The organism is Planococcus wigleyi, assembly GCF_014836985.1.
GTDB lineage: Bacteria > Bacillota > Bacilli > Bacillales_A > Planococcaceae > Planococcus > Planococcus notacanthi.
Genome location: NZ_JACSPU010000002.1, coordinates 230687 through 286658 on the forward strand (window position 1 = coordinate 230687; position 55972 = coordinate 286658).

Annotated in this window: 63 protein-coding genes and 2 riboswitches (2 of these 65 cut by a window edge); of the genes, 43 read left to right on the forward strand and 20 right to left on the reverse strand. The window is 44.1% G+C overall.

What is annotated here, in order from left to right; translation table 11 throughout:
* The 3 genes from drmB to H9630_RS06655 all read left to right on the forward strand — a co-directional run.
* A protein-coding gene (gene drmB, locus H9630_RS06645) for a DUF1998 domain-containing protein (protein WP_191714720.1) crosses the window boundary here: on the forward strand, nucleotides 1-447 show its end. It extends 1410 nt beyond the left edge of the window; only the last 447 of its 1857 coding nucleotides appear in the window; its start codon lies off the left edge, out of view; the stop codon is at nucleotides 445-447.
* A gap of 319 nt (nucleotides 448-766) precedes the next feature.
* On the forward strand, nucleotides 767-1573 hold the full coding sequence (locus H9630_RS06650) for an RING finger protein (protein ID WP_191714721.1): 807 nt from the start codon (nucleotides 767-769) through the stop codon (nucleotides 1571-1573).
* Between the two features lie 265 nt (nucleotides 1574-1838).
* A complete protein-coding gene (locus H9630_RS06655) occupies nucleotides 1839-3320 on the forward strand; it encodes a Sau3AI family type II restriction endonuclease (RefSeq protein WP_191714722.1) in 1482 nt (493 codons plus the stop codon).
* A gap of 103 nt (nucleotides 3321-3423) precedes the next feature.
* Here H9630_RS06655 and dcm read toward each other — a convergent pair whose 3' ends face one another.
* Together dcm and H9630_RS06665 are read right to left on the reverse strand one after the other, a co-directional pair.
* The gene (gene dcm, locus H9630_RS06660; RefSeq protein WP_191714723.1) at nucleotides 3424-4686 is read right to left on the reverse strand and encodes a DNA (cytosine-5-)-methyltransferase; all 1263 of its coding nucleotides are present in this window, start codon (nucleotides 4684-4686) and stop codon (nucleotides 3424-3426) included.
* 107 nt (nucleotides 4687-4793) lie between these two features.
* Nucleotides 4794-5225 carry a very short patch repair endonuclease gene (locus tag H9630_RS06665; protein ID WP_191714724.1) on the reverse strand — a complete coding sequence of 144 codons (432 nt, stop codon included), beginning with the start codon at nucleotides 5223-5225 and terminating at the stop codon, nucleotides 4794-4796.
* A 308-nt stretch (nucleotides 5226-5533) separates the two neighbouring features.
* On the opposite strand from H9630_RS06665, the gene H9630_RS06670 reads away from it, so the two are divergent.
* The 3 genes from H9630_RS06670 (at nucleotide 5534) to H9630_RS06680 (ending at nucleotide 8687) form a co-directional block, all read left to right on the forward strand.
* Nucleotides 5534-6628, forward strand: coding sequence for a hypothetical protein (locus tag H9630_RS06670; protein WP_191714725.1), 1095 nt, complete (start codon nucleotides 5534-5536; stop codon nucleotides 6626-6628).
* A gap of 367 nt (nucleotides 6629-6995) precedes the next feature.
* The gene (locus H9630_RS06675; RefSeq protein WP_191714726.1) at nucleotides 6996-7256 is read left to right on the forward strand and encodes a hypothetical protein; all 261 of its coding nucleotides are present in this window, start codon (nucleotides 6996-6998) and stop codon (nucleotides 7254-7256) included.
* 459 nt (nucleotides 7257-7715) lie between these two features.
* Nucleotides 7716-8687: a ribose-phosphate diphosphokinase gene (locus tag H9630_RS06680; protein WP_191714727.1), complete on the forward strand. Its 972-nt coding sequence runs from the start codon at nucleotides 7716-7718 to the stop codon at nucleotides 8685-8687.
* A gap of 68 nt (nucleotides 8688-8755) precedes the next feature.
* On the opposite strand, the gene H9630_RS06685 is transcribed toward H9630_RS06680, so the two are convergent.
* Nucleotides 8756-8923, reverse strand: a complete 168-nt coding sequence (locus H9630_RS06685; protein ID WP_191714728.1) for a hypothetical protein — start codon at nucleotides 8921-8923, stop codon at nucleotides 8756-8758.
* A gap of 142 nt (nucleotides 8924-9065) precedes the next feature.
* On the opposite strand from H9630_RS06685, the gene H9630_RS06690 reads away from it, so the two are divergent.
* Together H9630_RS06690 and H9630_RS06695 are read left to right on the forward strand one after the other, a co-directional pair.
* Nucleotides 9066-9281, forward strand: a complete 216-nt coding sequence (locus tag H9630_RS06690) for a DUF6366 family protein (RefSeq protein WP_191714729.1) — start codon at nucleotides 9066-9068, stop codon at nucleotides 9279-9281.
* A gap of 32 nt (nucleotides 9282-9313) precedes the next feature.
* On the forward strand, nucleotides 9314-9721 hold the full coding sequence (locus H9630_RS06695; RefSeq protein WP_191714730.1) for a DUF4181 domain-containing protein: 408 nt from the start codon (nucleotides 9314-9316) through the stop codon (nucleotides 9719-9721).
* Nucleotides 9722-9795: 74 nt separating this feature from the next.
* Here the strand turns inward: H9630_RS06695 and H9630_RS06700 are convergent, their stop codons facing one another.
* Together H9630_RS06700 and H9630_RS06705 are read right to left on the reverse strand one after the other, a co-directional pair.
* Nucleotides 9796-11205, reverse strand: a complete 1410-nt coding sequence (locus H9630_RS06700; RefSeq protein WP_191714731.1) for a DHA2 family efflux MFS transporter permease subunit — start codon at nucleotides 11203-11205, stop codon at nucleotides 9796-9798.
* Between the two features lie 265 nt (nucleotides 11206-11470).
* Nucleotides 11471-12430, reverse strand: a complete 960-nt coding sequence (locus H9630_RS06705) for an arsenic resistance protein (protein WP_191714732.1) — start codon at nucleotides 12428-12430, stop codon at nucleotides 11471-11473.
* Nucleotides 12431-12636: 206 nt separating this feature from the next.
* Nucleotides 12637-12816: riboswitch (cobalamin riboswitch) on the forward strand.
* Nucleotides 12817-12974: 158 nt separating this feature from the next.
* Between H9630_RS06705 and H9630_RS06710 the strand changes: the two genes are divergently transcribed.
* The 5 genes from H9630_RS06710 (at nucleotide 12975) to H9630_RS06730 (ending at nucleotide 14874) form a co-directional block, all read left to right on the forward strand.
* Nucleotides 12975-13157, forward strand: coding sequence for a hypothetical protein (locus H9630_RS06710; RefSeq protein WP_191714733.1), 183 nt, complete (start codon nucleotides 12975-12977; stop codon nucleotides 13155-13157).
* A gap of 125 nt (nucleotides 13158-13282) precedes the next feature.
* Nucleotides 13283-13744 carry a hypothetical protein gene (locus H9630_RS06715; protein WP_191714734.1) on the forward strand — a complete coding sequence of 154 codons (462 nt, stop codon included), beginning with the start codon at nucleotides 13283-13285 and terminating at the stop codon, nucleotides 13742-13744.
* Nucleotides 13745-13794: 50 nt separating this feature from the next.
* Entirely contained in the window at nucleotides 13795-14040 is a 246-nt protein-coding gene (locus tag H9630_RS06720) for a hypothetical protein (RefSeq protein WP_191714735.1), read from the forward strand.
* A gap of 142 nt (nucleotides 14041-14182) precedes the next feature.
* Nucleotides 14183-14395 carry a hypothetical protein gene (locus H9630_RS06725; RefSeq protein ID WP_191714736.1) on the forward strand — a complete coding sequence of 71 codons (213 nt, stop codon included), beginning with the start codon at nucleotides 14183-14185 and terminating at the stop codon, nucleotides 14393-14395.
* A 311-nt stretch (nucleotides 14396-14706) separates the two neighbouring features.
* Nucleotides 14707-14874, forward strand: a complete 168-nt coding sequence (locus H9630_RS06730; RefSeq protein WP_191714737.1) for a Fe3+ hydroxamate ABC transporter substrate-binding protein — start codon at nucleotides 14707-14709, stop codon at nucleotides 14872-14874.
* Between the two features lie 62 nt (nucleotides 14875-14936).
* On the opposite strand, the gene H9630_RS06735 is transcribed toward H9630_RS06730, so the two are convergent.
* The gene (locus tag H9630_RS06735) at nucleotides 14937-15083 is read right to left on the reverse strand and encodes a lipoprotein (protein ID WP_191714738.1); all 147 of its coding nucleotides are present in this window, start codon (nucleotides 15081-15083) and stop codon (nucleotides 14937-14939) included.
* A 188-nt stretch (nucleotides 15084-15271) separates the two neighbouring features.
* Between H9630_RS06735 and H9630_RS06740 the strand changes: the two genes are divergently transcribed.
* The 4 genes from H9630_RS06740 (at nucleotide 15272) to H9630_RS06755 (ending at nucleotide 17525) form a co-directional block, all read left to right on the forward strand.
* Nucleotides 15272-15565 carry a hypothetical protein gene (locus tag H9630_RS06740; RefSeq protein WP_191714739.1) on the forward strand — a complete coding sequence of 98 codons (294 nt, stop codon included), beginning with the start codon at nucleotides 15272-15274 and terminating at the stop codon, nucleotides 15563-15565.
* A gap of 21 nt (nucleotides 15566-15586) precedes the next feature.
* Complete coding sequence (locus H9630_RS06745) at nucleotides 15587-16228, forward strand: DUF3885 domain-containing protein (RefSeq protein WP_290183726.1); 642 nt, start codon at nucleotides 15587-15589, stop codon at nucleotides 16226-16228.
* A gap of 66 nt (nucleotides 16229-16294) precedes the next feature.
* Nucleotides 16295-17014 carry a nucleotidyltransferase domain-containing protein gene (locus H9630_RS06750; protein WP_191714740.1) on the forward strand — a complete coding sequence of 240 codons (720 nt, stop codon included), beginning with the start codon at nucleotides 16295-16297 and terminating at the stop codon, nucleotides 17012-17014.
* A 64-nt stretch (nucleotides 17015-17078) separates the two neighbouring features.
* A complete protein-coding gene (locus tag H9630_RS06755) occupies nucleotides 17079-17525 on the forward strand; it encodes a DUF7878 domain-containing protein (RefSeq protein ID WP_191714741.1) in 447 nt (148 codons plus the stop codon).
* A 671-nt stretch (nucleotides 17526-18196) separates the two neighbouring features.
* Here the strand turns inward: H9630_RS06755 and H9630_RS06760 are convergent.
* Both H9630_RS06760 and H9630_RS06765 read right to left on the reverse strand, forming a co-directional pair.
* Complete coding sequence (locus H9630_RS06760; RefSeq protein ID WP_191714742.1) at nucleotides 18197-18523, reverse strand: DUF3784 domain-containing protein; 327 nt, start codon at nucleotides 18521-18523, stop codon at nucleotides 18197-18199.
* Nucleotides 18524-18706: 183 nt separating this feature from the next.
* On the reverse strand, nucleotides 18707-19963 hold the full coding sequence (locus H9630_RS06765) for a helix-turn-helix domain-containing protein (RefSeq protein WP_225218418.1): 1257 nt from the start codon (nucleotides 19961-19963) through the stop codon (nucleotides 18707-18709).
* A gap of 211 nt (nucleotides 19964-20174) precedes the next feature.
* Here H9630_RS06765 and H9630_RS06770 point away from each other — a divergent pair, with 211 nt between their 5' ends.
* The 7 genes from H9630_RS06770 (at nucleotide 20175) to H9630_RS06800 (ending at nucleotide 28293) form a co-directional block, all read left to right on the forward strand.
* Nucleotides 20175-20384: a mersacidin family lantibiotic gene (locus tag H9630_RS06770; RefSeq protein WP_225218419.1), complete on the forward strand. Its 210-nt coding sequence runs from the start codon at nucleotides 20175-20177 to the stop codon at nucleotides 20382-20384.
* Nucleotides 20385-20419: 35 nt separating this feature from the next.
* Complete coding sequence (locus tag H9630_RS06775; RefSeq protein ID WP_191714745.1) at nucleotides 20420-20635, forward strand: mersacidin family lantibiotic; 216 nt, start codon at nucleotides 20420-20422, stop codon at nucleotides 20633-20635.
* A 118-nt stretch (nucleotides 20636-20753) separates the two neighbouring features.
* Nucleotides 20754-23903, forward strand: a complete 3150-nt coding sequence (locus H9630_RS06780; protein ID WP_191714746.1) for a type 2 lanthipeptide synthetase LanM family protein — start codon at nucleotides 20754-20756, stop codon at nucleotides 23901-23903.
* Nucleotides 23904-24153: 250 nt separating this feature from the next.
* Complete coding sequence (locus H9630_RS06785; protein WP_225218420.1) at nucleotides 24154-24435, forward strand: response regulator transcription factor; 282 nt, start codon at nucleotides 24154-24156, stop codon at nucleotides 24433-24435.
* Nucleotides 24436-24450: 15 nt separating this feature from the next.
* Nucleotides 24451-26622, forward strand: coding sequence for a peptidase domain-containing ABC transporter (locus H9630_RS06790; protein ID WP_191714747.1), 2172 nt, complete (start codon nucleotides 24451-24453; stop codon nucleotides 26620-26622).
* Nucleotides 26606-28090, forward strand: a complete 1485-nt coding sequence (locus H9630_RS06795; RefSeq protein ID WP_225218421.1) for a S8 family serine peptidase — start codon at nucleotides 26606-26608, stop codon at nucleotides 28088-28090. Before H9630_RS06790 ends, H9630_RS06795 begins: the two co-directional genes overlap by 17 nt.
* 14 nt (nucleotides 28091-28104) lie before the next feature.
* Nucleotides 28105-28293 (forward strand): hypothetical protein, encoded by a 189-nt coding sequence (locus tag H9630_RS06800; protein ID WP_191714748.1) that lies wholly within the window; start codon nucleotides 28105-28107, stop codon nucleotides 28291-28293.
* Between the two features lie 53 nt (nucleotides 28294-28346).
* On the opposite strand, the gene H9630_RS06805 is transcribed toward H9630_RS06800, so the two are convergent.
* Nucleotides 28347-28520, reverse strand: coding sequence for a hypothetical protein (locus H9630_RS06805; RefSeq protein ID WP_191714749.1), 174 nt, complete (start codon nucleotides 28518-28520; stop codon nucleotides 28347-28349).
* Nucleotides 28521-28720: 200 nt separating this feature from the next.
* Between H9630_RS06805 and H9630_RS06810 the strand changes: the two genes are divergently transcribed.
* The 5 genes from H9630_RS06810 to bluB all read left to right on the forward strand — a co-directional run bounded on the left by H9630_RS06810 (nucleotide 28721) and on the right by bluB (nucleotide 33391).
* Nucleotides 28721-29149: a hypothetical protein gene (locus H9630_RS06810; protein WP_191714750.1), complete on the forward strand. Its 429-nt coding sequence runs from the start codon at nucleotides 28721-28723 to the stop codon at nucleotides 29147-29149.
* 107 nt (nucleotides 29150-29256) lie between these two features.
* Nucleotides 29257-30141, forward strand: coding sequence for an ABC transporter ATP-binding protein (locus H9630_RS06815; protein ID WP_191715079.1), 885 nt, complete (start codon nucleotides 29257-29259; stop codon nucleotides 30139-30141).
* A 2-nt stretch (nucleotides 30142-30143) separates the two neighbouring features.
* Entirely contained in the window at nucleotides 30144-31352 is a 1209-nt protein-coding gene (locus H9630_RS06820) for an ABC transporter permease (protein ID WP_191714751.1), read from the forward strand.
* Between the two features lie 59 nt (nucleotides 31353-31411).
* Nucleotides 31412-31586: riboswitch (cobalamin riboswitch) on the forward strand.
* An 86-nt stretch (nucleotides 31587-31672) separates the two neighbouring features.
* Complete coding sequence (gene cobT / locus H9630_RS06825) at nucleotides 31673-32722, forward strand: nicotinate-nucleotide--dimethylbenzimidazole phosphoribosyltransferase (RefSeq protein ID WP_191714752.1); 1050 nt, start codon at nucleotides 31673-31675, stop codon at nucleotides 32720-32722.
* Nucleotides 32723-32740: 18 nt separating this feature from the next.
* Nucleotides 32741-33391: a 5,6-dimethylbenzimidazole synthase gene (bluB, locus tag H9630_RS06830; protein ID WP_191714753.1), complete on the forward strand. Its 651-nt coding sequence runs from the start codon at nucleotides 32741-32743 to the stop codon at nucleotides 33389-33391.
* Between the two features lie 68 nt (nucleotides 33392-33459).
* Here bluB and H9630_RS06835 read toward each other — a convergent pair whose 3' ends face one another.
* Both H9630_RS06835 and H9630_RS06840 read right to left on the reverse strand, forming a co-directional pair.
* Nucleotides 33460-33768 carry a monooxygenase gene (locus tag H9630_RS06835; protein WP_191714754.1) on the reverse strand — a complete coding sequence of 103 codons (309 nt, stop codon included), beginning with the start codon at nucleotides 33766-33768 and terminating at the stop codon, nucleotides 33460-33462.
* A gap of 13 nt (nucleotides 33769-33781) precedes the next feature.
* Nucleotides 33782-34711: a DsbA family protein gene (locus H9630_RS06840; protein WP_191714755.1), complete on the reverse strand. Its 930-nt coding sequence runs from the start codon at nucleotides 34709-34711 to the stop codon at nucleotides 33782-33784.
* A 170-nt stretch (nucleotides 34712-34881) separates the two neighbouring features.
* Here H9630_RS06840 and H9630_RS06845 point away from each other — a divergent pair, with 170 nt between their 5' ends.
* Complete coding sequence (locus tag H9630_RS06845; RefSeq protein ID WP_191714756.1) at nucleotides 34882-35442, forward strand: TetR/AcrR family transcriptional regulator; 561 nt, start codon at nucleotides 34882-34884, stop codon at nucleotides 35440-35442.
* A gap of 26 nt (nucleotides 35443-35468) precedes the next feature.
* Complete coding sequence (locus H9630_RS06850) at nucleotides 35469-36428, forward strand: LacI family DNA-binding transcriptional regulator (RefSeq protein WP_191714757.1); 960 nt, start codon at nucleotides 35469-35471, stop codon at nucleotides 36426-36428.
* 256 nt (nucleotides 36429-36684) lie between these two features.
* On the opposite strand, the gene H9630_RS06855 is transcribed toward H9630_RS06850, so the two are convergent.
* From H9630_RS06855 to hxlA, 5 genes are all read right to left on the reverse strand, one after another.
* Entirely contained in the window at nucleotides 36685-37047 is a 363-nt protein-coding gene (locus H9630_RS06855; RefSeq protein ID WP_191714758.1) for a winged helix-turn-helix transcriptional regulator, read from the reverse strand.
* Nucleotides 37019-37879 (reverse strand): Cof-type HAD-IIB family hydrolase, encoded by an 861-nt coding sequence (locus H9630_RS06860; RefSeq protein WP_191714759.1) that lies wholly within the window; start codon nucleotides 37877-37879, stop codon nucleotides 37019-37021. The genes H9630_RS06855 and H9630_RS06860 overlap by 29 nt, the downstream gene beginning before the upstream one ends.
* Before the next feature lie 45 nt (nucleotides 37880-37924).
* Entirely contained in the window at nucleotides 37925-38545 is a 621-nt protein-coding gene (locus tag H9630_RS06865; protein WP_191714760.1) for a cyclase family protein, read from the reverse strand.
* A gap of 192 nt (nucleotides 38546-38737) precedes the next feature.
* Nucleotides 38738-39292 carry a 6-phospho-3-hexuloisomerase gene (gene hxlB / locus H9630_RS06870; protein ID WP_191714761.1) on the reverse strand — a complete coding sequence of 185 codons (555 nt, stop codon included), beginning with the start codon at nucleotides 39290-39292 and terminating at the stop codon, nucleotides 38738-38740.
* A 1-nt stretch (nucleotide 39293) separates the two neighbouring features.
* Nucleotides 39294-39935 (reverse strand): 3-hexulose-6-phosphate synthase, encoded by a 642-nt coding sequence (hxlA, locus tag H9630_RS06875; protein WP_191714762.1) that lies wholly within the window; start codon nucleotides 39933-39935, stop codon nucleotides 39294-39296.
* 140 nt (nucleotides 39936-40075) lie between these two features.
* Here hxlA and H9630_RS06880 point away from each other — a divergent pair, with 140 nt between their 5' ends.
* From H9630_RS06880 to H9630_RS06925, 10 genes are all read left to right on the forward strand, one after another.
* Nucleotides 40076-40276 carry a hypothetical protein gene (locus tag H9630_RS06880; RefSeq protein ID WP_191714763.1) on the forward strand — a complete coding sequence of 67 codons (201 nt, stop codon included), beginning with the start codon at nucleotides 40076-40078 and terminating at the stop codon, nucleotides 40274-40276.
* Nucleotides 40277-40402: 126 nt separating this feature from the next.
* Nucleotides 40403-41920 carry a glucose-6-phosphate dehydrogenase gene (gene zwf, locus H9630_RS06885; RefSeq protein ID WP_318247986.1) on the forward strand — a complete coding sequence of 506 codons (1518 nt, stop codon included), beginning with the start codon at nucleotides 40403-40405 and terminating at the stop codon, nucleotides 41918-41920.
* 146 nt (nucleotides 41921-42066) lie between these two features.
* Nucleotides 42067-42630, forward strand: a complete 564-nt coding sequence (locus tag H9630_RS06890) for an NADPH-dependent FMN reductase (protein WP_191714764.1) — start codon at nucleotides 42067-42069, stop codon at nucleotides 42628-42630.
* A gap of 204 nt (nucleotides 42631-42834) precedes the next feature.
* Nucleotides 42835-44595 (forward strand): SulP family inorganic anion transporter, encoded by a 1761-nt coding sequence (locus tag H9630_RS06895; RefSeq protein WP_191714765.1) that lies wholly within the window; start codon nucleotides 42835-42837, stop codon nucleotides 44593-44595.
* Nucleotides 44596-44623: 28 nt separating this feature from the next.
* Nucleotides 44624-44962 (forward strand): ArsR/SmtB family transcription factor, encoded by a 339-nt coding sequence (locus tag H9630_RS06900; RefSeq protein ID WP_191714766.1) that lies wholly within the window; start codon nucleotides 44624-44626, stop codon nucleotides 44960-44962.
* Between the two features lie 227 nt (nucleotides 44963-45189).
* Complete coding sequence (locus tag H9630_RS06905; RefSeq protein ID WP_191714767.1) at nucleotides 45190-45624, forward strand: MarR family winged helix-turn-helix transcriptional regulator; 435 nt, start codon at nucleotides 45190-45192, stop codon at nucleotides 45622-45624.
* Nucleotides 45625-45691: 67 nt separating this feature from the next.
* A complete protein-coding gene (locus H9630_RS06910) occupies nucleotides 45692-46675 on the forward strand; it encodes a ring-cleaving dioxygenase (RefSeq protein ID WP_191714768.1) in 984 nt (327 codons plus the stop codon).
* Nucleotides 46676-46754: 79 nt separating this feature from the next.
* On the forward strand, nucleotides 46755-47297 hold the full coding sequence (locus H9630_RS06915) for an NADPH-dependent FMN reductase (RefSeq protein ID WP_191715081.1): 543 nt from the start codon (nucleotides 46755-46757) through the stop codon (nucleotides 47295-47297).
* A gap of 443 nt (nucleotides 47298-47740) precedes the next feature.
* Entirely contained in the window at nucleotides 47741-48346 is a 606-nt protein-coding gene (locus H9630_RS06920) for a flavin reductase family protein (protein WP_191714769.1), read from the forward strand.
* Between the two features lie 17 nt (nucleotides 48347-48363).
* Nucleotides 48364-48771 carry a hypothetical protein gene (locus H9630_RS06925; RefSeq protein ID WP_191714770.1) on the forward strand — a complete coding sequence of 136 codons (408 nt, stop codon included), beginning with the start codon at nucleotides 48364-48366 and terminating at the stop codon, nucleotides 48769-48771.
* Nucleotides 48772-48881: 110 nt separating this feature from the next.
* On the opposite strand, the gene H9630_RS06930 is transcribed toward H9630_RS06925, so the two are convergent.
* Entirely contained in the window at nucleotides 48882-51161 is a 2280-nt protein-coding gene (locus H9630_RS06930; RefSeq protein WP_225218422.1) for a putative bifunctional diguanylate cyclase/phosphodiesterase, read from the reverse strand.
* Between the two features lie 422 nt (nucleotides 51162-51583).
* On the opposite strand from H9630_RS06930, the gene H9630_RS06935 reads away from it, so the two are divergent.
* The gene (locus tag H9630_RS06935) at nucleotides 51584-52120 is read left to right on the forward strand and encodes a glutathione peroxidase (protein WP_191714772.1); all 537 of its coding nucleotides are present in this window, start codon (nucleotides 51584-51586) and stop codon (nucleotides 52118-52120) included.
* A gap of 87 nt (nucleotides 52121-52207) precedes the next feature.
* Here H9630_RS06935 and H9630_RS06940 read toward each other — a convergent pair whose 3' ends face one another.
* Together H9630_RS06940 and H9630_RS06945 are read right to left on the reverse strand one after the other, a co-directional pair.
* Entirely contained in the window at nucleotides 52208-53563 is a 1356-nt protein-coding gene (locus H9630_RS06940) for a hypothetical protein (protein ID WP_191714773.1), read from the reverse strand.
* 227 nt (nucleotides 53564-53790) lie between these two features.
* Entirely contained in the window at nucleotides 53791-54744 is a 954-nt protein-coding gene (locus tag H9630_RS06945) for a carbon-nitrogen hydrolase family protein (RefSeq protein WP_191714774.1), read from the reverse strand.
* A gap of 93 nt (nucleotides 54745-54837) precedes the next feature.
* On the opposite strand from H9630_RS06945, the gene H9630_RS06950 reads away from it, so the two are divergent.
* A complete protein-coding gene (locus H9630_RS06950) occupies nucleotides 54838-55830 on the forward strand; it encodes a 2-hydroxyacid dehydrogenase (RefSeq protein ID WP_191714775.1) in 993 nt (330 codons plus the stop codon).
* 55 nt (nucleotides 55831-55885) lie between these two features.
* Here the strand turns inward: H9630_RS06950 and H9630_RS06955 are convergent, their stop codons facing one another.
* Nucleotides 55886-55972: the 3' end of a hypothetical protein gene (locus H9630_RS06955; protein WP_191714776.1), read on the reverse strand. 291 nt of this gene lie beyond the right edge of the window; 87 of the gene's 378 nt are visible here — the last part of the coding sequence; the start codon falls outside the window, past its right edge — the gene reads right to left on this strand; the stop codon is at nucleotides 55886-55888.

The window sequence follows — 55972 nt, forward strand, 5'->3', positions numbered from 1 at the left end:
TCCATACCTGAGATTATCAGTAACCCTAGAAACATAATGCTTCATACTTTATCTCACTTACTGATTGAAGAAATAGCAAATACAAGTGGATACAATATGGCATCAATCAGAGAAAGAATGTATCTTCAAACTAATCAAGCATCTCTATTAATTTATACCTCGGCGGGAGATATGGATGGAACTTTCGGAGGCTTAGTACGTATGGGCAAAAAAAGCAGTTTCTTTGAGTTAGTAGATAAAGCTGTAGCAAATGCTCGTTGGTGTAGCTCTGATCCAGTATGTAGTGAATTAGGGTTCCTTCAAGGGCAAGGTTTAAATGGAGTGAATGGTGCTGCTTGTTATAATTGCAGTCATTTGCCCGAAACCTCATGTGAGATTGGAAACATGTATTTAGATAGAACTTTTTTAATCGATTCTAAAATCGGTTTCTTTAATAATGTCTTTTAAAAAGAACATAGTAAGAGAAGTTCGAGATTTTCACTGTGATTATGGTTAAGAAAATATACCATCTCTGTCTTCAAGAGAGCTACCTTCTGTATATTTTGGTTTGTGAAGTATTGCGCAAATTAGATTTATAGAAGGTTTTTTAAACGTTCAAATAATAAGAAATCCTGTAGTTTAATGTTTTGGAGGGAGTTGAGAATGTATTTATTATTTACTGTTAAATGTGTAAAAATAAGGAACTTAAATATTTTTTTATCCATTAAAATATAATAAAAAAGTAAATGAAAATAATTATCAAACTATTCTAGCGAGGTGTATAAAAGTGATTTATGAAGAGCTAGCTACTGGGTTATTAGAGGGTGTAAAAAATGGGGATTCTAAGTTTATCTGGGTGGAAAGGTTCGGATTTACTTATAGAAAAAACTATGAAGGTGATATGGCAAAGCCTCACAATGATAAAGTAGTTCAAAAACAAGGTTATTTTGATTTTGTTATTAATGCAGGGTCTTGGGGAAGTATCAATCACCACAAATTTTTAGAAGAGATTTTGAAAGATTCTAGTATAGAGGCCTGTGAAGAAGTATGGGCAGGAAAAGCACCATTCGATATTGCAGAAACAAGGAAAGAGCGAGAATTGCTTATTACTTTAACACTGTTAATGTTTGAACAAGAAGTGAACTGGGGAAATGAGGTTTGGCAAAGAAAAAGTAATTTTAGTCCAGATTTTAATACACCTTTTTTGCAACGACCAAGAGACATGTTGATGGGGTTTATTAACATGGCTTTTACTTATAACTCTGTTGATGCCATACCGCACTGGAGGTATCGAAATGATGTTAAAAGCAGTCCAACTTTTAAAAAAAGATTTCGAGATTATGACACATCGTTTAAATCTCATTTTACACAATATCAGAATGATGAAAGAGCCTTGCCTTTAATGCATTCTTTTAGAGAGAATTTTCTTGAGGTACTGGAAGGAACTAAAGACAACCCAAATTACACCCCCCCCTCTTTATGCATAACTTGTAATAGAGAGCTTTCTACGAAAGTGGTAGATTATTGCACCAAAAACGAGCGGAGATTTGAAGGTAAACTATATTGTTTTAACCACCAGAAAATAGTGAAATGAAATACTAAAAACTTACTAGCATCGAAGGAGATAAACATCATGGAGAAAGAACTGAGAAGGATTTTATCTAGAATGTATAGAGAGGCTCCTGAAGGCAATAAAGTAACTTTCATTCATCTATAAAACCTTCGTTTGCAACCGAAGTTAACAAAGAAATTAAATTAGCTAAATATGTAAGGGTAAAGTATACACAATTAATGTATTTAATTTACTAGTGATAGCAAAAAAACTGTAATAGAGAACTTAGTGTTAAGGGGGAGCGGTAGTGAGAGCAAATTATTATGACGAGAAAAATCCGTTAAGTATCGAGGAATACGCAAAAAAATTAATTGGGAAGAGCTTTTTGGATGTTATACACGAAGCGGATCTGGACACAGAACTTAGAGTTGAAATCATCGACAAGTACGGTAACCCTAGAAGAAAAGGCGGACTTGGGAACCTTCTCGAGGAGGTTTACTTCGGTTATAAAGCCAACAGCAACCAGCAAGCAGATTTTCATGAAGCAGGGGTCGAACTTAAGGTGTCAGCCTATGAATTGTTAAAAAAAGGAGATTTCCGAGCCGGTGAGAGGTTAGTTATCACGATGATTAGTTACGAAAAGCCCATCGAATTGTACTTTTACGATTCAAAGATACTGGAGAAAATCGCCGTCATATTATTAGTGTACTATTTGCGGGATAAATCTTTGGGGAGCAACCTTCTCTATCCTATAGATTTCGTCAGCCTATTCTCTCCCCCGCCAGAGGACATGGAGATTATAAAAAACGATTATGAAAAAATTGCCGAGAAAATCCAGGAGGGCAATGCACATCTACTTTCGGAAAGCGATACGTTATATTTGGCGGCATCCACCAAAGGGGCAACGGCTTTAAAGAGTACCGTTCCTCAATACTATAATGCTCTAGTTCCTGCTAGAAAGAGGGCATTCAGCCTCAAAAATTCCTACATGACTTATGTGTTGAACGAATACCTACGGAAAGATGTCGTCACCTATGAGCCGATTGTTAAGGACATCCGTATCTTGAAAGAAAAGTCCTTTGAAGATTATATAACCGAGAGAATTAATTCGCATATAGGAGTAACCGATGCGGAGCTCTGCAGAATATTCGATAGGGAATACAACAACAACAAATATCAGTGGGTTGATTTGGCATATCGGATGCTCGGTATAAAATCAAATAGAGCGGAGGAGTTTGAAAAGGCAAATATAGTGGTTAAAGCCATTAGGCTTGAAGAGGACGGTCGGATGATAGAGAGTAGTTCACTTCCATCTATCAAACTTAAGGAATTCGTCGAGGAGGAATGGGAGGAGTCGACGCTGTATTCATACTTCGAACAGACGAAATTCCTGTTCGTGGTTTTTAGGAAATCCGGGAATGTCTATACTCTGAAAGGGTCACAAATGTGGAATATGCCATTGGATGATTTAGAAATCAAAGTAAGAGATGGCTGGGAGAAAATCAGGAAAACCATAGTGGATGGAGTTGTATTTAATCTGGCGGAAAACAAGAACAAAGAAATAATCGTCAAAAATAATCTGCCGAAAAAAGAAGATAATCCTGTTATACACATTAGACCCCATAGCCCTAAGCGGTTTTACCTTTTCGAAGACGGTACAACCGTAGGTAATGGTACTTTTACACACGGTGAGGAATTGCCCGATGGTAGATGGATGACGAGACAAAGCTTTTGGATAAACAATACGTACATCTTAGAACAGCTTAATGAGAAGTTGAAAGAGAAATAAGTTCATGAGATTTCAGAAACGGTTCATTATTGAATATCACCAATGAGAACAATATTTCCTTAAGGTTTTTTATAACCATAGAAAAAAGCTGACATCTATAATGTCAGCCAAAAGCCGGGAATTCCATTTGGAGTTCGTTCACTTCATTCGCTTTTTCTATCTCTTCAATCCGGATGCCCATCCGCTCAATCAAATCCACCACAAGGGCATTTCCCATACAGAAGTAACGCATACGATCCGTCATCCCTGAAGTCCAATTATCTGGAAATCCGTTTAGACGCTCACATTCGACGGGAGTCAAGAAACGCTTCCTGCCATCGACTTCGACAATATGGGTGCTCCGGTTGATCGACCCTTCGCTCGTCAGCATGGTCCGCCCCGGCTTGTCCAATTCATCCACAGGGGACATCCCACCTTCGGCGAAATGGTAGATATGGCCTTCCGCGGTTTTCCGCTCAATCCGCTTCGGTCCGCGCAGATAGGCGAACTTCTCGATATTCGCTTCGGTGAGGTAGAACTTTTCCGGTACCGCCTCCTCGTCGATCAGGATATCCTTCAGCGGAATCGGCTCCTCTAATTTAGGGGAGAGGTGTGCCGTGAATACTTTGCCGTCCTTCATATAGCCTGAATTATGGAATCCATAGGAGAACTCATCGGAAATCTCCACGATATCCGAAGGGAGCTCGACAGAGGAGATGCGGTCCTTGTAAGGTTCCTCTTCGACCGGAAAAGGCTTGGCGAAGAACCCTTCATTGAATACGATCTCTTCAGGGGAGAAGGTTTTCTGCTCGCCCTCGAAGGAGATGCCGTTCTTATAGGCGAAGATGAATACCCGGCGACGGCGCTGCGCCATGCCGTATTCTGCCGCGTTGATGACACGCCACTCGACGGAGTAGTTCATATCCCGGAAAGTGGCCAGCATGACTGCGAAGTCGCGTCCTCTTTGGGAGGAAGGGGATTTCAGCAGGCGGTCGACGTTCTCCAGTAGGACATATTTCGGGTGGGTGTTTTCAATCACCCGTTTGATTTCCCAGAAGAGGACGCCCTTCTTGCCTTGGATTCCCTGCTCGCCTGACTTGGTGCGTGCCACCGAGTAGTCCTGGCAAGGGAAGCCGCCGACGAGGAGGTCGGCTCGGAGGTCGTGGAATGTATCATCAGAGACCTTGGTGATGTCTTCCTTCGAATGGATTCCTGTATCGAAATTGCGTGCATAGCAGTCGAAGGCGTCCTGCGCTTTGCGCGAAGGTTCCCATTGGTTGCCCCATACTACATCAAAAATTTCATGGTTGGCTTTCTGTAATCCGAGCCGGAATCCGCCGACGCCGGCGAAGAGTTCGATGACTCGGAGTGTTTTTGTCTGTTCCATATACCGAACATCCTTTCGGTTTTTCTTAATTATAGCGAATTGTCAAAGAAAGATCAAGAAATAGTTTCAAAGACATCAATTTTATCTCAAATCCATCGATTATGCCATCAATGGGGCTTCCTATATTCTCTCATGGCTGCCTTGACGAATTCCAGTGCCGAATCGGCTGTTTCGTCCAGATTCTTACGGATTTCATGTTCCCATATCCGGCGGACATGCCAGCCCATCTCGATGTAGTGGGCATCCACTTCCTTGTCCCGCTCCCTGTTCCGCGCGATTTTGGCATCCCAGAACTCCTGGTTGCTCTTGGGGCGTTTGAAGTGGGTCGGGCAGCCGTGCCAGAAGCAGGAATCTACGAAGATGACCACCCTATACTTTTGGATAGCGATGTCCGGGGTTCCGCGCAGTTTGCGGACATTCTTCCGGAAGCGGAGTCCTCTTCTCCAAAGGGCTTTACTGAAGAGGTTCTCCAATTTAGATTGGGCACGGATGGCCCCCATGGTTTTGCTTCTTTGCTCTTTAGTCATCCGATCTGCCATTGATAGACCTCCTTTTAACCTTTATACCCAGGTGAATGAAGAGAATAAAAGTTTAGAAGTGATATTTCAAATCATTAAAAACGGTGAGAGCCAAAAAGCAAATGTATTCTGCGAAATTCTTTTAAAGGAATTCTAACACGTAAAGAACTAAATACTAATTAGAAGAAAGAACAAATGCAAAAATTTCTTTGTTTTTCCTGATATCTTGACTGAAGGTGAGTGCATAGTAAGGTTACAAAAAAAGCTCTACTTAGGTAATCACAAGTTTGATTAATAAGAAACTGAGAAATAGAGAAAGTGGTGAGAAAATGGTTAAACAAGTAAAATCTAGTTTCAAATTATATCAAAAATTTAATTCTAATTCTGAATCTACTCTATTCGAATTGGTCAGTGGTAAAAATAATGAAACTAAACAAACTAAATGCTTGGCTTTTTTAATATCTAAGTCTCCAACTGTCTTAAGTAAAATATTAAAGATTAGTAATATCAAAAATACTCTGAAAAATATAGAGAGCTTAAAAAATTATAATTATGATTTTTATAGAGTTGACGCTGAAATGATTTCTGAAGGTACACCTAGAATAAGAAGAGACATAACAATAAGTTTCTATAAAGAAAACAAGATGAAGTTTGTGATTGTTATCGAGGCAAAAAGTGTCCTTATTAAGAATGTTAATAGGTTAACACCTCAGTTAGAACAATATTTGGATAAGCGTCACTATTCTCTTGATACACCTGTGCCGATAGTTGGGGTAGCTCTTTCTAAATATCCATATATTTTCTCAACTGAAAAAAATCATTTTATAAGTATCACTTGGCTTGAAATAATAAATATACTATACGAATTAAGAAAAACTCATATTACGGATTACGAAGATTTTCTTATAGATGAATACTTTAAATTTATTACAGGAGTTGATACTGAAATGAAGTTTTTTGAACAAGAAGTACTTTCTGTCTCTGCCTCTACTTCTTTTGATAGTATAGTGAAATATCATATCCACGGATGTCCACACAATCAAAGAGGATATAAGTATAAAGATACTCTTTTTATTACATTCAGAAAATCAGGAGTAATGAATAAGTTGTATAAAATTGAAGAAGTATTGGTAGTAGACACTTCCTTTGCTTCATATGAAACTGAATTAAAAAAATCTCATCCTCATGTTGCCAATCGTATTTTAGACTATATGAAAGAAGAGGACGTTAAAAATAATTGGCTGAAAAACGCAAAAACAAAAATATATCGTTTCTATGTTTTATCAAAAAAAGAAAGTATAGAATTATTACATAAACCTAGAATTCCTAATTCTTCAGTAAGAAATGGAATATATTTTAACCTTTCAGAACTTTTGGATACTACCATACCGTTTGTGAAAACTTCATCGAAAATTCAAGTATGAACATGTTTGCAGACTACGAATTATGAGTAAATATTCACGATGTATCAAAGTATGAAAAAAGTTTGAATTTAGAGTTTCTTAGTTAAGGTTCTTTACTTACACTGATTTCCAGTCGCTTTTGTTATGAGATAAGAGTTGCTATTAAAACTATATGATTATGGTCAAATTTGCATCAAGTGCATATTTATATTTTCTATGCTATAAGGTTTATTATATTTATTTTTTATAACTTTTCATGTAATTCAACTGTTATCCAGATAACGTAATTCGCATTTTCTATTAACATTCATAAACAAAGGAGAAGAAAGTAAGAGTATAGAATGATAATAGTGTAATGAATTTTAAAGAGTATTAAGGGGGAAACAGAATGACAGTTGACATTATTTTGGGTAATAATGTTGATACTAAAATGTGGATAGATGAATTAAGAGGGAATGAATCAGAACACATAATTGTCATCGATTATGAAAGCGATGAGAAACTTAAAGAGATAGATGGAATCAATTATATGGAACCTAGTTATGCTCTGACATATATCAAAAAATTCGATACAAAAAACTTCTACAAATCTGTGTATGCATTCCCTGGTATGTCTGGCACTATGTCTTCCCTATACTGTAAAAAATAAGAACGGAAGTAGTATGTTAAGTCAATCTTGAAATTTTTTAATAAGGAGTTCATTTAGACCTATCTACAGTAAAGTAGTTTACTATGAAATACCCGAAATAATTGAAAAGACGACATAGATTTATCAATTCGTATTCTGAAAAAGTAGTATAATTTCAAAGTGAAAAAGAAAATAGGCGAAGAATTAGAAGGAAATAAATATTTATGTATGGGGATGGGATATGGCGGAGTATCGCTTGCATGCTTATTACGAAAGGAAAGCGATTTCTGCAAAAACGAACTGAATTAAAGGGTAAATTCAACGTTTTTATGTACAGGTCCTTTAATCTATTGGCTATTCTCCCGTAAACAGGTAATATAAAACCAACTACTAAAGGTCATCTGCCAGTCAGGTGGCCTTTAAGTGAGCCAGAAATCTGTCAGGTTCCACAAACTAATCTTCACGGAGGGGGATTCGAAATTGCCTTATCAATTACGAAAAAACTTTAAGTTGTTCACTTTGAATTCAAACCCGGAATTGGCACAGGAAATCGCTGACTTGCTTGGCTGCGAAATGGGGAAAAGCTCCATTACCCGCTTTAGCGATGGGGAAGTCCAAATCAACATAGAAGAAAGTGTCCGGGGAGCAGAAGTCTATCTGGTCCAGTCGACATCGCAGCCTGGAAACGAACACGTGATGGAACTGTTGATCATGATCGATGCGTTGAAACGGGCGTCTGCGGAAGCCATCAACGTGGTCATTCCCTATTACGGCTACGCACGCCAGGACCGGAAAGCGAGTTCACGCGAACCGATTACGGCCAAATTGGTAGCGAATATGCTGGAGACGGCTGGGGCGACCCACGTCATCACCATGGATCTGCATGCACCCCAACTTCAGGGCTTCTTCGATATGCCGGTTGACCAGTTATTGGGCGGAACGGTCTTGTCGAAGCATTTCGCTGACAAGGGCTTGGAAGATGCCATTGTTGTGGCGCCGGATAACGGAGGTTTGGGAAGAGCCCGTAAACTGGCGAATTACCTGGATGTGCCGATTGGCTTTATCGACAAACGCCGGATGCAGCCGGATGAACCTGAAATGATCAATATTGTCGGCGACATCAAAGGCAAAAACGTCATCATCATTGTGGACATCATTGATACGGCAACGACCATCTCATTGGCTGCCAACGTGCTCGCTGAAAATGGCGCGAAAGCCATTTATGCCTGCTGTACGCACGCCGTCTTATCCGGACAGGCGGTTCAACGGATTGAAGAGTCGGCTCTGACGGAACTGGTGGTCACCAATACCATCCATATTCCAGAAGAAAAACGCATGCCGAAAATCAAAATCCTTTCCGTCGCTCCTTTGTTGGCGGAAGCGATCGAACACGTTCATAACGAGAAACCGGTAAGTCCGTTATTTGAAAACATTCCGGTCAGCGATCAGTAAAGGTTTCCCGGTAAATAGATCCATACAAAAACACCGCAGAAAACTTTCTGCGGTGTTTTTGCTGTCTTCTAGACACGTTGGCTTTGTTTCTTATGGAGCATATAAAAGAATGCGGCAATGGCTAAGGAAGCAATAAAGGCACCGATTGTAACTTCACCTGGAAGCAGGAACATCAAAGCCAAAAAAGCCGCTCCGACTACTACCATGAAGATAGACAATAAGAGATTTACATTCACAGACAATTCCTCCGTTCAATCAGACGTTTCATCTATCAATCCATTCCCCTTTTTCGGGAAAATAAAAGTAATAACTAAAATCTATGTCATAATAGATTTATACATAAATTGAATTATTAGTAAATTTAGGAGGGGGAGGCAGATGGATTCAAAAAGGACGGCAAAAGAAAACGGGGAACGTGCCCGGCAGAAAGAACTGAAAAATAATCCTGGAGGATCTTTGCGTGATGGAGTGGACGGTGGAGCAGGTAATGGCAATATGACCGACATCGCAGGAGATATGGGCTGGAAAGGCATGGTGCTGTTGATTGTTCTTTTGATTGCAGGCTACGTCATCTACCAACTCTTTTTCAATTGAAAGAGGATCTGTAATCTTGAGGAGGAAATATAATGTTTGGTTTGAAAATTGGAGTGGCACTGGTGATTGTATTCGTTTTGATGTCACTAGTGAAATTTACTTTAAGAAAAATATTTAAGATTGATAAAGAAAAAAAGAACTGGTTTTCCTATAACCACATCAACAAAACACACCAGAAAGTCGATTGGTTCGTAAGGATTGGGACGGCGATTGGGTTGGTTACCGTCTTATATCTGACACTGTACAAAGAGTATTCGGCCGCTCTTTTTCTGGCTTTATTGATTCTTTTCACGATACTGGATTACTCCGTCAGAATATATTTTGAATGGAGGTATTCAGATTCTCCGAAACAATCGATCCTGACACTAGGGGAGATGATCGTTTTAGTCACTTCCATCATCGCCATTCTTCAATTTGATTTGCTGAATCTGGCTTACTGAACAAACCAGCTATTCTCTTTAGAACCATCAAAAAACACACCAGCCCTATCAAAGGACTGGTGTGTTTTCATCTTTTATTTAACAACTTCCCGGTTGTTTCTAATAAACACTGAACCGATCAAGCCGAGAACTGCAGCGATCAATACCGCATAGAACGCGTGATGGGTGCCGAATGCCAAAAACTCAGCAGGGTTGACGGCGCCAAATTCCGCGATGTAATTCTTTTGGCCGGCTGTGAACAAGGTGATGGCGATTGCCGTACCTGCAGCTCCAGCGACCTGCGTCAGTGTGTTCATCGCAGCTGAACCGTCTGCGTACAGTTCCCGCGGCAACTGATTCATGGCATGGGTCTGTGCAGGCATGATGGTCATGGAGATCCCCAGGAACAGGATGCATAGAGCGCCAATGACCTGCCATACCGGTGTCGTAGCTGACAAGATCAACAGGAAGACGATGGCTCCCACGGTGATGAAGGAAAACCCAAGGCGTGTAAAGATGCGGGCGCCCACTCGGTCAAAATTAGAACCGACGATCGGCGCCATGATGATGTTCAAGAGGTTGGCCGGCAGCATCAACAAGCCCGCGGCGATGGATGTATAGGCCAAGACACTCTTCAAGTAGATGGGAATCAGGATCGCCACCGAAAGGATGACGAACAAAGTGATGACCATCAATACTGTGCCGAGTGCGAACATCGGGTACTTGAAGACGCGCAAGTCGACCATCGGCTCCGGCATCTTCAGCTGGCGGAAGATGAACAGCCCAAGTGCTGCAATGCCTGCCAGAAGCGGTGCCCAGACGGCCGGGCTTGCAAACGGTGTTTCGGCCAGTGTCGATAAGGCATAGATGAGGCCCCCGAAAGCGACCGTCGACAGCAGGAGCGAAACGACATCAATTTTCGGTTTAGAGATATCGGAGACATTTTCGATGTTCAAGGCGCTGATCAACAACAGCACATTCAAAATCACCATCACCCAGAAGATATAATGCCAACTGCTGGCACTGATGATCAATCCGCTTAACGTAGGGCCGAGAGCAGGGCCGGCAGTAATGACCAGACCGACAATGCCCATCACCGCTCCGCGTTTTTGGATCGGGAATATCAGCATAATCACGCTGAACATAAGCGGCAGGAAAATCCCTGTGCCGATCGCTTGAACCAGACGGCCGGTCAACAGCACGGCAAAGCTTGGTGCCACTGCGGCAAGTGCAGCACCGAGTGAAGAAATGACCAATGCGGCGACAACCAACTGGCGTGTCGAAAACCAGCGGACCAAATAGGCCGATAAAGGAACCAGAATTGCCAACACCAATAAATAGCCGGTTGTCAGCCATTGCGCAGTTCCGGCACTGATGGCGTAGTCTTCCATAATGTTGGTCAGCGCCATATTTAACGCTGTTTCACCAAACAGGCCGATAAACGCGCCAAGCATCAGAATAGCTGCCATCGTTTTCGGTTTTTTTACTTGTACATGAGAGTTCATAAATCGGTTTCCTTCTATCTATATGTAATTTTAACTTGCCGGCTTTCCCGGACATTTCCTTAAATTGAAGAAATGCTTTCACTAGAGCCGTTGAGTCACTTTGCAACTATACAAAAACTCCTGCAAGAACTCAATACTATTCAGGCGTTTTTTAGGAATTCATTGGAAATTCAGACGCATTTTCTTCCGAAAAATCGCAATAGCTTACCCGTCAGATAAAGAAAAATATAGGGAAACGAGTGGAGATAAAAAGTGAAAGCCGCTTTTATTTGTAGGAAATGCTGCGTTTTCGAAAAACCAGCAACAGCTGCGAAGTAACAGCGAGAACCGGCAATTCAAGCAAAGGGCCAATGACCAAGGTCAATGCGATCAGCGGCTGCTCGGGAAATGCAGTCATGGCAATCGCCAGTGCGATGGGTGAGTTTCTTGCCAAAGCGACAAGGCTCAGGCTGGCTTTGTCTTCATAGGAAAACTTCAGCAGGTTGGCGGCGTTTTGCGCAATTATGAAATTCACCGTAAAAAACAGCAGGATGGGGACAAGGAGCTGGCCCAATAAATCCAAATTGCCGAGCAGCAGTCTGCCTTGTGAAGCAAACATCGCTGTGATGGCAAGGGCTAGAAAAATCATAGGCAATGCACTCAATTTAGCTGTCAGGCTTGCATTCAGCCAGGTATTGTTTCTAAGAAGCCTTTTTGTAGCGATGGCCAGCAATAACGGAAGCGCCAATACGGCAACCACGTTCTCCATTAAAAAAGAAAGTTCGAGTGCACCGGCTGTTCCGCTGAAAAGTAGTAAATAAAGCGGCAGCAGGATAATCTGAAGGATCAGGTTTACCGGTAGAATGGCAGTGGACAAGGCCACGTTTCCCTTGGCGATTCCAGTGAAGACCAAATACCAGTCCGTACAGGGTGTCACCATCAACATAATAAACCCGATGTACAGGGCTAGCTGGTCTCCCAAAAACAGCGAAGCCAGGAACCAGGCAAAAAGCGGTGTCCACAAAAAATTAATCAGCAATGAAGCAGAGGCGAATTTGGCATTGCCGAAAGCCTGTTTCGCTTGTTGGAGCGGGATTTGCAAGAACGTGAGATAAAGCATCACCATCAGTAAGGGAACGATGAAATGCTCCGCGTTTTCCTGAATCATCTCAATGCGCCCTGCGCCAATGCCGATCACCGCAGCAGATAGAATTATGACTGTATATAGCTTTTCGACTATGTTCATCGCTTTTCCACACCTCGCTGGATCGGAATATTCCGTAAAGCTTATATTATCATAATAGACAGAGGCAGCAGATTGACAAGACAGGACAAAGTGCTTTTACTATAGAAGAAAAAAGTTGAGGGAACTGAAATCATTCATTGCCTCACTGATTTACGTAATTATGAACTTAAGCGAGTTATTGATTTTGTGGTATAGTAACACTAATTACATAACGTGTAGGAATAGGTGCTTATGCAAATAAGCTTAAAAGGGAAGCTTGGTGAAAATCCAACACTGTCCCGCAACTGTAAATTCGGAGCGAGTCATAACAAGCCACTGTGAAAATGGGAAGGCATGATGAGCGTAGATGAAAAGTCAGGAGACCTGCCTTATTCCAGTACACACCAAATACCTGCGTGGAAATAGGTGGTGCTTTGTGCGAATCTGACGTTTATTGAGATTTTAACGTTTTTTTCTTATGCATAAAAAGTGGAAGGCTATTTCTGGAAAACAGAAATGGCCTTTTTTATTTGGGTTATGTAAAAAGAAAGAGGAGGAATAAAATATGTCGTCACAATCAAGTGCTTTTTACGAAGAACAATTCAGGGTATGCGTTATGCAAAGAATATCAGAAGGCAAATCCACAGACTTAAAATCGTTCCAGCAACAGTTGATTGATGAAAACAAAAAAGAATATGCAACAATTAATTCTGCTTATCTGAAAGTGAAAAAAGAATTACTGGGTTAAGGAAGGTGAGGCAGCGGCTGTACGCTGCTTCTTTTTAAAAAGGGTAGAACAGAAGAAAATCAAAAAATACGTTTATGGATATTTTTGGTATGATTGTTTGAAATAATATTGAAAGGAAGAAGCGGATGAAATATCTGGTGAACGAAGACCACTGGGATTTAGTGGGTTATGCAGAACAGAGAGAAAAAATTCTGAGCAGATTCAATCAAGAAACAGCGGCCTTTTTGAAGAATGATTCATTTCATGACGGCAAGATTGTTTCGATTGATATCGTGAATCAGGAAAATGGAGAGATGAAAGATCCGACATCCATCAAGATGGTGATTGAGCATTACAGTGGAGGAATTTATGAAATTCATTGGACCCATGTCCGGAAGTTCTTTATGGATTATGATATTACCCGAAATGTATACGGCAATGCACCTCATAAAATCGCTTTTGGCGGGAGACGAGGTCTCGATGAATGGGGCTATGATGAACTTCTTCCCTTAAGCAAAAGAAAACTCCAGCATGAGATTCTGTTGTTTTCCCGGACAACGATCATCATCCATTGCGCAAATGTGAAAATCAGAAAAATCAAAGCCTGACTGCAACTTAATGTGAATTCAACCGTAAGTAGAAGAAGGAGGTGTTCGCCGTGGCACTTTTCGCTCATACGAGCACACGATATGTACTTTGGTCATCCGTTATTTTCTTACTGCATTTCATGGATTCGCTCTCTATTTTCACATTGTTCATCGTTTCTCTACTATTGATTGGAGCCAATTATTTTTTTGAGAAAACCGGGCAAGAAAAAGAGTTTGAAAACAACCTGGTTGATTGGCTGTGGCTGCCGATTTTGGTGGGCACAATGGGGTTCATTGTGTCGCATTACGTTTTTTAGAAGATACATAAGCTGGGAGCAATAGACGAGAGGGGGAAATAAATTGCTTAACGTAGGAGATATCATTTACACCGTATTATTTTTCATCGCGGTTGTTTTTATTTTTAACTTGGTGAAAAGAAAAATGTCGAGGTGATGCAAGGTGAATAGGAAAGTTTTGAAATGGTTTTTGGTGATTCTGGGGCTGTCTGCATCTTTAGTGAGCATCGGAATCGGTATCTATGTCTACAGCAATCCGTTGGCTGACAACGCGCAATTCTTGCTGCAGCTTCCCTTTTTGCTGATTACGGTGACACTGGCTTCGGCCATCGCGGTTAATGGGTTAAGAAAGACCGAAAGGAGACGCATCGATTAAATGGCGGTGCACATCCAAAAATGGATTTAATGCGTCTCTTTCCCGGTGATGAAGTTTCGTACAAAAGAAATGACACCCATTGTAAAGCATAGAAACGTTGACATGAAAACTTCAGGCCATGAAGAACCTATCGCACGAAACCATACAACAGCTAAAATCCCTGTAATGAAATAGACGGGTATAAATTTTTTTGACAGCAAAAATTCAATCACACGTAAACAACTCCTTAAAACAAAAATGGCGGTCAGAATGCACCGGCTTTAATTAGTGTAACGGAAGCTTGCGGCCGAAATCTATGGGAGGTGAAGACGATGTTCAATGAAAGTCCGAAATGCTCTGTATGTGGCAAGGAAATTGAAGGGGACGAAGTGGTCTTCATCAAAATGCGCTACCCGAAAAGAAAAGGCTTTACGGAAGTTAAAGCGTATTTAAAGAATGAAGGCCAGTTTATCTGCGAAGGCTGCTACGATAAAAAGTAAAGAGATCGATTGGTCGTATACCTGAAAAAGCAGAGAAGGAAAGACCCTTCTCTGCAGCTTGGTTATTCTTCCTCTTCTTGTTTCTCATCTTTATTGTCTTTGAGATCAATCGTGAATCCGTCTTCTTGCTCCGGATCTGCATCACGCACTTCAAATGAACAACCGGCCAATAACAAGGCTGCTAATCCCACTAAAAAAATTTTCCTCATCGGACATCCCTCCTTATTTTATATTTCCGAAATGGTATTACTGGAGAATACGGATGGATTCCTAAAAAGTTTCCAATTGACTGGAAATAGTTTTTCCGGATTTCGGTTTCAGTTGATTAGTTTTGCTGTGTTCTGCAAAGCGATGGAAACCGGGTATATCGAGCTTAGAAGTTTAAGGAGGCCATACTTTGTCGGCGAAATTGAAAATTATTTTCTCGTTTTTTATTTTATTTGGCGCAGTGCTGTTGTTGGCGAAAGTCGATCAAACCTTCAATCTTTATAACGCGCCTTCCATTCTGATAGCTGCCGGTGTGATTGGCCTGATTTTTTCTTTGCTGGCCACCAACAAGGAAAGCAGTTTGTTGTGCCGGATTGGTTTGCATAAGTACAAACGGGGCCAACGAGATAGCGAAGTGCCGGCCATGTACGTCTACACATGTGAAAGATGCGGCAAGAAGAAAAAAGCGGCTTCGGTTGTTTAATGAAAAGAATGAGGTGAACAAGTGGAATTTACAGATTTTATGCAAGAGAATTTTCCGGATTTAGAACTCACGCCACCTTTGTTTTACAACTGGGATGTTGGCATCCGCTTCGAATTAGGGGTGGATTACAAACGGGGCGAGTGTTCCCCGAACAGTGCATATCTTAAAGGTGTTTACCACAGGGCTATCACGCTGTTCAATTCCCTGCATCTTCAAGAGGATGAAATTTTTCTGGTCGTAAACGTACATGATTTCGGGAAGAACACGAGCTTAAGACGCAAACTGAATATTTTCTCCAAGTACACAAAAAATCAATCGGCTTTGAACAAATTGAAGCACCTGACACTGCCTTATATCATTCCGGAAGACGATGAAGATGGAAATTACCGGACCCATCGATTTGTCCTGAAATGCAAAGTGTCGGACCTCAGGTACATGCCTTTGTTAAAAGCAATCTGTAATACCGATATGGGATACAAGCCGGCTATCCATCATGATGTTTTCTTTATCAGCCTTAAAAATAAAACCATTTTCCATGTATATGATGACAGGGGCTGTGACTTGGTGGCGGCATCAAAGGAAGACATTCGCCATATTTACAATACGCATAACGATTGGATATTGGATTATGACAGAGATGAGATTGACCAGGTGTTTAGGTGAGGAATGATTAGGCAGTGGGACTTGGAAGATGGAAATCAAATTCAATAGGAAGAGGTGAATGGGATAGTGGGAGATGGAAACAAGTTAAACCCAGTTGAAGCAGCAAGGCTCTTTGTAAACAAGTATTTTCCGCATTGTGAAGGAGCTTTATTGGCTGGCAGTGTTATTCGAGGGGAAGCAACGGAAACATCTGATCTTGATATTGTTGTATTCGATAAACAATTTCATACTTCTTATAGGGAATCAATGGTCGCTTTTGGATGGAGAATCGAAGCATTTGTACATAATTTAACTTCTTATAAAGAATATTTTTTCAGTGATTATGAGAGAGCTCAGCCTTCAATGCCGAGAATGGTAGCAGAAGGCATAATTTTAAAAGATGAGGGAGTCATTGGTCCGATTAAAGAGGAAGCTAAAGAATTGCTGGATAAAGGGCCTAAAGAATGGTCAACAGAACTAATAAATACAAAGCGCTATTTTATTACGGATGCATTGGATGACTTCATTGGGTGCACTAATCGAGCAGAGGCGATTTTTATAGCCAGTAGCCTGGCAGAATCAGTAAGTGAATTTGTATTGAGAATTAACAAACGATGGGTTGGTACTTCTAAATGGATCATACGGTCATTAAGATACTACGATGTTGAGTTTACCAATCAATTTGTCGAAGCTTTTGACGAATTTTATAAGAACGAAGACAAGCAAAAGATTATCCAACTCGTTGATGAAGTGTTGGAGCCCCATGGGGGACGTTTATTCGAAGGCTTTTCTCTAGGGGAAAGTTGATTTTTCACCCATGTAATTTTAATTGGCAATTTTTCAGGGTGGAAAATCAGAAGGGAGTGAGTACATGACAAGTTTAGCAATCCATTTTGCAGTAGACCCAATCTTAACCTTAGATAAGAAGTTGGTTCGTCAAAAGAACGGAAAACTATTGATTGATGTGCAGGGAGAATTAAAGATTATGTTTGAGGAGTCATGCTTCTTTCACGAACCATCTCTGGCACTCCTTGAACTGGGAGTCAGTTTAAAAAAGTGGCGGACTAGAGATCCGGGAGCGACAGAAAGCTTTTATTATTTCACGATGGAACATGATGAAAAAGAAGGGCCTATTTTAGCCTTCATTCAGAAAAGCGAAGACGAGTGGCAACTCTTTTCCATTTGGCAGGAGTTTGAACACCAAGAGACGATCTCCCTTAATGTATTGCTGGGGGCAGTAGATCAATATTTATCTGAATTGGAAGAGCTGTTGATGAACAGATCCCGTATCAGGTATTCTGATTTTGCAAAAGTATAGAATGAGAACCGCGTTCAAGCGCATCACCTCCACTGCGAAGAATTGAGACTAAGTTAAAAGAGGAACAAGTATCCACTCAATGAACCACTTGAGGAGAAACATAAAAACAGTCACAATTACTACTCCAGCTAAAAAGTAGAGGCTTAATCTCGAATTGTCTATAAGGGCACCGGTCAAATCCTTCAAAAAACTGATCATGGTTTATGCCTCCAATTTTATGGATTTGAATTTCTTTAAAGAAGTCAGTTAAACAGTAATTAGTACCTACGATGACGAAATCAGAAAATAAGAGTTTCTTTATTAATGATCATTTTAATCATAATTGGTCTGTCATCATTCTTTCAGCCATTTTATTGGTAAGATGGATCATCAAGGAAAAAACTAATTTTTAAAAAAATATTAGACTAACAAGTTTTCATCAAAACCTCCCAATCTTAATCAGACTGGGAGGTTTTTTTAGAAGTTTTTCTTCGCGATTTGTCTGTGAAAATAAAATAGAAAATAGTGATGAGCAGCGATTGCATAAAGTTATCCAACCATTCGAATGAACCAATTTTAAAATAATCGAAGGCCATGAGAATAGAAAACACGCCTATAAATGACAGTAAATAAAAATAGGGGCGACTGATTTTCATTTTCCTCACTCATTTCTTTAGGGTTTTCCCGGTGTTCTATTCTTCTTTTTTCAAGTAACGATTGCCTGTATTGATATAAATGATGCCAACCAAGATGATGACGACCATCAAGACAACCCCGGCAATGATGAGCCCTTCCACTTGGAATAACTCCCCTAAAAAGATGAAAACCGTGGAAAACGTAATACCGAACATCATTTTTCCGGTCGCTTTGCATAAAGCCTTTTCGTCGTATTTTGCCTTTTCCTCATCTGAAAGTGTATTGTACCCGGCGATTAGCCAAGCCCCTTTTCCTTGCAGCAGCGCAATACCCAGAATCAAGAGCAATATCATTCCAACCAGTGGAATAAGCATTTCCATCATAAACACCTCCTGAAGAAAAATGGCCTGTATGTACTATACCGATTTGTTTCGGATAAAGTTTCGTTTTCTATAAAAAGATACCAGTTAAAATGTTCTCGGAATTTCCAATCCACCCCGCAAAGAGTCTGAGTTTCCATACCGGCTGACAAAAAAAGAACTCCGTGGCGAGTTCCTTCTTGTTAATCAGCATAAAAGCGCAATTTGATAATACTTAGCGGCCATCTTATAAGCGCGAACTTCGTTATAATGTTCTGCTAGTTCGGTACTGATTTCTTTGGCCAGCAATGAATACTTGCCTTTTTGTGCCAACTGAACCGCCTGCTGCAGTTCTTTCTCATAGGAAGGAAAATCAAAGCGTGCTTTGTAGATCTGGGATCTCAAGTGCAAAAGCTGAATATAGGAATTGGGCAGGTTATACAAAGTGGTCAGGCGAAAGCCTTTCTTTAAATAGTCATCAGCTTCTTCCCAATTCTTTCTTTGAATGCTGATATCACTTAGAACTTCAAGGGCATGAATGGTTTCTTCTTCTTTATCTGCGTTTATGTCATATTCAATGCTCTGGAGCATGTATGCGGCCGCTTGATCGAATTGCTTCTGTTTTTGATAAACGCGTCCATAATTATAAGCCAAAATGGGTGCATAATAATCTTTATTAAACCCCTCCGAGAACTGGAAAAGTTCATCCAAAGTCTTCAATGCGTCATCATATAAATCGTTTCGATGGTATTGGATGGCTAATTGGGCCAAAGAATTTGCGATTCCCCCTTTAAAATCCTGGTCTTTGAAGATTTGCAAGGCCTTTTTCGTATACAGTCTTGCCAGTTCTAAATCTTCATCCATTTTTGTTCGGACTTGAGCCAAGTTCAAATAAGCTTTTGCTGCCCGCAACGATGTTTCTTCGTGTTGTAAGGAGTCAAGATGAAGATTCGCGTAAAACAAAGCTTCTGAATAATTCTTATTCGTGTTGAAATATTTGTAAAGGCTATGGAAGTAATAAGAAGTTTCATTCTCGAAAGTGGGTTGGGCAGGTGAAATAATGTTCTTGGCTTGTTCGACTATGGGATGGGCTTCTTCCATATCATTTGCGGTGTAATACGAGATCAACACATAGTAGATTTTAATCAAAGTGAAATTCGAATGGTTTTCCTTCGAATGGAGTTTTAATAAAGCGAGGTCCTGGGAATTGATTTTTCTGAAACTGATATAACTTTCGTAAATCCGGTGGACGTCCGGCTCTACATTCTTCATATTCATATCAAGCAGAAACTCGGCGTCCACTTCCAGTACCTTGGCAATTTTCGTGATGAACGAGTAGGAAGGCTTGGCTTTGCCGCTCTCGATTTTGCTTATGTATGTATTGGAACAAATTCCTTTGATCAACTCTGTTTGAGTCATTCCTTTATGTATCCTGACCTGGCGTATTCTTTCTCCTATTTCCATTTCTTCACCCTTTTCGTTTCAATCTAATGTCATTCTCTCTCTGTTTGACAGCTTACAAAATCAATCATTGTAAAGAAAATAAATTTACAAATTTAGTTGTTTATTTTTTATTATACAATATTTTGCAATATTGCGTAGTGTTAGAAAATTCAGGTACGTAATAATATGAATGTAGCAAGACCACACCAACCAAAAAGAGGAGATGACTTCCATGTCAAGAAAAGAAAAAATCAATGCTTTGAAAAACCCTGAAATCCGTAATCATGAAATTGAAAATCCGGTAGGGAAAACAATGAATGAGCTATCAAGCGATGAGTTAGCTGGAATCCAAGGAGCTTCTGATGTGAATGCAGAAACAACTCCATTGTGCATCGCAGCATCTATTGGCGCAACTATTATCTTTTCAATGAGAAATTGCTAATCTAACCTAAACTAAAAAAATTGGAGGAATTAAAAATGACTAAACAACAAATTATCAATGCGTGGAAAAACCCTGAAATTCGTGATGGTGTTGAAAAAGTAACGCCTCATCCATCTGGAAAAGCATTTAACGAATTGACGTTGGACGAGCTTGCAGAAGTGCAGGGCGCCTCAGACGTAGCGCCTGAAACTACTCCAGCTTGTGTGGCAGCATTTGCGACGGGCTTGCTTTTCTCAATCAAATTTTGCTGATCAACTTTTAATAGTGGAGGATATTCCTCCACTATTACTTTTTAAAAATAATGAATTTGAGAATGTCTATGACCAGTCGTATGCATTCTCAAATTTATCATGAAAAGGAGTGGAAGAGATGGAGAAAGTATCAACCCGAACAAACCATAGTGATTACATCCATGCCCTGTTTAGTTACGAGAGAAGCCGTTTTTTAAAGGAGGAAGGAATTGATCCGGCTCCAGCTATTAATAAATGGAGAAAACGCCTTTCCATGACTTCGGATGCCATTTTTCAATCTAAACTAGCTGTGGCAGGCCTTTCTGAACAACAATTTGCGGAAATGATTACGCCGCTTAGTGAAAAGAACCTGGACGAAAAGCAACTTCAAGAACTGGCAGCCTTCTTAAAATCAGAGATGAACTTAGACCTTGTGATAGAAGGGTTGAATCTATCTGAGCAAAATGAAAAAATGAAAGAACAACTCGATTTGGGATTGTTTATCCGCCCGTTCCTTTCTTATATCTCCAATCGGCTTGATTTGGCATTGGAAGAGCTTTCGCGCACCCAACCTGCCAATATCGAAAAGATCAAAGAAACGCTGATGTTTGCCATTGGCACCCAATTGATCACTCAGGCGTCCCGATCGATCGTTTTGGAAATGCATGTTTCCAAGTTGAAAGATGAACTTTACGGTTCGACAGCAGAAGAAAGATTCCAGTCGTTCATCAGAGAAAAAGCTTTAAATCCTTCAGAATTGATGAAGTTTTATGAGGAATATGCCGTGTTGACCCGAATCCTTATTCTCCGGAGTGAATTTTTTGTTGAAAATATCAATCTTACCTTAGCAAGATATATGGATGATTTCGATTCCATGTCAAATGCGTTCGGTTTAGACAACGACGAGCTGGATTCCATTGAATTTGGACTGGGAGATACCCATCAGAAAGGCAAGACAGTCGGTAAATTTGTGTATAAAAACGGAAAAACAATCATCTACAAACCGAAAGGGCTTTCCATCTCCTTAAAATACCACGATTTATTGGATTGGATTGCAGAAAGAGCGGAATTCCCGACATTGTCTCCTTATAAAATTCTGGATTTTGGAACACATGGCTGGGAGGAATGCGTATTATACAGCAGCTGTCTTACGCAGCAGGAAGTGAAGCATTACTACCAGCGATTCGGTGTTCTCTTGGGGATGATGCATTCGATCAAAGGCGCTGATTTCCACTTGGAAAATATTATAGCAGGCGGCAACACGCCGTATATTATTGATCATGAAACTTTATTTCACCAAAGCCCGAAACTGGATTTCCCGGATTCCGTTGAAGTTGACTTGAAGTATGAACAGGCCAATTCTGTAGTGGGCACCGGGCTGCTTCCGATTGCCATGTTTAAGAATGCGGAAGGAAAAGGGATTGATCTCAGTGCGCTCAACGGAAAAGAGCAAGAGCTGCCTTTTAAGGTATTGAAGCTTGAAAATGCCATGACCGATGATATGAAATTTTCCATGCAGTCTGAACGCTTCCGCGGCGCCAATAATCTTCCCACTTTGAATGGGGAAGGTGTCGATGCAGAAGAGTATTTGGAGGACATTTTAATCGGATTTGAAAATATTTTTAATTTCTTTATCGATTATAAAGATGAACTGCTGGGCTCCAAAGGGCCGATTGAATCATTTCGCAATGAGAAAATCCGTGTTGTAGCGAGGGCTACTCAGCAGTACTTCAACTTTCTCAATGAATCCAGCCACCCGGATTATATGAGAGATGCGCTGTATTTGGAAAATCTGTACGATCGTTTATGGTTTTATCCTTATCATGACAAGCGCATCATCCCCCATGAAATTTTGGATCTGATGGCAGGCGATATTCCGTTCTTTAACTCGCTGGCTGATTCAAGGGATCTTTATTCGAGTACTGGAGTGAAAATTGACAATGTGTTCGCCCAAAGCGGGTATGAAATAGTGGTCGACAGAATCCGGAAATACGACCTTGATGAACTTCAAACCCAGCTTGGATGGATCCGAACCTCGCTTGTCGGATCAAAAAAAGAGGAAGCGGACGTTCAAGAAGAAAAGTGGGCCGACGAAAAAGTGCCGAGTGATGTTGATTTGCTGTTTTTGCATGAAGCGAAATCCATTGGAGAGGAAATTTTGAGCAAGCTCTGCTATTCAAAGGCGAAAGACAAAGCTTCTCTCTTGTGCTTGTCGCCGAATAGCGAAGGAACCTGGTCGGTAGCGCCTGCCTTGCAAGGCCTTTACGATGGGCTGGGCGGCATTTCCCTCTTTTTCCAATACTTATGGAAAGAAACGGGGGATGAGCGTTATAAACTGGCTGCTGAAGCCACGCTGCAATCAGCTGCTGCGCCGATGGTTGAAAACCAGGGACTGGTTTCTTCATTCACTGGATCCGCTTCTCTTTTGTATCCGATCTTGCATTTCCATAAAAACTTCGGCAGCAATGAATATGAGTGGAAAGTCGACGAAATCAAACAAAAACTAAAGCAGAACGTTCAAAAGGATGAAGTTTTTGATTTCCTTGGCGGAGCTGCAGGGGTTTGCCACGTATTGATGAATTCTTTTGAATGGACAGGTGACCGCGAGTATTTAGAAATAGCGGAACTGTATGGCGAGCATTTGTTGGCAAACCGCCATTCTCCGGCTCCTGGCCAAGCAGCTTGGGCATCAGGAGAATCCGGCAATTATTTAGGCGGCTTTTCACATGGCACAAGCGGCATTGCCCAAAGTCTTTTCAGACTATTCTATCTGACAAAAGACCAGAAGTATCAAAAAGTTGCAGAGAAAGCTTTGCGCTTTGATCAATCGCTGTTTGATAGTGAAAAAGGGGCTTGGAAAGACAACCGGCGCTCTGAAGGCCAATATGCCCATCACTGGTGCCATGGGTCAATGGGGGTTGGGTTAAGCAGAATCATGATGTCCGATTATACCGCCAATTCCACAGTTGGGACGGAGATAAACCAAGCGCTCCAAAATCTTCGGAATCACGGCTATAAGAGCTCGGACTCTTTATGCCACGGAAACTTTGGAGACACGGAACTATTCTTGCAAGCCGGCATGCACTTCCAGGATTCCAGCTTGTCAGAAGAAGCGAAACAAAGAGGATATAATTGTGTGCTGCAAAAAGAAGCGCGCGGCTTTTATCAGGTAGACGGGCCGAAAGGGTTTATCCAGCCCGGCTTATTTACCGGCCTTGCCGGAGTTGGCCTGCAGTTGCTGAGGTTATCGAATCCGAAAGAGGTACCGTCCGTCTTGTTATTGGGTTAACTAGTACAGAAAGAATAGAAAAAGCAGTTCAGTCAAGGGGGATCCGTCCATTGCCCTTATCGATTGAACTGCTTTTTATTATTGATTCTTCATAAAAACCATATAAAGGGAATTTGGTTAAAAGGAGCAGGGTTAGACGGCGTTTTTTCACGCCTTACTTACTGTTTTTTTACCTGTTCTATTCACCTTTCCCGATTCTTTATAGTTAACTTAACAAAAAAATTAAGTTACTAATGGAGGGATAAAACGTATGGTGGTCAGGAAATTAAGCACCAGAGAACGTGAAGTTGCTGTCTTAGTCGCTAAAGGGAAAAAAGATGTGGAAATAGCAACTCTGTTATTCATCAGCCGAAGAAGAGTAGGGGAATTGATTTTTAATATTAAAGAAAAGTGGGAGATTACGTCCCGAGTGGAAATCGGGATCGGTGTGTATCATTTCGGTTGGCTGCACTCCCAGGAAGAGCGTTCGATGGAACACGCTGCCCCCATTCCGTTTTACGCAACAGATCATTATAGGGAAGTCCGAATTTAGAAAGGGGAGGGTTGTATGGCTAGTAAAGTACCCTTCATTGAGCAAATGGAACACAGTGAGTGTGGACTGGCGAGCTTGGCTATGGTATTTGCCTTCCATGGGAAATACGTTTCATTGGCCGAATTGCGGGAAAGCTTCGGGGTGCCCAAAGGAGGGACATCGCTGTATCAGTTGATGCTCATTGGAAAGCATTACGACATGAATGTAAAAGGGTTTAAAGTGGAAAAAGAGGCTTTTAAAGACATGGCACTCCCGGCCATCATCCATTGGGAAAACAAGCATTATGTTGTGTTGGAATCCATTTCTAAAAAGCATATTGTGGTTGTGGATCCGGCTTTGGGCAGAAGAAAAATCCGCCACGAAGAGTTTGATGAAAAATTTACCGGCTTTGTCCTTTGTTTAACTCCAACGGAACGATTTGTGAAAAGCAAAGGGCCTTCGCACATTAAATTCTTTTTATCGTTTGCACTCGGAAAGCCGAAATTGATTTTTCTGATCCTGTTTGGCTCTTTGGTGCTGCAGCTTTTCACTCTGGTGGTGCCATGGATGACCACTTGGATAACGGACAATATCATCGTACCGAAGAATGGGAATGCGATGAGTTCCATCGGAATTGGCCTCTTTGTATTATTCATCAGTTTCCAGATTCTTTCGTGGTTTAGAGGCTTTCTCGTCGCTAAACTTCAGACGACCATCGATCAATCATTGATGGAGACGTTCATCGGGAAGTTATTGACATTGCCGTACAATTTTTTCGAAAATCGTTCGGTCGGTGAATTATTGTTTCGGGCCAATTCCAATGTATACATTAGGCAAATCCTATCCACAAAGGTTATTTCCTTTCTGATAGACGGCATTTTGGTATTCACTTATTTAGCCATCATGTTCCACTATTCTGTCCGGATGACCACAACAGTGCTGCTGATTGGCATTACCGTCTTTACCTTGCTGGTGGCCAGCACAAAAGTTTCGAAAAAGTTATCGGATCAAGATGTATCAGCGCAATCAAAAGTCCAAAGGATCTTATCGGAAAGCATCAATGGCATCAGCGATATTAAAGTGATGGGGCTTGAGAATATGGTGTTCTCTGAATGGAACGGACTTTTCCATGACCAATTGAAAACTGCAGAAAAGCGCTCGATTTGGGTGTCGTCGGTCAACACGGTCGCTTCCTCTGTCCAATTCATCCTGCCGGTTTTTCTTTTATGGTACAGCAGCTCCGCCATTTTGAGCGGTTCAATGACTTTAGGCACTGTACTAGGATTTAATGCTTTGGCGATGGCTTTCATCACACCCATCATTTCTATTGGCAGCGGCTATGGAGAGTTGACTTACCTAGGTTCGTATCTCCAACGCTTATATGATGTCATGCAGGCAAAATCAGAAGTCGCAGATCCGGAAAGCGAAGCATTGAAAATACAAAATTTGGCGTTCAAGGGAGACATTGAATTTGAAAATGTGTTTTTCCGGCATAATCATTTCAGCGAAATGGCTATCAAGGATGTGTCTTTCAAAATAGCGGCTGGAGAGAAAGTGGCTATCGTTGGATCTTCCGGATCCGGAAAAAGTACGATCGTCAAACTGCTTTTGGGCCTCTATTCCCCTACAGCGGGAAAAATCAAATTTGATGGGCGAGAGAGTTCGATGATCAATCTCGCAGCGCTGCGCAAATCCATGGGAGTCGTATTCCAGGAAGCACGGCTCTTCAATAAAACGATAGCTGAAAATATCACTGCCCAAAGAACAGCCATTGAGAAGGAAAGCATCATCAAGGCTGCCAAAAAAGCCAATATCCATAAAGAGATTATGGAGCTTCCATTGAACTTTGATACCACTGTCTCTGAATTTGGCGCAAACTTTTCCGGAGGGCAAAGGCAGCGGTTATTGATCGCGCGGGGGTTAGTCGCAGATCCGCCTATCCTTGTTCTCGATGAAGCGACCAGTGCCTTGGATACCTTATCAGAAAGCATCATCGATAATGAGCTTAACTATATGTCGTGTACGCGTGTTGTTATTGCCCATCGATTAAGCACAGTCCAGAACGCCGATAAAATCATCGTGATGGATGAAGGGCAAATCGTGGAAATCGGCAATCATGAAGAATTAACAAAAGCCAAAGGCTATTACTACAATTTATGCAAAGCACAAACCTTGATAGGAGAGTTGAAAAATGAACGTTCAGCGTAACGCACCAAAAACTTTTTTAGTGATTGCTTCTTTAGCCGTCAGCATGAGCTGCTTAGGGCCGGCTGTACAAGCTTCCGAACCTTCTGCACCATTCAGGCAAGCAGAAGAAAGGGAGTCCTCCATGATTTACTTGTTTCAGGAAGGGACTGATCTGGACGCGGTTGCCGAAGATATTCAGGAAGTTGACGCCAAGGCATCCGTAGCACTGATGAACGAAATTGACACCCTGACCGTCCAAGCTTCCGGGCATGCCCAAAGTGAGGAGATTGTGGAACTTGTCCAGCGTAAATACGGATCACTCGTTGCAGAAAAAGGGGAAGACCAGACGGTTAATGCCGGCGATGTCCAACCGGATGGCGTGCCGCTGATTTCGCCATTGGCACCGATGCTAGTAAGCCGCCAAGCTGCAGCTTCCGCAAATCAGGACCCGGAGGGCGGGGAAAGCTCCGCGTACCAGAAATGGTTATGGGATATTGATTTAGTCACCCGAAACGGGGCAAGCCGGGCCATGCAAAGTGGAAATCACAGCGTGAAAATCGGAATTGTAGATAGCGGCCTGGATTTCAATCATCCGGATTTAAAAGCCAATATTGTGTCGAAAGGCCGCTCTTTTATTGAGGGAGTGGCAGATACGCAGGATTACATGGGACATGGCACGATGGTGGCCGGATCGATTGCTGCCAACGGCCATATAAAAGGAATTGCCCCGGACATCGGAATCGTGCCTTATAAAGTGTTCCACACCGGAAATGCCGATTCCAGCGATGTCATCGAAGCGATCGTAGCCGCAGCGAACGACGACATGGATGTCATCAACTTAAGTTTAGGCGTTTATAAGTCCTTGAAAAACAAGGAGGAAAAAGCTGTGTATGAAGCTTATAAACGGGCATTGAAATATGCAGAAAAAGAAAACAGCTTCGTAGTCGCTTCTTCCGGTACAGAAAATGCAGGATTTGATATTTTTAATGCGAAAAAATTGGCAGTTGCCCGTGGCTTCTCGAAAGATGCCCAGCTCCATATGCCTGGAGGATTAGGCCATGCCTATACAGTAGCTGCAACAAACAAAGAGAATGCTTTAACTTTCTACTCCAATTATGGAAAGAACGTCTCAATCGGAGCACCAGGGGGGGACTACGGGCCTCTTGCGGATCAGGGACTTTATGATGTGAGGCATATGACCCTCACCACCTATCCGACTAATCTGGCGCAGTCAGTGACTAGCCAGTACGCCGGGTTTGAAAAAGGTTATGAATTCATGACAGGTACGAGCTTGGCGGCGCCTAAAGTGTCCGCAACCGCCGCCCTGGTAATTGCGGAATACGAAGAAGTACATGGGAAAAAGCCCAAAGTACGTGAAGTTGAAAAAATCCTGGAAAAAGGCGCGGTGAAGGGAGACTCCAAAAATTTTGGAGCTGGAATTGTGAATGCGCATGATTCACTCCAATTAATCGGCCAGAAGAAAAAATAAAAGGAGGGACCAAGATGAGAAAAAAATTCTTTGGCTTTTTGCCCAAAAAAGAAAGTGCATCAAAAACCAATTATCATGCAGCTGAACTTTCGGAAAAGGAAATGATGGGAGTTGAAGGAGCTTCTAGTGCCTATTTAGAACATTTTTACGAACAGGATAAAGTGAAAGGTGTATTGGATCCCATTTATCAAAAAGCATTTTAAATAAAAGAAGTCATTCAGCAATTAAACTGAATGACTTCTGATCAATAGAGATATTAGTAACCTTCAGGTTCTCGGTCGAATAACCCGATAATCTCCTTCACATCTACTTTGATGGCAACTTTAGGCGACTCGGTTTGCGGTGCATCAGAGGCTTGAAAAGCAGATGCAGAATCAGTGGCTGTGACAAGAGAAGCAAAAAGTGTAAGGGAAACGAGTAATTTTTTCATGAATGATAATCTCCTTTTTGTTGGATATTTTTTTCTTATATCCATCATAAGGCGGGAGACTGGTTGAAAAAAATTGGTAAAATTCGCTCTTTTATTCTTGATGAAATCTTGGATTTAAACAGGTTTTTTTACCCGAAAACTGTTAAGTAACTGACGCAATGAGCAAAATGCTAAAAAAACTTAAGGAAGGAGGATGCGCAATGGAGATTGCCTTTCCATTTACCATTTACACAGACACGGAAACTGACATGCACTTATCGAACAACAAGCCGCTGATCCACTTGAATACACTGGCCCAAATCTGTTTCCGCGCTTTTTCCCAGGCATCGGGTCTGCCAAAGCCTGAAATTGTCATTCTCGATGATAAAGCTGTAGAAGGGGTTAGCCAGTCGGGTCGATTCGAGATGGATTTTGATCACAATTACTTTAAAAAAGTAGGGGAAATCAGTTCAGAGCTTGCAAAAGAAAAAAGATTTCGATTGGGCCTTTTGTATGAAAAGAATGCCGAAGAAGAACAAGTGATTGAAAGCTACGAAAAGGCGGTTCTTCTGCACGGAGAATTAACAATTGTCCGCGAAAGCAAACAACTGGATTCAAAAGAAACAGCCATTCAATGGATTACAGACTAAGGAGATGATTTCATGAACAAGCTATTGCAATATGGACTCTTAGCGATTGCGGGTGTACTGGTAGTCGTAGTGTATAAAACATTTTTCTAAAGAGAGGAAGATAGATGATGAACCTGACAATAAACGATGTGAACAAGCATTTCGGACCGTATCATGCAGTAAAGAACTTGTCTTTATCAGTAAGCCAAGGCGAAGCCGTGGGACTGCTGGGACGAAACGGCGCAGGAAAAACGACGACGATCCGGATGATTCTCGGGTTATTGCAGCAGGAAAGCGGAAGCATCGAATGGGGAGGAAAGTCATTCTCACGGAAAGAAGTCAAACTGGGCTATTTGCCTGAGGAAAGAGGGCTTTATCCGAAGATGAACATGATGGACCAACTGGTTTATTTTGGCCAATTGGAAGGCATGAGCAAGCGTGCTGCAAAGCAGGAGGCGATGAAATGGATTGAACGATTGGAAATAAGCCAGTATATCAAAAAAGACACAGGAGATTTATCGAAAGGAAACCAGCAAAAAATTCAATTGATCGCTGCGCTTATGCATGATCCGGATTTGATTATTTTGGATGAACCTTTCAGCGGACTTGATCCTGTTAATGCCCAAATGTTGGAGCAGGTGATAGAAAGTCTGATTCAAGAGAAAAAAACCTTAATCTTCTCAAGCCATCGAATGGAGAGCGTTGAATCATTTTGCGATCGGGTCTATTTGATGAAGCAAGGCGAGGTCGTGCTTTCAGGATCCATCTCGGATATCAAGACCCAATACGGATTTAAGTATGTAAATATCGAATCTACCCAGCCCCTGGAAGAATATTTGATGGGCTTGCAAACTGAGTTTATAAAAAAGGGGAAAGAATATCAATTACAGGTAAAAACCATGGATCAAGGGTTATACCTCATCGAAAAAATAAAAAGCTTGGTTCCGATTCGGAAAATCGGCATCGCCGATCCATCATTAAACCAAATCTTTATTGAAAAGGCAGGGGATTGAGATTGAGAAATTTTTATCTGGTCTTTAAACAATCTTTTCGGGAAAGAGTGACTTCGAAGTCCTACCTTACGACAACGTTTGCGTTGATTCTGATTTCCATATTCGCCATTTCATTGCCCAGCATCTTGGAGAATTTTGCGGATCCGAAAGAAGAAATGGTGGTTGTATCCAATGCCGCCGATATAACTGTCTCGGAACTGGAAAAGCAATTGACCGATTGGGAGTGGAAAGAAGGGGCACAACAGCAGATAGAATCTTTGAAAAAAGAAGCGCAGGAAGGAAAAATTGCTGGCTTATACCTAATTGATGACAATGCCAGCAATTATTCTGTGACCTATTTTTCCAAATCGAATGACGTCGCTTTAAATTCGTCTCTGTCCCAGTATCTTCAGGCGAAGAATACGCAAAGAATTGCCGATAGCAACGGTATGTCGGAAGCGGATCAACAGTCCTTGTTCGTTCCGGTTGCCATGGAAAAAGGACAATTCACTTCAGAGAATGAAGTATCGGTGTTTGTGATTTACTTGATGCTGATGTTCATTTTGATGGCAGTTATGATGTATGGCACAACGATTGCAACCGGCGTCGCCTCAGAAAAAGCTTCACGGGTCATGGAAGTAATGGTGACAAAAGTAAACCCGCTGGCGATGATTTTCGGTAAAATATTCGGAATCGCTTTAGCAAGCCTCATGCAGTTCGCCGCTTTCTTTGGATCTGTTGCGTTGTACTTGAAATCAGGGCTTGTGGAACCCGCACAAAGTTTAGGGAATTTTGACTTGAATCTATCGGCGCTGACAGCCGAACATTGCGTGTACTTCTTCATCTTCTTTTTATTGGGGTATTTATTATATGCTTCTCTATATGCGGTGTTCGGTTCCATGGTCAGCCGTCCTGAAGAACTGAACGGAACGACGATGCCAATTTCTATTCTCTTGATGGTCAGTGCTTTCTCGGGAATCCTTTTTGTCATGGATGACCCTGCATCAACGCTATCCAAGTTCATGGCAACATTTCCGTTTACCTCACCATTCAATATGATTATTCTGATCATGAAAGACGCTGCATCATTTGGGGAAATCGCTCTATCCATCGGCTTGCTGGTGATCACCACCTTTGCATTCGGTTATTTTGCAGCAAAAGTCTATCCGAAAGGCATCCTTCACTTCGGAGAAAATTTGAAACTGCGTCAGCTTATTATGAGGAAGTCATAAATTGCTTCTCTGGTTGTGTTTGCAAAAACGCGCTTTTGCGGTAAGCTAAATGAAAGAATAATTGAATAACCGTAACAGGTGCCCTTCGGGGAGAATAGGGAATGAAGTGAAAATCTTCAGCGGTCCCGCCACTGTAACGGGGAGTTTTACAGATTTGCCACTGGAGATTGGTCCGGGAAGGCCTGTAAAACGGTGATCCGGAGCCAGGAGACCTGCCTGCTTACGTTCTGCTGATAGATCATGGAAAAGTCTTTAGTTTATTTGTTCACGCAAATAAACTGGAGGCTTTTTCTTTTGAATTCAGAAAGGGGAAGAGAAGGATGAATGTATTGCAGCAAACAATGGAGCGTATTGAAGAGTTGGACCAGGAAATGATGGAGAAAGCGCGGGAGCGGGTGGACAGTCTGATCAAGCCACCGCACAGTCTCGGAAAGCTGGAGGAACTCGCTGTGCAATTGTCCGGGATTTCGGGAGTGTTGTATCCAGAGTTTGATCGAAAAGCGATTATCGTGATGGCTGCCGACCACGGCGTTTATGAGGAAGGGATTTCTTCCAACCCGCAGGAAGTGACATATGCGCAAACGATGTTCATCGCAAAAGGCATCACCGGAGTCGGAGTTTTGGCGAAAACAGCGGGAGCGGAAGTGGTCACCGTCGACATCGGCGTTAAAGGAGACTTTCCGAATGATGCAGGGGTGATCGGCCGGAAAATCAGGCAAGGCGCAGGCAATATTGCGACAGGGCCGGCGATGACGATAGAAGAAGCGATCCGCTCGCTGGAAACGGGGATTGCCATTGCAGAAGCGGAAATCCAAAAAGGCGCCAATCTGCTGGGGACCGGCGAAATGGGCATCGGCAACACCACGCCAAGCACCGCCATTTTATCGGTGCTTGGAAACATTCCATCTGAAGAGATTACCGGCAAAGGTGCAGGCGTCGGCAGTGGAGGAATCTCGCATAAAGCCCAAGTCATTAAGAAAGCGATTGAAACGAACCGGCCGGATAAAGACAATGCCATCGACGTTTTGGCCAAAGTCGGTGGACTGGAAATCGGCGGCATGGCAGGTGTCATGATCGGAGCGGCAGCAAACCGCGTGCCGGTTGTACTGGATGGGTACATCTCCACCATTGCGGCGCTGATAGCGGTGTCGATCGAACCGAAAGTGAAACATTACCTGATTGCTTCGCATGCAAGCGCTGAACCGGGCGGGAAAAAAGCAAGTGAATTGCTGGGCATCCAGCCGGTGCTGCATATGGAGATGTGTTTAGGTGAAGGGTCGGGCGCCGCTTTAGCATTCCCACTTGTAGATGCGGCCTGCCGGATAATGAAAGAAATGGCCACGTTTTCGGAAGTTGGCCTTAAGATTTGATGAAGAGAGGAGAAAAAGATGTTTACTGAAGAAGAAAAAAGAGGTGTATATAAAGCAATTTACACTAGAAGAGATATTCGCAGCTTTTTGCCGACGCCTGTCCCGGAAGAACTGATCACCACTATTCTGGAGGCTGCACACCATGCGCCGTCCGTAGGATTCATGCAACCCTGGAATTTCATTATCGTATCTTCATCTGAAACAAAAGAAAAGCTGGCCTGGGCCGCAGATAAGGAGCGGCGGGCACTGGCCATTCATTACGAAGGGGAGAAAGAAAACAAGTTTCTCGGATTGAAAGTAGAAGGCATAAAGCAGGCGCCCGTAACGATTTGTGTAACTTGTGATCCGACAAGAGGCGGCTCTCATGTCCTGGGGCGCAATTCCATTCCTGAAACAGACGCTTTATCTACGGCCTGTGCCATCCAAAATATGTGGTTGGCTGCCTGTGCAGAAGGCTTAGCGATGGGCTGGGTAAGCTTCTATAAGAAAAACGACGTCCGGGACATCCTGGACATTCCGCCGCATGTCGATCCGATCGCCCTTCTGTCGCTTGGCTATACGCAAGATTATCCCGACAAACCGATTTTGGAAGCAGCGGGATGGGAAAAAAGGCGTTCGTTAGAAAACCTGGTCTTTGAGGATAAATGGAGTGGGAAACTAAACGCATAAATGAAAAAGAACAGGCAACGCGTATCCAAACGCGTCTCCTGTTCTTTTTTAATTTATACCTGTATTTTTTACTGATTGACCAAGCCTTTATTGATTTCCGTCAGTGCAGAATTGACTTCGAAAATCTTGGCATGGACCGGTGAAATGCCAAACCCTGCTAAGCGGTTGGTGTGCATATCTACGTATTTTTCAGCGGTCTCTTTTGTTTCAAAAAGATAAATGCCGCCGGCTTCTTTTGTTTCCGGATTTTCAGTCCAAATCTTCCATAGAAAGCCCTCTTCCTGGTTGATGCTTTTCGCCAGTTCTGTAAACGCTTCTGCCATTTCATCTCCGAAAGGGCCGTCCATCTGAAAATCTACTTGCAGGATATATGCCATGTCGTTTTCCTCCTTATTTTGTGGCTGTTGTGAAATAGGATTCCCCTAAAATTTTATGAGCCTGATAACGGCCAGGGGCGAGTTCTTTTTCAATAAATGCATTTATCTCTGTTGGTTCCACATCGTACATCACTTCAATTTCCTTGGAAAACAGCAGTTGTTCTTTTTCCAGCAGCTGAGAAAGTGCAGGTTGCGGCTTGGCTTGCAGATCTTCCTGATTCAGCACTTGCTTCAAGCCTTCCACATAGGATTCGAACGGCCGGCCGCCGACAAGTTTGACGCCTTTGTTGTCTTCATTGACCATGATGATGGAAGGGAAGCCACGGGCACCCAAACTTCTGGCCAATGCAAAATCTTCATTCAATGCCTGTTGTCCGGCTGGTTGTTCTGCCTGCTGCACAATGGCTTCACCATCAAGGCCCATTTGATTGACGATGTCGATCATAACGGAAGCCTCTGAAATGTTTTGGTTGAATGCGAAAAGGGCTTCTCTTGCGCGCCGCAAGTATTCGTTCGCCTTGGCTTCGCTATGGACTTCCTGAATCACTTTAAAGACGCGGGAAGGGGGATAAGACGACTGGACAGGGTTGTCGATCATCAATGTTCCGTCAATCGGCATTCTTGAATGGTCGCCGACTTCTCTCCAATGGCCTGCGACGTCGGCTGGCTTATAGATGCCATTTGCAGGATCGATGGGCCCGTCATGCCATTTTTCCAGCAAGCCGCCCATCACGGTCTGGAAGTTGAAATGTTCACCGTACTGTTCTGTGAATCGGCGCATCACCGGTTCGATGGCCCAGCAATGGGAACAGATCGGATCTGTTACATAATAAAGGGTAACTGATTTTTGAGGCTTACTGAAATCAATGAGTCCGGTTTCCTCTTCTTCTGCAACTCCGCAAATGCCTGTTTCGATATCACACATCATATTGTTATTTTTCATTTTTATTTCCTCCTCCTGCTAAATTGGGTGTAGCTGATTGTTTTCGGTTAGCTTATTTGCTTTACAATTCGATCTTAAGCCATAATGAAAGCAATCAACACCAATAGTTCCGGTGATTTGTCGCTTATGCAACACATTCCGGAAATTGTCGGAAAAGGAGTGAAAGGCGAATGACGCAAACCAAGACGGACCCACGCGTGATCCGAACCCGTAAATTGATTATGGATTCCTTCATCACGCTTTCAGAAGGAAAAGAGTTCAAGGATATTACGGTAAAAGACATCACAGCCGAAGCCATGATTAACCGGGCGACGTTCTATCACCATTTCGAGGATATATACGATTTATTGGAGAAGGCCTTATCGGAAGTTTTATTGGTGAATCTGGATTCAGACACTTACCGGAACGATGAATTGAACGAAGAGACATTCGTCAAAATCTTCGAAGCGGTCACCAATTTCCAAACCTCCCTCTCGAACCGGTGCCACCGGGGATACGAAGATACCATCGCCCGGATTATACGGGAGCAGCTCGAAGTCCTGTTCCATAAACTATTGGTGAAGCAAAAGGGAATCGGGCAAGAAGGAGCCCTTAAAACTACTGCGGTCATGCTCAGTTGGGGAATCTACGGGGCATCGGTGGAATGGAAAAGGAACAGCCAAGCCTCTCCGGAAGAATTCATCAAAGCGGCTGTCCCTTATATCGAGCATGGCATTCATTTTAATAAGTAAGGAATGAAAAGTGGGGAGGCGATGGGATGGCAAGCATCCAGGATATTGCCAGAATAGCAGGCGTTTCTGTTGCGACTGTTTCACGTGTGTTGAATAACCATCCATATGTGAAGAAGGAAAAAGTAGAAGCGGTGGAAAAGGCCATTGCAGAAACGGGATATATCCAAAACATCAATGCCATCAATTTGAAAAAAGGCAAAACAAACCTGGTGGGAGTCGTGCTGCCCATCGTGGATCATCCGTATTTTTCGCAATTGATACAAGGGATCTCTCAAGCGGCAGCAAGCCATCACTATAAGCTGGTTCTTTACCAGACCGGTTATCATGAAGGCCAGGAAATGGAAGCGTTGGAGATGTTGAAGCTCAAGCAAATCGACAGCCTGATCATTTGTTCGAGGAAAGTTTCGCTGGAGATCATCGAGCGCTATCGCCAATACGGCATGATCGTGCTATTCGAAAATGGCGGAACTACGCCGTTGAGTTACACCTTCGTCGATCATTACACCTGTTTTATGAACGCATTGGCTCATCTGTATGACAAGGGGCATCGGGAGATTGGGTTCTCCATCAATCGATCCGACGGCACAAACAGCAGATACCGTGAACAGGCATACCAGGATTTTCTGAAAATGAAGGGCTTACCTTATCATGAAGAATATATGGTGAGGGATTGTCTGTACCTGGAAGACGGTGAACGCATATTAGAACGGTTTTCACAGCTTCAGCACCGTCCGACAGCTCTGCTGGCAACGAGTGATCAAGTAGCGGCTGGCATTGTGATTGCCAGCTCCAAATACGGCATCTCCATTCCAGAAGATTTGGCGATCATCGGATTCGATAATCACCCAATCGCCAAAGCGATGGACATCACCACCATCGGCATCCCTTTGAATTCCATCGGCCAGCTTCTGTTCGGCCAGACCTTATCAAAAGAGATGTCACACGAAGAAGTTGCCGTCCGCTTGATTGAAAGGCGGACTGTTTGAAGAGCTTTTGTATACGACAAAAAGCAGCGTGATCGTTAAACAGTAATGGCAAAGAGTCTGGTGCAATCATGCCCCGGAAAGGGTTACACTCACAAAAGACATCTCCAACTGCCACAAATCAACGAAAGCTGCTTCTTGTTTTCAGCATACGGTATGATATCGTTCTCAGGTCAAGGAGATTCCTGTAATTCTTTTGAGGATCGCACTCAAATAAATAAGGCGAATCGCATCTTACTTGCGATCCGCCTTTTTTCGTTTACACGTTCTGTTTGCTTTCCACTGTCGTACCTAGATTATGTTCCATATAATCCTTGCCCCATTCATACATCGAGTCAAGAATGGGAATGAGGGTTCTTCCTTGGTCGGTGAGGGAGTATTCCACTTTCGGCGGAACGACCGGATAGATTTCGCGGTGCACAATCAGGTGTTCTTCCAGTTCGCGCAATTGAGTCACCAGCATGCGCTGCGTAATGCCCGGCATCAGGTTTTTCAGTTCGCCGAACCGTTTTGTTCCTTCTTTGCCCAAATGCCACAGGATCAGCATCTTCCACTTTCCGCCGATGATGGAAAGGGTCAGTTCTTTTTCGCAATTAAAGCTTTTTTCTCCCAAGTTGGGCATGTTCTTCGCTTCCTTCCAGTATTTTTCCAGCGTTTGCCGGTTCCAAAATGAATTTATCGATGGCGTGCATTACACCTTCGTCATTGTTCGAGAGGGAAATATAATCCGCCATGTCTTTTACTTCCTGGACAGCATTTCCCATGGCGATGCCGAAACCGGCTGCCTTCAACAGTTCAGCATCGTTGTGGTTGTCGCCGATGCCGATGATTTCTGAACGGTCGATGCCCAACTCGTTCGCCAAGAAAAAAAGGGCGCTTCCTTTATTGGCTTCCGGATGTGTTACTTCCAGGTAAGTTCTCTTTGATTTTGCGATATAGGCGGACTCCCCGAATAATAACTGCAATTCCTTTTGCAGGGGATCCAAAACTTCCGGCTCGTCAATAAAGAGCAATTTCGTAAATCCTTTTTGAGCCAGCGCGATTAGGTCCGGCTCTATCGTATACGGAACTTGGACGGCATTCGCATAAGCAATCAGCTTGTCTGTTTCTGCAGCACCGTAAAGAATGTCGTCTTGGTAGACTTGCAGGTGAATATTTTTCTCACGGGCGATTGTGAGCAGTTTTTCTGCAATATCAGGGGAGACCGGGCGTTCATACAATGCTTCCGCTTCGCCTGCGATTCTGATCATAGCACCTTGGTAGGTGATCAGCGGGGCATGGATCCCCAACTGCTCGGCAATCAATTTAGCGGATGAAAACATCCTCCCCGTCGCAATCGTTACCACGGTTCCCATTCGGATCGCTTTTTGGATGGTCGCCGCGGTATTCGGTGAAATGGTCAACTCATCCGTGAGCAGCGTGCCGTCAAGATCGATTGCTATCATTTTATACATGGGCTCTCTCCTTGAAGTTTCTTTTTATCCTGCTTTCTGAAGCGATTAAAAATTCAGTTCATCAAACAGCAGAACTCGGGCAGGTGAAGCATCCGTACCCGTTAATTTTAATGGCGCCGCCACCATGAAGTATTCGCCTTGCTGGACTTCCTTTAAAGCCAAACCTTCTATGATGATGATGTCATGGGCAAATAAAGTTTTATGCGTCGGATGGCCTTCCTGGCTTCGTTCGATGCCAAGTGCGTCTATTCCAACTCCGCGAATCCCCACTTGGGACAGATAGTCTGCGCCGTCTTCCGCAAGAAAAATGAAATCAAAATTGAAATTTTCGTCAAATGAGTTTTTCGTTTTAAATAGAACAAAGTCATCTTTTTCGAGCTCGAATCTTTCCAGATCCGCTTTTGAAATGCCTTTCTCTGTTGCGGTCAAATCCAAGACTTTGCATTTTCCGACAAGTTTATCCAACGGAATCGATTCAAACGTTTCTCCATCCACAATCATATGAAGCGGGGCATCGATATGGGTCCCGGTATGGACATCCATCTCCAGGCGCGTTTCAGTTACATAGCCGTTTGTCCGCGGGTTTATTTTTGGCTGTTTTTCCGGTTTGTCCTTATAGACGGCCATTCCTTCGTAGATGGTACCTGTTACATCATACATTTTCATTTCTTCCATCCTTTCGTTGCGCACATTATTTTAAGCAGTACGTTCACATTGGCATGTTATTTACATGTCTGTCCAGTGAAAGCTCTTGAGTCCGCAACATTGCAATAACGACCGGTGGATCGTCCCTGTATCTCGCTGAACAATGAAAATAAGCCTGAGCCGAAATGACTTCAGGCTCAGGCTTATTGGTTTTCATTCTAAATTGGCGTGTCTGCCGTACATGGTGTCGGATTTCAGCCCTTTTTTATCCATAAACCTTAGAATCACCGCATCGTAGAAAAGGAGAAGCGATTGCTCGAACAGGGAGCCCATCGGTTGAATGGATTTGCCGCTTTCGCCGTCCGCTTTCGCTTGAGCCGGTATTTCAATCACGATGTCCCCGAGGCTGCCGATTGCAGACTCCGGATTTATGGTGATGGCCACTACCGTTGCCCCGATGGCTTTCGCTTTTTTCGTCATGGCAACAAGGCTTTGGGTTTCGCCGGAACCGGAACCGACGATGAAAATATCATCAGGTTCCAGATTCGGAGTTACCGTTTCCCCTACCACATATGCATCCAGTCCCACATGCATCATGCGCATGACGAATGCTTTCGCCATAAAGCCGGAGCGGCCGCCGCCTGCCACAAATATTTTTTTTGCCTGCAGGATGCCAGCCACCAGTTTTTCGGCTTGTGCGTCATCAATGAGCGTGAGGGTCTGTTTCAGTTCATCCAATATTTCATCGGCGAAGCCTGTGGTGTTCATGTTATACCGTTACGCTTTCTTTGATCAACTGTTGGATTTTCTCAGCTTCTGCGCCTTTGTCTTCTTTGCTTGTGATGCCGCCGCCGACGATGATCAGGTCAGGTTGTGCTTTGATCACTTCAGGCAATGTCTCCAGTTTGATGCCGCCTGCAATGGCTATACGGGCATTTTTCACGACGCTTTTGATGGTGCGCAGGTCTTCAAATGAATCTTTGCCTTCTGCCTGCAAGTCGTATCCAGTGTGTACACAGATGTAATCCGCGCCAAGCAGGTCAAGTTCTGCCGCACGTGTTTTGATATCTTTGACGGCAATCATATCAACCAGGATTTTCTTGCCTGTTTTTTTAGCTTCTTCAACTGCGCCTTTAATGGATGAATCTTCTGCTTGTCCAAGGATTGTAACGATATCTGCTCCTGCAGCAACCGCATTCGACACTTCATAAGCTGCCGCGTCCATGATTTTCACATCTGCGAGAACTTCCAGATTCGGAAAGGCTGCTTTCATTTCTGAAACGGCTTTTAGGCCTTCTTTGTTGATGACCGGCGTTCCGATTTCAACGATATCGATAAATGCCTCTACTTCTTTAACTAATTCGATTGCTTGTGGAATGTCTACTAAATCTAATGCCAATTGTAATTTCATATATGTGTATCTCCTCGTTTTTTGATTTTGCTTCCCGCTCAGTGTAAGCCTTGCTGTTGATTATGTGAAGTACGCACTTTAATCGCACATACTGACAAATTGTATACTATCAGGTCCTGCTTGGGTTAGGCGGGGCGTCAATGCTGCTGCGATTGGATGAAGTCGACGATTCTCCTAAGCGCTTTTCAACAGCAATCCAATTAGGCGGGGAACCAGCCTGCAGGAAAGATGCAGGCGAAGAGTTCGGGCGGCAGGGTTGCAAAGGAGCTGGCGCAGGGAAGGTGAACAAGTTCCGCTTGTCCCAGCCGTCTGCTTTTCAGAGCGTAAGGGAGACGGTATAGTATTTCTCACTATGTGCTGCTAAACTGCGTACTATCATAAAAGTAGGCAAGTCCTTATACTGAAACCTGTTGCGATAATCAGATAGGTGTGAAAGCCATGGCTGATAAAGTGGGAGGATTCAATATATGGACAACGAGAGTCAGACAGAAGGATTCGATTTAAAAGATGCATCAGTTGAATTCCAAAACGAATGGTCAATGGAAGGCATGACTTTTGTTTTGTTCGGCGCCACAGGAGATTTAGCTCAACGAAAACTGTTTCCTGCGCTTTATAATTTATATCTGGATGAGAAATTACCGGAAACGATGTCGATCATAGGGTTGGGCAGAAGGAATTATTCAGATAAGGTATTTCAAGAAAAAGTGGAACAAGCACTCTATGCGTACTCCCGCAGAACCGTTCAAAGCGGATCTTTGCCGGATTTCTTAAAGAAATTCCGGTATTGCATATTCGATGCAACGGAAAAAGAAGCTTATCGCCAATTGCACGAACTTGTTGAAAAAAGAGAAAATGAACTGGACATTCCACAAAACCGGCTGTTTTATCTGTCTGTGGCACCGCGCCTGATCGATGTGATTGCTTCCGGCCTTTATACAAGCGGAATTACGCAAGGCAAAGGATGGAAACGCCTCATTGTCGAAAAACCATTTGGACGAAACTTGGAAACGGCAAGAGCATTAAATCAGAATTTGAGAAAAGTGTTCAACGAAGATGAAATCTACAGAATTGACCACTATCTTGGCAAGCCGATGGTTCAGAATCTGAGAACCCTGGTTTTAGCGAATCCGGTCTTGGGATCGCTGCTGAATCATGAAGAAATTTCAAATGTCCAAATTACGGCAAGCGAAACAGTAGGAGTGGAAAGCCGGGCTGATTATTACGATCAGGCAGGAGCTGTACGCGATATGGTCCAGAACCACCTTCTGCAATTGGTGATGATGACCGCCATTCACTTGCCGGACAGCCTCACGGGAAATAACAGCGGCATTAAAAAGACCGACATCATAGAATCTCTTCAACCGATCTTGAAGGAACATGCACACCGCACCATCGTCCGTGGGCAATACGAACCTGGAGAGATTGAAGGGGCGCCAGTTGCTGGATACAGGGAAGAGCCAGGAGTCGATGAGCTGTCGAAGAACGACACTTATTTTGCCGCACGAATCGCCATCGATCACCCGTCGTGGAAAGGAATCCCTTTTTATATACGAACAGGCAAGCGAATGAATGCAAAGTCCACACAAATCGTCATCGAGTTTGAGAACAAGGCGATGGATACAAGGGGGCTGCAGGGAACCTCGCCCAATTTGGTGATGCTTGAAATCAGTCCGAATGAAAGCATTTCGCTGCGCATAAATTTAAAAGATGCTTCTAATAATCGCTTCAATCCTGTTTGGACCAGTTTGTCCAGCAATTCAAAAGACCAGCCGGAAGCATATGAGTTGCTGCTGTATGACGCATTGCGCGGCAACTCGACATTTTTTGCTGACTGGCAAGAAGTGGAGTTGTCATGGAACTGGATTCAACCGGTATTGGAAGCGTTCAACGAAGATTTGCTGCCTTTGCATTTCTATCCCGCAGGTTCAAGGGGACCGATAGTTGCGAATGAATTATTGACGGCCGATCAATATAAGTGGTGGTAAGAAAAATCGCTGCACTGCTGGCGTTTGGCGGAATATTCAAGCAATTGGTTTGAAACCGAGAGTTATTTGTCTTATGATAAAGAGGCATCAAGGAGTGAAAGTTCACAGAGCTAAGGCAGCATCACAAATTGAGGAGGAATTTATCCATGACGAAGATCGGTATCATCACAGGAAGCACACGCCCGGGACGCAATAGCGTACAGGTTGCGGAATGGGTCAAAAGCATTGCGGACAAACGCGGGGACGCTGAATACGAAATCGTGGATCTGAAGGAATATAATCTGCCGATGTACGCAGAGCCGATTTCGGCAGCCTACAGCCAGGATTACCAGACCCCTGAAGCGATTCCGTGGTCTAAAAAAATTGCGGAGCTTGATGGTTATGTTTTCATTTGCCCCGAGTACAATCACGGTGTGACATCGGCCTTGAAAAATGCCATCGATTATCTTTACGTGGAATGGAACAACAAAGCGGCAGGCATCGTCAGCTACGGCTCGTCAGGTGGAGTACGGGCAGCCGAAGCCCTCCGTATTATCATGGCTGAACTGCAAGTGGCTACAGTCAGAGCGCATCCCGCGATGTCCCTGTTCACGGATTTCGTCAATATGAACGAATTCAAACCGGCGGATGTCCACGAAGGTTCGGTCACGACGCTGCTCGATCAGGTCAATGCCTGGACGAATGCGTTTGAACCTCTTCGGAATAAGTAAATCGATAACCTATTATAAAAGATGACAGAGAGCGATCCGGAACATGCGGATCGCTCTTTTTTGATGAATGATAGCAGGAATGCTTGAACACCGATTAGTGGAACATCCGGCAAGTTGACAAAAAGTTTTGTAAGGAGTATATTTGGTTTAATCAATATTCAAATAATCAGATATACTATAAAAGGAGAAAAGAAGGTCTTTCATATGGAAAAAAAGTCGATGTTTACTGGAAGGTACGCGGGCTATTCATTCCAAAGCTTTAAAAAAGACCTTTTATCGGGCCTTGTAGTGGGGGTAATAGCAATTCCATTAGGGATGGCTTTTGCCATCGCTTCCGGAGTGAATCCGGAATACGGGATCTACACCACCATCATTGCCGGAATTTTGATATCGCTGTTCGGTGGATCGAAATTTCAAATCGGCGGACCTACCGGAGCCTTTATCCCGGTGCTATTTGCCATCGTCATTGCCTACGGCTACGAAAGCCTGCTGCTGGCAGGCTTTATGGCCGGCATCATCCTGCTCTTCATGGGAATCTTTAAACTGGGTTCGTTGATCCAATACATCCCCCGACCAGTCACAATCGGCTTCACCTCAGGGATTGCCGTCATTATTTTCGTCGGGCAGATTGCAAACTTCCTGGGATTGACCGATGTGAAAAAGCATGAATCGTTTCTGGCAAACGCAAAAGAAATCTTCCTGCACATTGGTACGATTAACGTCAACAGCGTTATAATTGCCGCTGTTTGCCTTGCGACTATGCTGGTGACACCTAAATTTATCCCGAAAGTTCCAGGTCCTTTAATCGGTTTACTCGTTTCCACGGTAGTAGCGAGTGTTTTTTTTGCAGGTGAAATGGCTACGATCGGTTCGACTTTCGGGGAAATCTCAAACTCCCTCCCAAAATTTCAGTTTCCAGAAATCACTTTCGAACGGATTCAGCTGCTGATCGGCCCCGCTTTCGTCATTGCCATGTTGGGCGGAATCGAATCCTTACTGTCCGCTGTCGTTGCAGATGGCATGAGCGGCAGCAAACACAACAGCAACCGGGAGCTGGTAGGACAAGGAATCGCGAATATGGTCACTCCTTTATTCGGGGGAATTCCCGCTACCGGTGCCATCGCCCGGACAGCCACCAATATCAAAAATGGGGCCGTTTCTCCTTTTTCTGGTGTCATCCATGGCGTGGTTGTTCTGCTGGTTCTCTTGCTTTTTGCCCCTTATGCTTCAGTAATTCCACTCGCCAGCATGGCGCCTGTACTGATGATTGTTGCCTGGAATATGAGTGAAAGACATACATTCATCGATCTTCTGAAAATGAAAACCGCGGATTCCCTGGTTTTGGCTGCCACTTTTTTATTGACTGTTTTTGTCAGTCTGACCGTCGCTGTTCAAGTCGGGTTATTATTCGCTGTCATTTTGTTCACCAAGCAAATGAGCGAACTGTTGGTCACAGCCAAAGCGTTGCCGGACCCGAACCATAAAGACGAAAAAATGGCGACCCATATGGTGACGGATATCCACGATTGTCCGCAGATCAGCATCTATAATGTGGAAGGGCCGCTCTTTTTCGGTTCTGCCCAAGCTTTCGAACAATCCATTATGAATACGATCAACTACAAGCCCAATGTGCTGATGCTCAGAATGGGAAAAGTGCCTTATATGGATACAACCGGCGAATCCTATTTATCGAGCATCATCAAAGATTTTTCAAAACACGGAACAGTTGTGATCTCCGGCATGAAACCGCATCCCATTAGTGTAATGAAAAAAACAGGGTTGTATGGCTATACTGGAGAAGAGCATTTCTTTGAACATACCGGCGAAGCCATCGACTTTTCATTAAACAAGCTCGACAGAAACAAATGTCTGGGCTGCCAACATTTTGCCTTTAAGGAATGTACGGCTCTTTCGGCTGGATTGGAGTTCCGCAAACCGGAAACAGCAGGGGTGAAGAAAACTTGAAATAGCTATAGAAAGGAAGGGATAGAATTTGGACATGGAAATGCAGCAGTTTAAATCTGAGTTTTTTAAAGCACTGGCACACCCGCTTCGCATTCGGATTCTGGAGATTTTAGCCGAAGGGGCTAAAAGTGTCAATGAAATCCAACAACTCGCGGAAAGCGAAGGCTCGACCGTCTCGCAGCAGTTGACCGTCTTAAGGTCGAAGAACATCGTCACAGGCAGCAAAGAAGGAAACCGGGTCATTTATTCATTGCGGGATCCGATGATCATCGAATTATTGGATGTGGCGAAGAAAATTTTCAACAACCAGCTATCGGAAACCATTACCATATTGGACCGGCTCAATTACACAGATAAAGCAGAATGAAAAAAGAGAACAGAGAGGCTTTTAGTAAGCCACCGATAAAAAGGAAGTGGGGAGAGCGTGCCCATTTCCTTTTTTTATATGGAGTAAAAAGCGGAAATGTAGGTATAGATGTTTGTTCACAGAGCAAAAAAGATAATTCAGCTCAAATGATTGACTCCCCCAAATACACATGTTATGATTATCTCGAATTAAAGATATATTAATTAAGAGTAAATGAGGTGAAACGCATGAATATGCCAAATCTCAATTTGAAAGCATTGACTGTACTCGTTCGAGCCGCTGACGCTCTTCATGAATTGATCAAAAAGGACGTTGCACAATACGGTTTGAACCCGACTGAATTCTCGGTATTGGAATTGCTTTACCACCGGGGCAGACAACCGATTCAACTGATCGGCAAAAAAGTGTTGATTGCCAGCAGCAGCATCACGTACGTCATCGATAAACTGGAAACAAAACAATACGTCGTCCGGCAGGCGTGTCCGGAAGACCGGCGCGTGACATTTGCGGAATTGACCGATCGGGGCCGGCAATTGATGGATGAGATTTTTCCGAAGCACGAACAAGTGATCAATCAGGCATTTGAGGGTATGGAACAGCAGGAAATGGAAGAGATGATTGAGGCGGTCAAAAAGATCGGCTACCAATCACAGCGTGTTTAAATTTTTTTAATCCTATATCTCGAAATCGAGATAATGACAATACTTACACAACGAGGAGAGATTTATTATGAACGAATTAAAAGGAATCCACCACGTAACCGCCATCACCAGCAGTGCAGAAAAGAACTACGAATTTTTCACCTACGTCCTGGGCATGCGTCTGGTCAAGAAAACTGTGAACCAGGACGATATCCAGACCTATCATTTATTCTTTGCCGATGACAAAGGTTCGGCCGGAACGGATATGACCTTCTTTGATTTCCCGAACATCCCGAAAGGCACTCACGGCACGAATGAAATCTACAAAACGGCTTTCCGCGTACCGACCGACGAAGCATTGGCTTACTGGATTAAACGCTTTGATAAATACGACGTGAAACACAAAGGCATCCAAGAGGTATTCGGCAAGAAAACCATTTCCTTCGTCGATTTCGATGACCAGCAATACATGCTGGTGTCGGATGAGCACAATGAAGGCGTGGCATCCGGAACACCGTGGCAGAACGGCCCGGTTCCGCTGGAGTTCGCCATCACCGGACTCGGCCCGATCCATATCCGCATTGCGGAATTCGATTATTTCAAGGAAGTATTGGAAAAAGCCATGCTGATGCGCCAAGTCGCAAAAGAAGGTTCCTTCTATTTATTCGAAGTAGGCGAAGGCGGAAACGGTGCGCAGGTGATCGTCGAGCACAACAAATTGCTTCCGCAGGGGCAGCAGGGCTTCGGCACCGTCCATCATGCCGCATTCCGTGTAGCCGATACCAGCGTCTTGCAGGAATGGATCGACCGTATGCAAAATCTTGGCTTCAATACATCCGGCTATGTCGACCGTTTCTTCTTCGAGTCGCTGTATGTACGTGTAGCACAAGGCATCCTGTTCGAATGGGCTACAGACGGACCAGGCTTCATGGGCGATGAGCCTTACGAAACCTTAGGGGAAAACTTATCCTTGCCGCCATTTTTGGAACCGAAACGCGACCAGATCGAGAAACTGGTCCGTCCGATTGATACCGTACGAAGCAAGCGCACCATCGAAAAAGAATATCTGTAAAAAGGGGAAAATAAACTTGAGCATTTTCAGTAAATTATTCGGCAAACAACAAACAGAACAACAACAGGAGGAAACGACAATGGAAAAATTGAACATCGGCATCATCTTAGGATCAACAAGAGAAGGGCGCTTAAGCCCACAGGTAGGGAACTGGGTCAAAGAATTGGCAGACAAACGCGGAGACGCGAACTATACAATCATCGACATCGCTGACTATAAATTGCCGCTTTTAGGCGAAAACGGCGGAGACGCATCAGGCGCAGCAGCATGGTCTGAAGCAGTCGCGAAACAAGACGGCTTTGTCTTCATCGCACAGGAATACAACCACTCGATCACGGGATCGCTGAAGAACGCACTCGATTACCTGCGTGTGGAATGGAACAACAAAGCGGCAGGCATCGTATCCTACGGTTCAGTCGGCGGCGCACGCGCTGCAGAACACTTGCGGGGCATCTTGGGTGAATTGTCCGTAGCGGATGTACGCGTCCATCCGGCATTGTCCCTGTTCACGGATTTCGAAAACGGAGCCGAACTGAAAGCAGCGCCGGTCCAAGCAGATTCAGTAAACCAAATGCTTGATCAGGTCATCCCATGGTCAACAGCGTTGAAAACCATCCGCTAGTTTTTTTAACTATATAAGTTGAAGTAATAATGCAACATAGTCGATATTCCGCAAAACAGCTGCGAAGACATTAGCCGTAGCTTGCGAGGAGAATGTCTTTGCGACGTAGTGCGCAGCACGAAGGAGCACGGTTTTAAAAGCTACGCTATGGAGACGGGTATGGTCTTCGCTGTTTTGCTCCATATCTTTAGAGATTTCTCTCAACGCCGGCGCGGCCGCTGATTGGCGGGAGCTTTGTTCATAGTGCCAAAGCATTTTATATGCTATTTCTCTAGTTCTCTAGTTCAACTTATATAATCACAGAATGTGCAGGAATACCCGCACATTCTGTTTTTTTTCGCTACAATGGAGAAATAGAGGGAATGGAATAGATGAATAGCTTATCGTATTCTTTCACATGCTTATTCATACAAGACATCCCGCCAGCAAAGGAGCAGATAAACATGATTTCAATTGATCCGGAACAAAACAAGGAACGCGACAATTACAAGCTGTTGGTCGGTTCGATCATCCCGCGGCCCATCGCCTTCGTCACCACACAGTCAGAAGAGGGCGTCGTCAATGGCGCACCGTTCAGTTATTTCAACATCGTCTCCTCCAATCCGCCGATGGTTTCTGTATCGATTCAGCGGCCAACAGGCGAGTGGAAAGACACGGCACGCAATATTTACGGAAACGGTGAATTTGTGGTGCATATCGTGGACCGGGACAACGTCGGGAAAATCAATGAAACCGCCGCTTCTTTGCCGCCTTCGGAAAGTGAAGTGGACATGGCGGGGCTGACAAAAGTGCCGAGCACTAGAGTATCGGTGCCGGGCGTCAAGGAATCAAAAATCCGTATGGAATGCCGTTTGGTGCAGTCTGTCCCGTTTGGCGGCGACGGTCCGGGCAGTGATTTGTTCATCGGTGAAATCGTCCAGTTCCATGTGGACGAAGCCATTTATGAAAATGGCCGCATCGATCCAAGAGGACTGGATGCCGTCAGCCGTTTAGCCGGATCCAGTTATGCAGCGATGGGTGAAATTTTTTCATTGGATCGGCCGAAATAGAAAACGGGGTGAAACAGATGAGTCTGGCAAGTTACATCGGCTGCAACATCGAAATACCCGAAACAGATGAAGATTCGGAGGATCTCATCCACATCGGCAATTGCTTTTCGGAAATATACAATCGGGAGGCTGTAAAAAAACATCAATTTTCGACTCCATTTATATACGAGGTTTCCACCGATTGGGGAATCGAGATTTCTGCAGGTATTTCCCGGGAAACGTCTATGGAGTCTAAAGTGAAACTGATGCGGTTGTGTGAAATTATGGAGAACCATCTCAGTGAAGGGGATTTCTTTGAACTTTACAGCTGCTGGATTGGGGAAGAGGACGACGACCGCGCTGGGGAAATTACCTTGCAGCTGGGTGGTTTTGATGTGGAACAACTTGAAATGCCCGAAAAGACACTAGTGCGGTTCGTAAAATAATTCCCATTTCACAGCAACGACAAGAAAATCGGTTTGGGTTCGAAAAACAGGTGTTGATTAAAGAAGAGTTGAATAATAAAAGCAGTTGATTTCTCAACTGCTTTTTTCGTTTAAATTGATCTGACAGAATGCAATCCATTCACAAGCAGGCCCCTAAATTGTTCGGCTGTCAGCGGCCGGCTGTAGTAATACCCCTGGATTTCGTCACAGCCCAGTTTCTTCAGCAACGCCACTTGTTCTTCGGTTTCCACCCCTTCGGCTACGACTGACATGTCCAAGCTGTGGGCAAGGAAAATCATGGCTTCGACAAGTGCCCTATCGTAAGGGTTGGAAGCCATATCCTGGACGAACGGCTGGGCAATTTTCAAGTGATTCAGCGGGAACCGCTTCAAGTAATTGAGCGACGAGTAGCCAGTGCCGAAATCATCGATGGCAATGCGGACACCCAATCTTCTCAATTTCTGCATTCGGGAAATAGCTTTTTCCGCATCGTCGACAGCGACGCCTTCCGTAATCTCCAATTCCAGTGAAGACGCCGGAAAGCCGGTTTTTTCAAGTGTCTGGCGGATCATGCTCATCAACTCATCGTCAAGAAATTGCAGGGGCGATAAATTCACGGCCAGTTTCAGTTGGGAGTAACCTGAGTCATGCCATAGTTTGGCTTGCTTACAGGCTGTAGAAAGCATCCATTCGCCCATGGGAAGAATCAGGCGGGTTTCTTCCGCGAGTGGAATGAATTCTCCAGGAGAAATGGTTTTGCCCGCTGGAGTCTGCCAGCGGATCAAGGCTTCCATGCCGATGATATCACCTGTTGCGGCTTGGATCTGCGGCTGGTAATGCAGGATGAACTCTTCTTTCGCGATAGCCCGGCGCAGCTCATTTTCGAGTGCAATTTTTCGGGAAGCGATAAAGGCCATGTCATCCGAAAAGAACTGAAAATTGTTTTTGCCTTTTTCCTTGGCGTTATACATCGCATTGTCTGCATTTTTCAACAGTTCATCCGGCGTTTCGCCGTCTTCCGGATAAACGGCAATGCCGATGCTCATGGAGACATGCAATTCCTGTCCCTGGATGGTCAGGGGTTTTTCAAGAGCTGACTGCAGCCTTCGGATCAAAGGCACCATATCTTGCTGGGAATGGAAATTATTCAAAATCAATGTGAATTCGTCGCCGCCCTGCCGGGAAATGGTATCGTTGGAACGCAGGTTTTCCTGCAGTTTTTGGGCGAATTCCTGCAGCAGCAAATCACCGAATTCATGGCCGAATGTATCATTGACGTTCTTAAAGCGGTCCAAATCAATGAACACTACAGCGAGTTTCTGGGAAGTCTGACTGGCAGCCGTCAAGGCGCTTTCCAGCTTCTCGAGATAGAGCCTTCTGTTCGGCAGGCCGCTCAATGCGTCATGGTAAGCCATGTGTTTCATTTGGTCGACGGCTTTTTCCAGCAGATCATTTTTGGAAGTGACTTCCTCTGTGCGTTGCTCCACTTTGTGCTCGAGAACAGAGGTCAGTTGATGGTAGCTGGCCAGTAATTTTCGGTTATCCCGCAAAGTGAAGATTTGTCTAGTGATAATGAGAATGACTGAAACGCCAGCTCCTGCGATTAAGCCGTTCATGTCTCCTTTTTGTTCAAAAATCATGATGATAAACAGCAGAACAAGGCTGAAATAAGGGAGCAGCAAGCGCAGGGAAATCTGTCCTTCGTCGATCCGTTCGGCAACTTTTTGGGGCGGTGCTTCTGTATGTTCCAGTGCATACAAACCGGCGAGAGCCATCAACAGCAGGCCGAGAGACCATAATGGATCGTAAATACTGCCGGAACTATACCCGCCGTTAGCAGTTGAAAAGAGATAAGCGGTATCTGCCAGAACTTGAACGATTAAGCTCGCTGCAATCAAGCACAGTACCCGGCGCGGAAAAAAGTAAGCAGAACCGATGTAGAAACTGACGGCACCAAACAATAAGAGCAAATCTCCAATCGGATAACTGATGGATACAGCGAAAAGAATGGGAGATACAGAAACTTCTTCTATTAAAGGTTGGATCAGAAAATGCCAGCTTAAGGCTGTGGATACGGCGATAATAATGGCCATATCGAAAAGAAATTTAATCTGATAGGAGTTTTCCTTCCTTTGTCCAAGCTGGTAAGCGAAAGCTGCTATGTAAAAAAAGATTTGAAGGAAGAAAAACAGGTCAGCCCATCCGGGATAGCTGACTTCCACATGTGCAATATTACGGCTATAGAACCAAATGCCTTCGGCGACTGAAAAGCTGTAACATCCGAGTGACGTCAATAACCAAAAATAGCGGTCCTTGCTGGAAGATTTCAAAAAGACCATGAATAAGACCGTTCCGGCAATTACAGGAACCAAGGGGATCAGCCAGGACATAAGGCTGATTCCCGACAGAGGCATAATGCTGCTGTCCGAACCAAGTAAAGTCCAAGCATAGTAAAATAAGATATAAATGAAACTGCAATAGATGAACAGCTTCTGGATTTTGGAAAGAGCGATAGTTTTCACCTCATTAGGTCTGAAAAGAATAGAATGCCGAATTCTGAATTTATTAATATTTCCTCTAGTATAGACAAGTTCCTCCTATAAAGGAACAGTGTGTTTACAGATAATAACAATTTCTGGAGAGTGGAAAGGAAATCTTGAAAGAAAAACCGACTTGGCAATGAAACAGTAAGTTTGTAACTGTACCCGAAAAACGGGATACTAGGTCTATATGCAGAAAATGCAGCGGGCCTGGGTTTTCAGCAGCCGGAAAAAGCGCGAAATTCCCGAAGCTTGCAAAAGGAGGATATTCAATGTCGATTTATTCATTCCAGACAACATTATCGAACGGGGAAGAAATGCCACTTGAGACTTTTAAAGGGGACGTTCTTTTGATCGTCAATACCGCCAGCAAATGCGGATTGACTCCCCAATACGAAGAATTGGAAGAGCTGTACAAAACCCATAAGGAAAAAGGATTGCAGATTGTCGGTTTCCCGTGTGACCAGTTCGGCGGTCAGGAGCCGGGAACGGATGAGGAAATTTCGGAATTCTGCTCCGTCAACTATGGCGTCAGTTTCCCTCTTTCCCAAAAAATCGAAGTGAATGGCGAAAGCGCCCACCCGATTTACGAGTACTTGCGCAGCAAAGCGCCAGGGGATGCAGAATTCGATGAAGCCGGCGCCTTGCAGAAAGAAGACCGCGACATGCTGGAAAGTTCCGACATCCAGTGGAACTTCACCAAATTCCTGGTCGACCGTAAAGGAAATGTCGTCCACCGTTTTGCACCAACTGTGAAGCCGAAAGCGATGGAACAGGTCATTGAACAATTATTGGAAGAATCTCAATAAAAGACATAGCAAGATGAACAGAAAAGCACAGCCGAAACGGGTTTAAATCCCGCCTTGGCTGTGCTTTTTGATTTGTTTCAGCTTCATTTAAAGAATGGCATACAATAGGGAAATGACGGCATAGGAAATCAGCCAGATCAGCAAGGCGAATGTGAAATTCATCTTAAAGGCGATATAGATGGATGACTTTCTGCTGATGGCGGCGAGCAACAGATTCAACCCTGAAAACGGTGAGGTCATAATGGCCAGCATCCAGCTGGCGAACAAGCCGACGCCCAAATACAGATGGTCTTCCGCAAATAGCGGGGAGTTGCTCAAGGTGATGGCCAGGATGGTTGCGGTAATGATGGGATGGATGCCGATCCAGGACGGGATGGACATCAGCACTGCCATGACCGGGAGCAGCAGCAGGACATGGGTGATGTTCAAGCTCTCGAGAAGGTAACGGATCCAATCATCGGCTCCGTTGTTCAGAAGCGCGGTGCCGAATGCGCCAGCCATAATGAAAATCGATAATTCATTGCCCATTGAAGCGATTTTTCCGCTCGCATAGCCTTGCAGGTTTTCAATTAGCTCCCGCGGTGTGCCCAACAACAATGACCATACGAAAGAGACCGCAATCGCCGCTAAAGGAACAATCGTCAATACTGACAACTCAGTCAGATTTTCGATGACGAGAATCATCGCAGTGACGGCCAGCAGGATTAACGCGAGTTCAAACACTTTGCGTTTCGCAAGCTTCAATGGGACCGTACTCTTTATCGAAGAGGCTTCAGGGATGGGCCGGCTTTTTCTTCGTTCATTCCAAAATCCGAGAGCCATCATGATTACGGTGATGGCAAGGCCAATCGGGAAAAGCTGCAGCCAGCTGACCTCGAAATAGGAAAGCACCAATGCCATGGAAATGAAATAGGGCGACCACATGAATGCCATGACGAATCCTCTGCTCAATGCTTTCAGACGGACTTCATCAAACGGCTTGAAAGAAGGCGTGTCGGTCAGGTCGTAGAGGATCGGCAAGGTTCCGACATTCATGACGGCTCCGATGCTGCCGGCAGCGACGGTCGAGAACAGGTAAAGTTGATGTGTTTTTTTGATGTAGTGAGCAAAAATGACTTCTATGTATTTCAGGTACTGGCCTTGCTGAATCGGAACGGACAGCAACGGGACGAAAATGAAAATCGCCAGCAAGTTGATGTTGGTCTGAAGCGCCATGAAAAATTCCCGGATGCCTGCTGAGGTTGGTTCCAACAATAATCCGACAGCAAACAGCACCGAAATCAGGATTTTAGGCATCCGCGGCAGTGTCGGGAAATAGGAAACGAGTACGGCCAGCGCAAACAGGCTGATCAAAAAAGGTGCATAAGGGATAGGGATGAAGAATGACAGCAAGTAGATGCCTCCCATAAGCAAGGTGGTGAGAGGACGGATAGCCGGTTTCATAGAGAGGACTCCTTTGCAAGACACTGCAGTCTGGTTTTACTCAGTTTGACAGAAAAATTCCAGGGCGTCTTGGGAAATGCATCGATGATTAAAGGAACACTAAATTATTAGAAAAGACCAGCTCGGTTGGTATATGCTTGTAAATCATGTCATCAAATAAACCGCCTTAATCAAGTAAAGGCGGTTTGTCTGTCTATTGCGTAAATTAGAAGTGAAGAAGGTAAATGTTATTCTCTCCAAACCACCGTCTTCTGTTCCTTCTCATTCACACTCAGCTGAAAAACATCCGGACGTGAATAATGGCCGGAGACGTCAAAGTCGAACTGGCTTTCAGCGATTTGGTCCAGGTCGAGTTCGGCATAGAGGATCGTTTCTTCTCCGTACACCGGCTCTACGATCAATTCTCCCAACGGTCCGGCGATACAACTGCCGCCTCGGGACATTTCCTCAGGCAAATCTTTGAATTCATCCCGGGATGAGATTTCTTCAGGATACATGGATTTTGTCGAGTACTGGTTGCAGGACAGCACGAAGCAGCGGCCTTCTGCAGCCACATGGCGAACGGTGGCTGTCCATGTGTCGCGCGCATCGGCAGTGGGCATGACGTAAATCTGGATGCCTTTTTCGTACATGGCGGCACGCGCCAGAGGCATGTAATTCTCCCAGCAGATCAAGGCGCCGAGGCGTCCGTACGGTGTATCAAAGACCGGCAACGTGCTGCCGTCTCCCTGGCCCCAAATCAAGCGTTCGGACCCCGTCGGTTTCAGTTTGCGGTGCTTGCCGAGCAGTTCGCCATCGGGGCCGAAAAACAGGGCTGTGCAATACAAAGTACCCTGGCTGCCGGCTGTATCTTTTTCGATGACGCCGATGACAACATAGGCATCTGCTTGCTTCGCCGCTTTGCCGATTGTTTCTGTTTCAGGGCCTGGTACGGTGATGGAATTATCCCAATAGCGCCGGAAATCTTTACGGCCTTCCGGGGAACGGCTGCCGACGACGGCGCCAAACGACATGCCGCGCGGATAGGCGGGAATGAACGCTTCAGGGAAAACAATGATCTTTGCGCCTTGCGCTCCAGCTTCTTCGATTAACCGAACCGTCTTCAACACGCCTTTTTCCTTGTCCATGATTTCAGAGCCGGCTTGGACGACGGCTACTTTGAATTTCTTGTCTTTTTCCATCGATCTCATCCTTTCGTAACTTATTCCATTCTATCATTGTTATAATATTCATATAACTAAGTGAATAATTTTATTCAATGAAGGAGAATCCATATGAAACCAAAAGTTTATCTTGCACGGCCAGTCTCAAAAGAAGTGGAAGCATATATAGGCGAGCATTGCGATTACCGAAAGTGGGAAGGAAAAGGAAAGATCCCGCAGGACGTCCTGATGGAAGAGCTAAAGGACGCGGAAGGGGTGCTCGTGCAAAATGCCTCCGTGACGAATGAATTGCTGGAGCAGGCGCCGAAGTTAAAAGTCATCAGCAATTCAGCGGTCGGCTACGATTCTTTCGACTTGGAAGCGATGAAACAGCATGGGGTACTCGGCACGCATACGCCATTCGTGCTGGATGAAACAGTGGCGGATCTGGCTTTCAGCCTGGTGCTTGCCACAGCAAGGCGGGTGCCGGAGCTGAACAACTTCGTCAAACAAGGAAAATGGGGAAAGCAAAAAGATTCCCGGCAATTCTTCGGTACCGACGTGCATCACGCAACGATGGGCATTGTCGGCATGGGCCGTATCGGGGAAAAGATTGTCAGACGGGCGAGGCTCGGTTTTGAAATGGAAGTCCTCTACAACAGCCGGACTCCGAAACCTGAACTCGAAGAGAAGTATGGCATCGCCTACAGCGATCTGGAAAACCTCTTGGAAAAATCCGATTTTGTCGTTTTGATTGTGCCACTGACACCTGAAACGCATCATTTGATGGGAGAGGAGCAGTTTAAAGCGATGAAAGACAGCGCGATTTTGATCAATTGCGCCAGAGGGGCAGTGGTGGATGAAAAAGCCTTGATCGAAGCTTTGGAAAAAGGAGAGATTTCCGGAGCGGGACTCGACGTTTTTGAGCAGGAACCGGTCTCGCCGGACAATCCGCTCCTGCAGATGGATCAGGTCGTCGTCCTCCCGCATATCGGTTCGGCCACAGAACAGACCCGCGCTGCTATGTTGATGAAGGCGGCGGAGAATTTGGTTGCGGGCGTGACAACCGGAGTTCCGGAGAATGTCGTGAAGGAATTACAGGGGCTGTTGGAAACGGAATCTTAACTCCATACGAAAAGGCCAAAGAGCGGATCGCAGCTTCTTTGGCCTTTTTATATGCTTATGTATCCTCTGCTTCTTTTTTGGAAGCCCGTACATACTCCAACCAGAAAATCCACAGCGTCACAGCAACGGCAATCCAAAGGGA

Excerpts from the sequence above, each read along its gene's own strand:
- H9630_RS06840 (WP_191714755.1), bottom strand. The coding sequence starts at position 34,711 with ATGAAAAATAACAATATGATGTGTGATATCGAAACAGGCATTTGCGGA.
- H9630_RS06945 (WP_191714774.1), bottom strand. The coding sequence starts at position 54,744 with ATGGAAAAAGACAAGAAATTCAAAGTAGCCGTCGTCCAAGCCGGCTCT.
- H9630_RS06760 (WP_191714742.1), bottom strand. The coding sequence starts at position 18,523 with ATGATGGAAATGCTTATTCCACTGGTTGGAATGATATTGCTCTTGATT.
- H9630_RS06925 (WP_191714770.1), top strand. The coding sequence starts at position 48,364 with ATGAGTCTGGCAAGTTACATCGGCTGCAACATCGAAATACCCGAAACA.
- dcm (WP_191714723.1), bottom strand. The coding sequence starts at position 4,686 with ATGGAACAGACAAAAACACTCCGAGTCATCGAACTCTTCGCCGGCGTC.
- hxlA (WP_191714762.1), bottom strand. The coding sequence starts at position 39,935 with ATGAAATTACAATTGGCATTAGATTTAGTAGACATTCCACAAGCAATC.
- H9630_RS06770 (WP_225218419.1), top strand. The coding sequence starts at position 20,175 with ATGTCAAGAAAAGAAAAAATCAATGCTTTGAAAAACCCTGAAATCCGT.
- H9630_RS06705 (WP_191714732.1), bottom strand. The coding sequence starts at position 12,430 with ATGAACATAGTCGAAAAGCTATATACAGTCATAATTCTATCTGCTGCG.
- H9630_RS06895 (WP_191714765.1), top strand. The coding sequence starts at position 42,835 with ATGGAAAAAAAGTCGATGTTTACTGGAAGGTACGCGGGCTATTCATTC.
- bluB (WP_191714753.1), top strand. The coding sequence starts at position 32,741 with ATGTTTACTGAAGAAGAAAAAAGAGGTGTATATAAAGCAATTTACACT.
- H9630_RS06695 (WP_191714730.1), top strand. The coding sequence starts at position 9,314 with ATGTTTGGTTTGAAAATTGGAGTGGCACTGGTGATTGTATTCGTTTTG.
- H9630_RS06700 (WP_191714731.1), bottom strand. The coding sequence starts at position 11,205 with ATGAACTCTCATGTACAAGTAAAAAAACCGAAAACGATGGCAGCTATT.
- H9630_RS06930 (WP_225218422.1), bottom strand. The coding sequence starts at position 51,161 with ATGTCCTGGCTGATCCCCTTGGTTCCTGTAATTGCCGGAACGGTCTTA.
- H9630_RS06865 (WP_191714760.1), bottom strand. The coding sequence starts at position 38,545 with ATGAAAATGTATGATGTAACAGGTACCATCTACGAAGGAATGGCCGTC.
- hxlB (WP_191714761.1), bottom strand. The coding sequence starts at position 39,292 with ATGAACACCACAGGCTTCGCCGATGAAATATTGGATGAACTGAAACAG.
- H9630_RS06675 (WP_191714726.1), top strand. The coding sequence starts at position 6,996 with ATGACAGTTGACATTATTTTGGGTAATAATGTTGATACTAAAATGTGG.
- H9630_RS06765 (WP_225218418.1), bottom strand. The coding sequence starts at position 19,963 with ATGGAAATAGGAGAAAGAATACGCCAGGTCAGGATACATAAAGGAATG.
- H9630_RS06845 (WP_191714756.1), top strand. The coding sequence starts at position 34,882 with ATGACGCAAACCAAGACGGACCCACGCGTGATCCGAACCCGTAAATTG.
- H9630_RS06790 (WP_191714747.1), top strand. The coding sequence starts at position 24,451 with ATGGCTAGTAAAGTACCCTTCATTGAGCAAATGGAACACAGTGAGTGT.
- H9630_RS06780 (WP_191714746.1), top strand. The coding sequence starts at position 20,754 with ATGGAGAAAGTATCAACCCGAACAAACCATAGTGATTACATCCATGCC.
- H9630_RS06910 (WP_191714768.1), top strand. The coding sequence starts at position 45,692 with ATGAACGAATTAAAAGGAATCCACCACGTAACCGCCATCACCAGCAGT.
- H9630_RS06785 (WP_225218420.1), top strand. The coding sequence starts at position 24,154 with ATGGTGGTCAGGAAATTAAGCACCAGAGAACGTGAAGTTGCTGTCTTA.
- H9630_RS06935 (WP_191714772.1), top strand. The coding sequence starts at position 51,584 with ATGTCGATTTATTCATTCCAGACAACATTATCGAACGGGGAAGAAATG.
- H9630_RS06890 (WP_191714764.1), top strand. The coding sequence starts at position 42,067 with ATGACGAAGATCGGTATCATCACAGGAAGCACACGCCCGGGACGCAAT.
- H9630_RS06800 (WP_191714748.1), top strand. The coding sequence starts at position 28,105 with ATGAGAAAAAAATTCTTTGGCTTTTTGCCCAAAAAAGAAAGTGCATCA.
- H9630_RS06715 (WP_191714734.1), top strand. The coding sequence starts at position 13,283 with ATGAAATATCTGGTGAACGAAGACCACTGGGATTTAGTGGGTTATGCA.
- H9630_RS06795 (WP_225218421.1), top strand. The coding sequence starts at position 26,606 with ATGAACGTTCAGCGTAACGCACCAAAAACTTTTTTAGTGATTGCTTCT.
- H9630_RS06920 (WP_191714769.1), top strand. The coding sequence starts at position 47,741 with ATGATTTCAATTGATCCGGAACAAAACAAGGAACGCGACAATTACAAG.
- H9630_RS06855 (WP_191714758.1), bottom strand. The coding sequence starts at position 37,047 with ATGCCCAACTTGGGAGAAAAAAGCTTTAATTGCGAAAAAGAACTGACC.
- H9630_RS06810 (WP_191714750.1), top strand. The coding sequence starts at position 28,721 with ATGGAGATTGCCTTTCCATTTACCATTTACACAGACACGGAAACTGAC.
- H9630_RS06690 (WP_191714729.1), top strand. The coding sequence starts at position 9,066 with ATGGATTCAAAAAGGACGGCAAAAGAAAACGGGGAACGTGCCCGGCAG.
- zwf (WP_318247986.1), top strand. The coding sequence starts at position 40,403 with ATGGACAACGAGAGTCAGACAGAAGGATTCGATTTAAAAGATGCATCA.
- H9630_RS06940 (WP_191714773.1), bottom strand. The coding sequence starts at position 53,563 with ATGAAACCGGCTATCCGTCCTCTCACCACCTTGCTTATGGGAGGCATC.
- H9630_RS06950 (WP_191714775.1), top strand. The coding sequence starts at position 54,838 with ATGAAACCAAAAGTTTATCTTGCACGGCCAGTCTCAAAAGAAGTGGAA.
- H9630_RS06775 (WP_191714745.1), top strand. The coding sequence starts at position 20,420 with ATGACTAAACAACAAATTATCAATGCGTGGAAAAACCCTGAAATTCGT.
- H9630_RS06670 (WP_191714725.1), top strand. The coding sequence starts at position 5,534 with ATGGTTAAACAAGTAAAATCTAGTTTCAAATTATATCAAAAATTTAAT.
- H9630_RS06730 (WP_191714737.1), top strand. The coding sequence starts at position 14,707 with ATGTTCAATGAAAGTCCGAAATGCTCTGTATGTGGCAAGGAAATTGAA.
- H9630_RS06805 (WP_191714749.1), bottom strand. The coding sequence starts at position 28,520 with ATGAAAAAATTACTCGTTTCCCTTACACTTTTTGCTTCTCTTGTCACA.
- H9630_RS06915 (WP_191715081.1), top strand. The coding sequence starts at position 46,755 with ATGGAAAAATTGAACATCGGCATCATCTTAGGATCAACAAGAGAAGGG.
- H9630_RS06850 (WP_191714757.1), top strand. The coding sequence starts at position 35,469 with ATGGCAAGCATCCAGGATATTGCCAGAATAGCAGGCGTTTCTGTTGCG.
- H9630_RS06905 (WP_191714767.1), top strand. The coding sequence starts at position 45,190 with ATGAATATGCCAAATCTCAATTTGAAAGCATTGACTGTACTCGTTCGA.
- H9630_RS06815 (WP_191715079.1), top strand. The coding sequence starts at position 29,257 with ATGAACCTGACAATAAACGATGTGAACAAGCATTTCGGACCGTATCAT.
- H9630_RS06880 (WP_191714763.1), top strand. The coding sequence starts at position 40,076 with ATGCTGCTGCGATTGGATGAAGTCGACGATTCTCCTAAGCGCTTTTCA.
- H9630_RS06755 (WP_191714741.1), top strand. The coding sequence starts at position 17,079 with ATGACAAGTTTAGCAATCCATTTTGCAGTAGACCCAATCTTAACCTTA.
- H9630_RS06735 (WP_191714738.1), bottom strand. The coding sequence starts at position 15,083 with ATGAGGAAAATTTTTTTAGTGGGATTAGCAGCCTTGTTATTGGCCGGT.
- H9630_RS06665 (WP_191714724.1), bottom strand. The coding sequence starts at position 5,225 with ATGGCAGATCGGATGACTAAAGAGCAAAGAAGCAAAACCATGGGGGCC.
- H9630_RS06710 (WP_191714733.1), top strand. The coding sequence starts at position 12,975 with ATGTCGTCACAATCAAGTGCTTTTTACGAAGAACAATTCAGGGTATGC.
- cobT (WP_191714752.1), top strand. The coding sequence starts at position 31,673 with ATGAATGTATTGCAGCAAACAATGGAGCGTATTGAAGAGTTGGACCAG.
- H9630_RS06835 (WP_191714754.1), bottom strand. The coding sequence starts at position 33,768 with ATGGCATATATCCTGCAAGTAGATTTTCAGATGGACGGCCCTTTCGGA.
- H9630_RS06860 (WP_191714759.1), bottom strand. The coding sequence starts at position 37,879 with ATGTATAAAATGATAGCAATCGATCTTGACGGCACGCTGCTCACGGAT.